Origin of the sequence: Ferdinandcohnia salidurans (genome assembly GCF_042680725.1) — a bacterium.
GTDB lineage: Bacteria > Bacillota > Bacilli > Bacillales > Bacillaceae_L > Ferdinandcohnia > Ferdinandcohnia salidurans.
The window spans coordinates 1-57,671 of record NZ_JBHUEK010000030.1 but is presented as its reverse complement, the minus strand read 5'-3'; the positions used below and the strand labels follow the sequence as shown (position 1 = coordinate 57,671).

Sequence of the window (57,671 nt, the reverse complement as noted above, 5' to 3'; positions counted from 1 at the left end):
ATGAAAATGGTGATTCAATATATGAGGCTTACGGAATTGGTGGAACGGTTCCATTTTATACAAAAATAATGGACAAATTAGAACTTGATTCATTTGCCCTATTAGATTTTGAACTAGATGTTGGTATGTTGCCTAAGAAGCATAATGGGTTACTAGGATTGGATTTATTAAAAACCTATAACTTTACAATAAATTTGGAAAAATTGGAGTTAATACCACCTAGTTAAGATTAGTTCGGCTTGTGCTTTTTATAATAATTGAAAAACAAGGTTCATAAAAATTGTTGAAAAAAATGCGTACACCCATTGAACTCCTAATGGAATATAAATGAATCACTTTATATTAATCTATTGGCTTAGAGGAGATTTTCCTTTAAGTCTTTTTTGTTCACAGATTTCCCATAAAAAACTTTAAAACGGATGCCCCTTTTTTATCACCACCTCTCTATAACAACAATGAAAGGGTGGTGCATTCAAGTGAATTTAAAATCGGGCACAGTTGATCAGTTTGAGGACTATTCAAATTTTAGTAGTTTACAGGAATTCAACAGACATATGGAGATGTGGATGCTTCAATATAAGGGTGATTTTTCAAAAGGTGAGCTTGTTGGGTTAAAACGCCTTGTTCGTTATTCAGCAAAGGTTCCAGGGGTTTGCAATGCAAAGATTGGTACGATGCTGAAGTCCATCCATGAGGAATACAAAGGAAATGGCGTGTCTCGTTCTACTTTTAAACGAATGATTCAAAAAGCAGTGGCTTTAGGTATTTTTACAGTATATGAAACCGAGCGCAAGAATGGCTCACAATCTAGCAATCTTTACGTGTTTAATCGTTTTCCTGAAATGACCTCAACCTATCATGAACCACCTAAAGAAGAAATTTTGAACCACCCTAAAGAAACTAGTAATCCTTTTAAAACTAAACAAAATATAAAAGAACGTAAGGACGCTCCTCTAGATTTTACATTTACGAGTGATCGAGTTCCTGTTTCCTTTGTGGAAGCAGTAAATCCATTTTTTCCTGATGCAAAAATAATCGAGGAATATTGGAAAATGACAACCATTGCAGCTAGTAAAAACAACCGTGACAGGGAATGTGTAGATATGATTGAACTATCGATAAAAGCCTTCAAACAAATGGTTATCAAGCTAAAGCGAAATTCTGTTCATAATCCTTTTGCCTATTTTTATGGAGTGTTATCCCGTAAATTGGATGAGTTATACTATCAGGAATTGGAAGAAGAAGAGGAATATTTCTTGGAAAGTATGAGCAAGCAGCGAAAAGAAGCATCCAAAAAATCTGAGCTATTTTTGTTACTTCAGGAAGTCTTGCCGCTTACTTAGTCAGCATAAAGGTTAAATTTGTGGTGTTGGTTTATAATTAATAAAAAACACATATTTAGGAAAAAAATGCAGGAAGAGGAATGTGAATGACAGTTGGAAGAAATGATCCATGTCCTTGTGGGAGTGGGAAAAAGTATAAAAAGTGTTGTATGAAAAAGAGTAACGTCGTGCAGTTACGAGAATTTAAAGTAGAGCAATTTTATCAACAAAAGCTTAGGCTAGTGAATCAACTCAGTGACTTTATTTATGAGAGGGTTTCAAATAAACTTTATTACCGATTGAAATCCGAATTTAAAGAGAGAGCAAAATTGAAGTCTGATAAAGACCTAGGAGGACTATTAGATTTTTGGCTCTATTTTTTCTACCGTTATGAAAATGGTATGCGCGGGATTGAATGGTTTTTAATGGAAAAAGGGCAGCGACTCTCAGAAGAAGAGTTCGTAATGGCTAGAAGGTGGGCCGAGCTTAAACCAAAGCTTGTTCAAGCTATTGATAAAACGAAATCTCAGGTAGTTTTTCTAGACTTTTTCACAAAAGAAAAGTTTCTAGTATCTGCCTATCATGAAAATATTCCATTCTTTACTCCTTGGTATAGTACGTTGGCTTTACTTGAACCATTTGAAGACGAATTTTATTTTAATGGTGTTAGAACTCAGGCAAGTCCAAATGGATTTCATAAAGCGACAATTTTAGTGCAAAGTCTAATGAAGCAAACAGGACTGGATTACGAACAAGTATTTATTGAGTACTATCCTGAATTACTGGTAGCATTACGAGATGAAAGAGACGAAGATTTAGGTGAAAAGGAATTGGTTCAATATAATTATAAATTCCTACTTAATGATAAAGTTGTAGGGGAGAATTTCTTATATAACGAAGAATGTTTTATGATTGATACATGGGAGGATACGTATAAAAAACTAATTTGGCTGGATAATTTACACGTTTTTAAGGATAGTGAACTAGAGGGCAGCCTTCATATTGGGGAAGTTCTGGCCAGCATAGAACTTAAGAATACAACATTAACCTTTGTCTCTACTAACCTGAGTATCGTTAACCTGTTTCTAAGAAAATTGCAAAAGGCTAGAGGAGCATTTCAGTTGGTAGATGATCAGGAAGAACGAATTACCCTACCGATAAATGCTGAAGTGCAACAACTATCAATTTCTCTTGAAAAGGGTGTTCCAGAATATTTTGGGATAATTGCACAAAATAAATGGAATTTACAAATAGATGAGCCGATTCCAATGTTCGATAATTTGTCTTTAAGGCAATTAGTTGAAAAGGGAAAAGAAGATTTAGCTGAAGTATGGTTGAAACAATCGGAATATACCTTATATCTCCTTGTTTATCAACAATATGGAAATGTGGAGATCACAGCTGATTTTAATACTGTAAGAAGAGAATTAGCCTTGGAGTTTTCACCCTTTGTTACAGGTGGAAAGCAGCGTCAGTCAAAACTTCTTCCGGTACCCAATAAGGAACAACGTAAAACGGTTATTTTGGAACAGGATATACCGATTTATGAAAACTTAGGCTTTACTCCGAAAACTGTAGATAACTTCTATACAAAAGACCTCATTAATTTTTATAAAGAAAAAACCGATGGAATGTCTGAAAGTACTAAAAGAAAATACCAAAATAGTCTTTATGATATAAGAGAAGTTTTGGAAAGAAGCACAGTAAAGAATTGGGACGAGTGTAATTTTTCTTTTTGGTATGAGTTTATTTCAAATGGAATATATAAGATAAATGATAGAGTCAGTAAAACAAAGTTGAAAGACATGGTTTCTACGTTAAAAGCATTAACAAAGTGGTTGGAAAAAGAAAAGAAGTTTCAACATGCTAAACAAATTGCTGCGCTTGGAATGGAAACTGAAATGATAAAGTAAATAAGATACTACTGTAAAATTCAGGACTTTCTTCCATAGAGAATCTACGAAATTAAGGAAAGAAGTACATGAATTAAAGGGCCAGCCCCCCATCGTACTAAAGCGCTAGCGCTTGGGTGTAAGGCCCTTCTTTTTTGCGTGGAACTATTTGTGAAACAAGAATTTTCGGGTCGTCACTGTGACGTATCTCTTACATTTCTATTTTACTAGTGTAACCCGCAGTAAAATCTTTTGTTCTTTAAATTTAAACTATTGCAAAATTTGTGGTATATTATAAAAATATTTGTCTAACAAACTATTATTCGTATGAATGCCAAGAAGCAAAAAGGTATAACAGGCTAATTAAACCTCTTGAGAACACAACGAGGCTACCCTACCCGGGGGTTAGTGAGCGCAACAATGAGGTGAAGTGCATCTTGACTTTTCAGAAAAGGTGGAATAGTGAAATCAAACATTGGAAGAAGATAGTTTATACGATTATTTAAATTTGTGAAATATGTACAGAAAAGGATACAAGCAAATTGTGACATTAAAAGAGAAGGGCTGATTTACAATGAAAAAAACTCTAAGAGATAGTAGTATTATTGGGCTTGCGCTTTTTGCCACATTTTTTGGAGCCGGGAATTTAATTTTCCCACCATTTTTAGGGCTACAATCCGGGACGGGCTGGCTTAGCGGGAACATCGGATTCATTATTTCAGGGGTCTTTTTCCCTATACTAGCGATTTATATTATATCCCATGCTGGTGGTACTGTAGATCAATTGACTAAAAAAGTGCATCCTAAATTTTCGCAATGGATACTACTAGGCATCATGTTATTTTCAAGCTTTATCGCCATACCGAGAACGGGGGCTGTTACCCATGAATTAGGTTTTCAGGCAGTTTTCCCATCGATTCCAGCAGCACCTATTGTCATCATTTTCTTCGCGTTAACTTATTATTTTGTAAATGACAGGAACAATGTTATCGATAAAGTGGGAACTTTTTTAACACCTGCATTGGTTGTCATTTTAATTGCTATCATCATAAATGGAGTCATAACGCCAGTTGGACAACCAGTGGACACAGAAATTTCAAGTAGTTTTGTTAATGCATTTCTTGGCGGATATCAAACAGGAGACTTATTAGTAAGTTTTATGGTTGCTAGTGTGTTTATTTCACATCTTTTTGGCAAAGGATACCGGTCTGATAAGGAAAGAAATAAAATGATTGCATTTGCAGGGCTCATCGCCTTTATCTTTTTAGTTATTATCTATTCGGGGCTTTTATATTTAGGGGCTTCAGTTAGTGGGATGTATCCTCAAAACATAGATAGGGCCGAACTATTATTAGGTATTGTAGAATCGATATTAGGTAAAGGTGGGCTCTACGGATTAGGGATCGTGGTGGCATTAGCATGTCTGACTACTGCGATTGGCTTGACTACAGCTGTTGCTCAATTTTTTGATAGTTTAACAAATGGGAAGCTAAGTTATAAAACAACGGCGGCCATCGTTTGTGTCCTTGGCATTGCCATTGCATTATTAGGTGTAGATCGAATCGTATTTTTAGCAACACCGCTTTATGAGGCAATCTATCCGGTTTGTATCGTGGTCATATTGGTTGGGATTTTTCATAGGCACTTACCAAACGCTGCCTCCTTTCAAGGTGCCGTGTTATTAACAGTGATTATTAGCGTATCAGAAGCAATGACATCAGCCGTAAATATTCCATTTTTATCTCGTTTAATTGGGATGATTCCATTAAGCAGTAATGGGTTCGCATGGCTAATTCCAGCAATAATTGGATTCATCGGTGGAGCAATCATTGGAAGATTTAAAGAGAAGGAGAAAGCCACAGGGCAGTCGATTGCAAATTAAATTACACCCTGGCATTTTCAAAATAAACACACGTCCCTCTTCCCAAAGGAATAGGTGACGTGTGTTTTAGTTTTTATCAAAATCATTTACACTAGCATTGCATAAACCATTAATATCCTGCTCACGCATTCTTTAACTTCCCAATTTCCTAAATACATCCTTAGTTGTTGTCGCTTCTTGTATAAATTGAGGAACTGGTGTAACAAGGATTGGGCATATTGACTATCATCTATGCGTGGAACTATTTGTGAAACAAGAATATTCGGGTCGTCACTGTGACGTATCCTAATGTATGACGTATACTATTCTATGAAATCGAGGAGGTAAGTACATGGATGTTTCCTATATTGTTGAACGAATTAATGACCTTTTTAATATATCAAATAAGGAAATTTATTTTAGTGAGTCTGGGATTACATACAAAGCAGATAAACAAGTTAAGAAAATTGGATACTGTGTTAACCTAACGCTTGAAACGATAGAGGAAGCAAGAATTAATGGTGTTGATATGATGGTTACACATCATGATGCATGGGATGAGATATATGGATTAAGAGAGGCGTGCATAGAAAAACTAGCAGAGTACGGGATAAGTCACTATTATAACCACTTGCCACTTGATGACTGTAACTTTGGAACAAATGATAGTTTATTAAATAAGTTGAATTTAGAAATTGTTAAAAGAACCCACGAATGGGAAGGGTTATATTTTGGTAGAATCGCAGAATATGATCAGGAAATTGATTTTAATGAGTTAGTAAAAAGTATGGAGAATCTACTTGGAGAACCAGTTAGATCTTGGAAGTTTAATAACAATAAGATAAAGCGAGTGGGCTTAGTCTGTGGAAATGGAGCACCAACTGCTTGCCTCAAGGAAGCGGTTGAAAATAAGTGTGATGTATACATTACAGGTGAATGTAATTTGTATACGATTCAATATGCGCAGTTTAAAGGGATAAATCTTATCATTGGGAGTCATACTTTTACAGAATTCTTTGGAATTGAAAGTTTAGCATTGAAATTGAAGGAGAATATTAAGGAACTTGGAGTAGTGAGACTCAATGAAGAGCATTATGAAGCGAATATAAAATAAGATATAATAACACTGAAATACGTAGAACTTAAGGAGAAAGCAATGAACAATTATAAATTAACGATTCAGTATGATGGTGGCCGTTACAAGGGGTGGCAGCGACTTAGTAATAGTGACAATACGATTCAAGGGAAAATTGAAAATGTATTAACAGAACTGGCAGGAGAAAAGATTGAAATCATTGGGTCTGGAAGAACAGATGCAGGTGTACATGCTCTTGCTCAAATCGCTAACTTTAAGATGCGTAAAAATGCAACGGAAGATGAAGTTATGCAGTATTTAAACAGATATCTTCCAAATGACATAAGCGTTGTGGATGTAACGTTAACTCATGATCGTTTTCATGCACGTTATAATGCGAAAGATAAAACCTATTTGTATAAGATTTGGAACGAGCAATATCCACATCCCTTCATGAGAAAGTACAGTATGCATGTAGAGGAAAAGCTTGATATCGAAAAAATGAGAATAGCATCTCACTATTTTTTAGGGAAGCATGACTTTACTTCCTATTCCAATGCGAAGTCGAAGAAAAAGTCCATGGTGCGTGAAATATACTCGCTTGAGATCAATGAAAATGCCGGCTTTATCGAAATTAAAGTACGAGGCAATGGCTTCCTTTACAATATGGTGAGAAAAATTGTAGGCACGTTAATTGAAGTTGGATTAGGCGAAAAAGAGGCTGCTGCAATACCAAGTATTCTGGAATCAAAAGAAAGAATTCAAACAGGTCGTATGGCGGAAGCGGAAGGATTGTATTTGAAGAAGGTTGGTTTTTAAACTTTGGGAAAATTTGTCCCTCCGTCCCATCAAAAGAAAATGGAATTATTAGTGAAAAAATTATTCTGACGTTATACAATAGGTGAATAATTCAATTTTCCTTTCAACAATAACCATTTACCTATTCTTCCTACTTAATAAATATTATAAAAGTTGTTAATTTGAAAGGTTAATAGAAAATTCTATGTAGAAAGGCGTTAAGACATGAATTCATTAACAAAAAAGAAACGATTACAGATTGCTTTTCTGCTGGGTTGCCTTTCAATTTTGGGACCATTTACAATAGATACGTATTTGCCTTCTTTTCCAACTATTGTGAATGATTTTCATACAAATGCTTCTTTAGTTCAAATTAGTTTAACAACTTGCTTGTTAGGATTGGGCTTGGGGCAGTTAATCATAGGACCAATGAGTGATGTGCAGGGGCGTCGTAAACCATTGCTTATTTTTCTCAGCTTGTATTTACTATCATCGTTGGCGTGTGCAATAGCACCAAATATCTATACGTTTATTGTATCCCGTTTTGTTCAAGGTTTTGCAGCTGCAGGTGGAATTGTCATTTCGAGAGCGGTTGTTCGAGACCTCTACAGCGGAAAAGAACTAACGAAGTTTTTTGCTACGTTGATGTTGATCGGAAATCTTGGCCCGATTATCGCACCGATAACAGGTGGTGCTATCCTCGCTTTTGCAAATTGGAAAGGTGTTTTCCTTGTTTTAGCTGTTATTGGTATGGCTTTAATTCTAGCAGTTTCATTTAAATTGGAAGAAACTTTACCTGTTGAAAAGCGTGTACCAAGCAATTTTACTCAAGTAGTTAGGAATTTTGGAGCTTTATTAAAGGATCGAGAATTTGCAGGTTATGCTTTTACACAAGGTTTTATTGTTGCTGGAATCTTTGCTTATGTATCCGGTATATCTTTTGTCTATCAAAATATTTATGGCGTTTCTCCTCAAGTATTTAGTTTGTTATTTGGTATAAATGGTATTGGATTAATCATTGGTACCCAAACTGTTGGCCGATTAACGATTTTTTCGGAGAGAACTTTTTTAAAGATAGGTTTATTTATTTCTAATAGCGGTGCTATATTATTGCTTATAGCGATTCTATTAAAGGCACCATTAATTGCTGTAGCTATTCCTATTTTCTTTATCGTAACTTCCATTAGTATTATTGGCACATCGTCTTTTTCTTTGGCAATGGAAACTAAGGGACATATTGCAGGAAGTGCATCTGCATTATTAGGTGTTTTGCCATTTTTACTCGGATCGTTAACAGCTCCATTGGTCGGAATAGCAGGAGAATATACAGCCATTCCAATGGGAATCATTATCTTTTCAGCAAGCTTTATGGCGTTTTTATCCTATTATGTATTAGTAAGAAAATCCTCTTTAAAGGTAAATTCTTCAAAACAAGTAATCAATAATAATAGTCTTTAATGTTATGGATTTAGTATATGGAATATAAAACACCTTTCTATTCAAGCGATTGATTAGAAAGGTGTTACTCTATCTACAAATAAATGATGAAAGTACCTGTATAATCGTTACTTTTGCAAATATTCTTGAATGGCGCTGACAACCATTGCATGATCCTCTTCCGGTGCTAACCCTGATACTGTTATAGCACCAATGACGCCTCACTACTCGTGGAACTATTTTGTGAAACAAGAATATTCGGGGCGTCACTGTGACTGAAATGAAATGGCCTGTTCCTATAATAGAAACAGGCCAAAATTATTATATCAACACAAAATGCCCAGGCTTTACTTCCTGCAATTCATTTTGACTGAAATCAAAACGAGGCATTTCCGGTATTTCTTGTTTTAGTTTATTTGTCTCGACTGCTGGGTCCGGTACTGGAATGGTCGCTATCAGCGATTTCGTGTACGGATGAAGCGGGTCACTGTAAAGCTCTTCACTTTCGGCAAGTTCAATAATTTTTCCGGCATTCATAACTGCTACACGGTCACTGATGTGTTTGACCATTGAAAGATCATGAGCGATAAATAAGTAGGTTAGCCCTAGCTTTTTCTGCAAGTCTTTTAATAAGTCCACGATTTGTGCTTGCAAGGATACATCCAATGCAGATAATGGTTCATCACATACGATGAATTTCGGGTTAACTGCAAGTGCCCGAGCGATTCCGATCCGTTGTCGTTGACCGCCTGAAAATTCATGAGGGAATCGATCCGCATGTTCTTTTTCTAAACCTACAAGCTCTAATAACTCCTCAACCCGAGCCTTACGCTCTGCTTTGTTCTTCACTAATTTATGAATATCCAAGGAATGTCCGATAATATCCAGTACCTTCATACGTGGATTGAGTGAAGCATAAGGATCTTGGAAAATAATTTGGATTTCCTTACGCAATTGCTTCAATTGTTTCTTATTTAACCGGTTGATGGCCATCCCCTTATAAAGAATTTCACCTTCCGTTGCATCTTGCAAACGCAATAGCAATCTTCCTGTTGTCGATTTTCCGGATCCTGATTCTCCAACGAGCCCCAGCGTTTCACCTGGCTGAATCGAAAAACTAATGGAGTCCACTGCTTTTAGTGTTTTTCCACCACCAAGTGGATAGACTTGTTTTAATTTTCTTACCTCAATTAACGGACGGTTCGGATTGATATCTTCTGGGAGGTCAATCTCGCCCTTAGGATGTTTCTTTTCATCTAGCCGAGGCAGGGCATTCAACAGTTTTTTTGTATAAGGATGATTTGGCGAGGAGAAAATCTTCTCCGTGGTATTTCTTTCAACGATTTCCCCTTTTTTCATGACAACAACCCGGTCGCACATCCCAGCAACGACCCCTAAATCATGGGTGATTAAGATAATGGATGTGCCAAACTGCTTTTGCATTTTTTTCATTAATCGTAAAATTTGCGCCTGAATCGTTACGTCGAGGGCAGTGGTCGGTTCGTCGGCAATCAATAGCTTTGGCCGGCAGGCGAGTGCCATGGCAATCATGGCCCGTTGCCTCATACCTCCTGAAAACTCATGCGGATATTGATTGTATCGTTCTTCTGGATTTTTAATACCGACTAACTGCAGCATTTCAATAGACTCTAGTCTGGCCTCTTTTGCTGAAAGACCTTGATGTTTGATTAAAACTTCATCGATTTGTTTTCCGACTTTAATAGTCGGGTTTAATGACGACATAGGGTCCTGGAAAATCATACTGATTTCTTTTCCGCGGATTTTTTCCATTTCACTATCTGTAAAAGTAGAAATCGGTTTACCATCAAATTCAATTGAGCCTTCTGTCATTAATGCTGGTGGAGAAGGGAGCAGCTGCATAATCGACCTTGCAGTTACACTTTTCCCAGAACCGGATTCTCCGACAATACCAAGTGTTTCCCCTTTGCGGACATCAAATGTAACTCCTTTGACAGCTTCGAAGACTTCATTATTAGAAAGGAAAGAGATATGCACATTGTTGACTGTTAATAATTTTTCCATATTGAATTGCCTCTATTTCTAGTAAAAATATATTTTAATTTTTATAAGTTGACATCTTTTCATATCATCACTATACTTTATTTCTGTTACAGGTTTTAATATACACTAAACCACTAGGAATAATCAATGATAAGGATTTTTCGAAAGAGGGGGGGATTATTTGCTTTCAGAAAAGGATCAAACAAATGAACAAATACGGTTTAGTTTTGAAAAATATTATCTTGGAGTGATTACCCAACCTTTATTAAAGTTCGTATTTATCCTGCTTGGACTTCCTGTTCATTTGATGACTTGGCTATTTTATCAATTTAAATATAAAAATTCATCCTATAAGCAGCAACTCCAAAAAGAGATAGAAGCGATTCAACAATCATCTACATACGGTACATGGATTGAGCGTTATGAAGATCAATACAAAAGTAAAATGCACTATTTTAATAAACCTATAGATAAGAAAGAGATGCGTGAAGAAGCTAGTAAGCTAGCAGATGAACAAGCTGTAGAAATGGCTAAAGCTACTTTGTCAGAGAAAAACATCAAAGATTCTACTTATCTGCAATTCTTTGGGGAATGTTTACATAAAACAACCTTTGTTTGGGTTAGTTTTATTCCAGGTATCCTGATGTATTTGTTCTTATGGATCTATTCCAAAATGATTCTTCGATATATTTTTGAACGGCTTGTGATGACGATCTTCGTCATTATATCGGTAGCAATCTTCGTCTTTACCATTTTATATTTTTCACCGTCAGACCCAGCTGCGAACATTTTAGGTGAAGCCGCTACAATGGATCAGCGAGATGAATTTAATCGTCAATACGGTCTAGATCAACCGTATTTGGTGCAGCTAGCAAATGCTGTAAAAGGAATTATCACCTTTGATTTAGGATTTTCCTATACAGGTAATGAGGATATAGCAACAAGTATTGCGAATAAATTTCCGATTACTTTAATAATTGCTGTATTTTCCTTGGTGATGGCTATCGTCTTGGCGATTCCAATCGGTATTATTTCTGCAGCGAAACGAAATTCCATCTGGGATTATAGTTTTATGTTTATCGCATTAATAGGTTTGTCCATTCCTAATTTTTGGCAAGGTTTAGTGTTTATACTGAACTTCTCCATTAAGTGGAATCTGTTGCCCGCAACCTATTCACCTGGTGATTGGTTGTCTATTATTATGCCGGTCATTGTCCTTGGGACAGGATTAACGGCATCGATTGCTCGGATGACACGTTCGTCGATCCTTGAAGTGATTAATGAAGACTACATAATAACTGCGAAGGCGAAGGGATTAAGTCCTAGAAAGATTCTAATCCAGCATGCTCTAAGGAATGCAATGATTCCCATTATTACTGTGATGGGCTTACAGTTTGGTGGAATGCTCGGCGGGGCTGCTGTTACCGAGAAAGTCTTCAATATTAGCGGTCTAGGAAGCTATATAGTAGATAAACAATTTGTTCCGGACATTCCATCGATATTAGGTGGGGTCGTCTACATTGCAATTACAATCTCTCTTGTAAACCTTGTGGTTGATATTATCTATGCATTATTGAATCCGAGAATTCGTTCTCAAATGAAAAGTTCTTAAGAGGTGTTTGAAATGACGACACAACAGGAGTTTGCACTAAAACAATCACAAGTATATAAGAATGCTAGTTTTTCCTTGTTTCTTTCGATCGCATTATCAATCATCTTTTTCCTTAATGCATATGATTTCGCAGAAGGGACTTGGAGTTTAGTCTGGGGAATCGTAATGGCTACCTATTTCATTACCTCAATCTTACAAGGAGCCATTGTTCTTCTTATAAAAAGAGATTTATTGACCTTTGGGGCGATACAGAACCGCACAAGACTCTTGAGTGGTGTTCAACTGCTAAGTTTATTTGTAGGTAATATATTTACCGCTGCATTTGCCTTCCGAATGTTAAAAAAGAAGGATTCAATTGAGTACACCCTTGCGTACTATATGTTCCTGACGCAATTTGTCATTTTTGCTATTTCCTTTTTCAATTTGTTTAAGCCATATGTGTCCAATCTATTCATCCCCTCTATGACCCTATTGATCTTGGCGATGGTCATTGAACTGATTTTGATTATCATCCTTTCGCGTACGGATGTTGAACAGGGTGTGAAGCCGTTATTGAAATGGCTTGGGGTTGTCATCTTTTTAATTGGTTTCACCGGTAACTTTTTTGGTTTGATTTTAGGATATAGCTTGGTGATGAAGTCAATAAGCAGTAATGCTTCAACCATTGATAAATGGAATAAGTTCTGGATAAGTATGACGAACAATTTTACGGCTATGTTAGGATTTTTATTCATCTTTTTAATGTTTGCACTATCAATGGCTAGCTACGGGACTTTTGTGAGTTCCTTTTCCACAGATAATGACTATAATGCACTACTTTTAGAGCCAAGCCTTGCACATCCCTTTGGTACCGATAATTTCGGTAGAGATGTCTTTTCTCGAATCGTTTTCGGTGCAAGGATATCCTTGGTTGTTGGCTTACTAACGACAGTGATTCCTCTTGTAATTGGTGGATTTTTAGGAGCTATCTCGGGGTACTATCAAAAATCAGTTGATAACATCATCATGCGCTTACTTGATGTGTTATATGCCGTGCCAGGCATCTTGCTAGCAATTGCGATCATCGCAGCATTTGGTTCGAGTACGATTAACTTAATTATCGCGTTAAGCGTAGGCTCGATACCTACGTATGCGCGAACAATGAGGGCGAATGTATTGATGGTTTCAAATTTGGAATATGTTGAGGCAGCCAAAGCATTAGGAGAAAATGAATGGAAAATTATTTTTAAACAGATTGTTCCGAATGCGTTTGCTCCAATGATTGTGAAAGCTTCGTTAACTATCGGGGGCGCCGTTATAGCTACAAGTTCCTTAAGCTTCTTAGGCTTAGGTGTGGAACCGCATATTCCTGAATGGGGAAATATTTTAAAAATTGGCAGTATGTACTTAGAAACCAATCCATATTTAGCCATTTTTCCTGGAATAGCCATTATTCTTTTAGTACTTTCCTTTAACTTCTTGGGGGATGGTTTACGGGATGCATTGGATCCGAAGTTAGATTTGTAGGTTAAATTTTTTAAAAAATAGATCACATCATAATGAATAAACGGAGGTAGAATGTAAATGAAGAAATTAGGTATTTTACTTGTAGCATTGATGTTTTTTGTTACAGGCTGTGTTCAAACTGAAAAAGATGTAAAAGATGATGCTACATCAGATCCAAAAGCGAAAGCACCAACGATTGAAATTTTAGGAATGGCTACTGGCGAAGATAATATGAACATCTTACGCGACCAATTAACTAAAAATGGTTTTGAAGTCAAACTAAATATCCAACCAGATTACGGTAGTTTTACAGCTCAAAAAGAAGCGGGTAACTACGATTTATCTGTAAATAGCTGGACAACTGTAACAGGTAACCCTGATTATGCGGTTCGTTCATTATTTACTTCTGACGGTGACAATAGCTTATTTGCTGATGAGAAAGCAGATGAATTAGTAGAAAAAGCTGCTACACAATTACCTGAAGAATACCAAGAAACATACAAAGAGTTAGAACAACATGTAGTTTTAGACAATGCGTATATCGTACCGCTATTCACTTCATATAAAGCTCAGGCGGTAAACAGCCAAGTAGTGGATGAATCAACTGTCCGTTTACCAAAATCTAGAGCGCAAGTTTGGGAAAAATACGACTTCGTAGATCAATCCAAACGCGATAGCCAGCCATTGATTGTTCATCAGTCTATTAGTTCATTAACATCTTTAGACCCGATTAAAGGAAATGACGGTTCGATTAATACCCTAAATACAAATATGTATGTACGTTTAGTAAACTTAACCGACGATGACAAGGTTGTATCTGATGGTTCACTTTCATTAAATCACGCAATTGCTGAAGGAAGCGAAGACTACTACTTCTTACTGCGCGATGATATTCATTTCGCGTCTGTTAGCGACAACAAAGCAGTTGATACAGGTGAACTTGTTGGTGCCGAAGATGTTGTCTTTTCTCTAAACCGTGCGAAGGATCCAAAATCAGTTCCAGACCATCGTACTTACAGTCTTCATGAAAACATGGAATCTATCTCAATCGTTAGCGATTTAAGTGAACTTGATGGAAAAACAGCAGATGGTAAAACCATCCGTGAAGCGTTAGCAGATGGTATTGACGGAGAAATTAAAGAATTAGCTACTGACAAAACACAAGTAAATAATGATTCTGGTACGTACCAAGTCGTAAAAATAACAACTGTGAACCCATTCCCGCAAGTATTGAACTATCTAGCACACCAATCTGCTGGGATTGTTTCACAAAAACAAGTGGAAAGCATCAATACGTATGAAGTGGAAAGCTTTGATATCAATAAAGATATCCCTTATGGTGATCAAAGAACTGTAACAGAAGGTGCAACATACGACAATCACCTTTATGCAAGTGGTCCATATATCTTAACTTATAAAAATGATTATGAAGCACATTTCGTAAAAAATCCTGCTTATATGACAGGTACTGAAAATGAACCAAAGGTCTCTGAAATTGTTGTGAAATTCATTCAAGATGCTGACAGTGCATTATCTGCCTTACGTAACGGCGAAATCCATATCTTGAATGGTGTGCCAGAAACCAAATATGACCTTGTAAATGAAGATGAAAAATTAACGCTTCAACAAAACGAGAGTAATGGGGTTTCATATCTTGCTTTCAACATGGATGGACGTGAAGTTTCTGAAAGCGCGGCATTACGTAAATCCATTCTTTTCTCTGTGAATCAAGATGAATTCATTAGCTTCTACCAAGGAAATAAAATGAAGGCTGTTTCGACTGTAAGTCCTTTAGTTAAGACTGGGCTAGAAGTAGTTGCAGACAGTGCGAAAGCGAAAGAATTCCTCAATGAATATCTAAGCAATAAATAATGTGAAAATCGATAAGGTGACTATCTCTTAGTTTGGCTAGGAGGTAGGCACCTTATTTTTGTATTGATTGAATTACAAGTGCCTTTGTTCCTTAATGTCATTACCTTCATATACTACATTAAATCCATTAAGGAGGTCGACATGTTGAACAATTATTCAAATCCATACATGAATCCTTATAGGAATCAATATGTTCATTCAAATAGTAGAAAGAATAATGCTATAAATACTTATCTGCTTGATAAACAAATTGGTGATGTAAACGGCGACAATATACCGGATACTGTTTACCTAATAGGTGAAAAGAAAGAGAATCCTTTTTATGAAAATATTAAAGTTATTGTACAGGACGGTAGGACCATGCAGTCGTATATTATTCCTTTGTATCCCAAATACAGTATGGCTTATACTCCATGGCTGAACCTTGCCAACTTTACTAACACTGGGACAAATGAGATTATGGTAAATCTCCCTGTTGGTGGAAGTGGGGGCCTGAATTATTACTACGTCATCTCATTTCTAGGTAACAAGGCAGAATATATACTTGGCCCCGAGGAGTTTGCAGCTCTTTCGCAATCTCTGGGATATGAAGTAATATATATGGATAATTATAGAGTACTTGTTAAGAGTGAAAAACTTGATACATCCTATACACTGGATATAAGTAGCAGAAAAGAAGTGTATGAGGGGACAGTATATGACCAGGACGGTAAGCTGATCAAACCCCAAGAAGGATTTGTCATTGATCTCCCGACTCTGTATCCTATAAAAATTGACGGAAGTGTACCATATAAGCTCGAAGCCAACCAGGACATAGCAGGAACATCACATGCTGACCAGCTTGGATATATCGTCTCATACTGGAAATATACAGGGAATAAATCTTGGGTTTTAGATCCTGAGACGTTTTTTGTTACGATAACGTAAGTGAATTTTTGCGATTGAATTTATGTGACAGTAAGAACGCAATTCGTACCCTATGGTAAAAAGGGGGAGCTAAAATGCCTTGGCAATACAAAATAGGATACTTGTTAGGACAGCCAGTAGGAATTTCGTTTGTGGATGGTACAGGAACTTCAGGGGTCTTATGTGATGCGGATGGTAACAGCTTGTACGTTATGAAGTACTTATATCAATCACAATTTGCGATTAAGCATTATACCTATAACATGATCCAAGATCTTCATCCTTTTCCGAGTTGTTAATTAAAATAAATAGTCAAAAGACCGTGAATTCGTTAAGAAACTCTTTTACGAATTCACGGTCTTCTTTTTTTAGGCAGTTCTTTTATATAGATTATATGAAGTTCGGTAAAAGGGTCTGCTATTGGCCTTGCTTACTTGCTTAATTTAGACAATATTAAACTAAATAATAGCATTAGGAATAATTGAAAAATATTTGCAAATTTTTTTCTTTTTCTGGTTGACGTATTGGAAGATAGTAAGTAAAATAAAAACATGCTAATTGATAATGATTTTCATTTTCATAAAATATTAAGAAAAGGGTGTTACATAATATGAATTTCAAAAAACTTTTTAAACCTTTGCTTGTTACATCTGCATTAACAATCGCTCTAGTAGGGTGTGGCACAAATAACGCAGAAGAAGGTACAGATGGTACGAAAAAAGAGGTTGCCAAATCTCAAGAAGTTAATGTATATACGGCTAGACATTATGAAGCAGACGATACAGTGTATAAAAATTTCACGGAAGAGACCGGAATTAAAGTAAATGTAATTAAAGCCGAAGCTGAAGAACTTATTGAACGAATTAAACGTGAAGGAGAAAGCACTCAAGCAGATTTATTTGTTACGGTTGATGGTGGGGTTCTTGCCCACGCGAAGAAAAATGACATTCTTCAACCGATTGAATCTGACGTAGTAAATGAGAATGTTCCAGAAAACCTAAGAGATGTTGATAACAACTGGGTTGGAATGGCAACAAGAGCGCGTGTTATTGTCTATTCAAAGGATCGAGTTTTACCTGATGAACTCTCTACATATGAGGACTTAACAAGTGAGAAATGGAAGGGGAAAGTATTAGCTAGATCTTCAACTAGTCTTTATAACCAGTCATTACTTGCTTCATTCATTGAATTAAACGGTGAAACTGCTGCTGAAGAATGGGCAGCGGGAATTGTAGGGAATTTTGCTCGTCAACCAGACGGTGGTGACCGTGACCAAGCAAAAGCAATCGCAGCTGGAACCGGAGATGTAGCAATCATGAACACATATTATGTTGGTTTAATGGCCAATTCTGAAGACCCAGAAGAAAAGAAAGTTGCAGAAGGAATTGGCGTGTTTTTCCCTAACCAAGAAACAAACGGTACTCATGTAAATATTAGTGGAATAGCGTTAACGAAGAATAGTAAGAATAAAGAAAATGCAATCAAGCTTATTGAGTATATGACGAGTGTTGAGGCACAGGAATTCCTCTCAGCTAATAACTATGAGTTTCCGGTGAATCCAAATGCTGAAAAACCAGCGATTCTTCAATCATGGGGTGATTTCAAAATGCAAGATTTTAATTTTGATACTTTAGATGAACACAATCAAAAAGCAATTGAAATTTTCAATAAAACTGGCTGGAAGTAAGTAACATGAAAGCTCAGAATATCAAGCGTTTCTTACAAAAGGAACTAAATGGATGGTGGATAATAAGTATGATTGGAGCAGCCATTATACTGCTCCCCATCCTTTTTGTATTCTTTTCATTGTTTCAGGAACCGAATGAAAATTGGATGCACGTCAAACAATACTTACTTACAAATTTCTTATTTAATACATTTACCCTGATGACTATTACTGGGCTTGTAACAGCATGTTTGGGTGTGACTTTAGCATGGCTTATTGCGGCATATGACTTCCCATTAAAGAAATTTTTTAGATGGGGGTTAATTCTTCCGCTGGCCATACCTCCATATATAGCAGCATATACGTATCGAACCATGCTTGGTTATACGGGGGTTATACAAGTTACACTAAGAAATACTTTTGATTACCAAGTCAATCCCGAGTTATTATCGGTTTCTTCCCTACGAGGTGCGATTTTTGTCTTCTCGTTATTTTTGTTTCCGTATGTGTATATCATTACAAAGGCATATTTGGAAAACCAAAGTACTGCATATATTGAAAATGCGAGAGTGTTAGGAAGTAAGCCACTGGCCGTATTTTTCAGGGTAGTTTTACCACTTTCAAGACCGGCGATCATTGGCGGAGTTGTCCTTGTCATTTATGAGGTCCTTAGTGATTATGGTGTGACAAGCTACTTTGGAATTCAAACGATTACAACAGCCATTTTTCAAACTTGGTTTGGAATGTACGATGTAGATACTGCAATGAGGTTAGCTGCATGGTTAATGGTAATAGTTGTAGGTTTATTTATTTTGGAACGTATGTTACGTAAACAGCGTCGGTATAATTTAAGTAATAAAACAAGACCACTTTCTCCGAAGCAGTTAAAAGGACTTCCTGCTTTAGCTGCGTTCAGTTATTGCTCAATCGTTTTCGCGTTTGGCTTTTTAATCCCTTTTGTTCAATTACTTTCATGGGCAAAACTTACATTTCACAAGGTGTGGGATGAATCATTTATTACGTTGTTGTACCAAACAATCTATGTTGCACTAATTTCAACAATCCTTATTTTAATTATTGCGGTTATTGTTGCGAATGTCAGTCGTACCCATTCGACTTTTTCATATGTTTTATCGAAACTAGTAACGTCTGGATACTCAATTCCTGGTGCGATTGTGGCAATTGGAGTCTTAGCAATCTTTATCTCTCTTGATCAATGGCTTGCACCATTGTACTCCTATATGGGATATGGAAATGCCCCATTGATTTTGAGTCTTTCAATCGTTATGCTTATTGTAGGATACACCATTCGCTTTATGGCTACAGGCTTTAACGCTATTGAGGTGGGATTTGAAAAGGTTGGCATAAAATATGCGGAAGCTTCAAGGATGCTTGGGAAAAATGTGACAAAAACATTTTTCAAAATCGATTTGCCCTTAATGAAAGGGGCAATTGTAAGTGGATTTATTTTAACCTTTGTTGAGATTACTAAGGAACTACCATTAGTTCTACTATTGAGACCCTTTAATTTTGAAACATTATCAACAAAAACCTACCAATATGCAAAAGATGAGCTAATTTACGAAGCATCCATTACTTCTCTAATGATAATTGCCATCAGTGCATTGTCAGTTGTCGTGATTCAAATGATTGATAAGAAGAAGGTGGAACGATGAACATTCTCGAAATCAATAATCTTACCTTTACCTTTTCACGTAAAGCTACTCCTATTATTGCAAACTTCTCTCTTGCAATTGAAAAAGGAGAAATAGTTGGTATTTTGGGAAAAAGTGGTAGTGGGAAAAGTACCTTACTAAGACTAATATCTGGCTTGGAAATGGCAACGAGTGGAAGCATTACAATCGCAGGAAAGCCTGTGTTTAATGAAAGTCTATTTGTTCAGCCAGAGGAGCGGGAAGTTGGGATGGTATTTCAAGACTATGCATTGTTTCCACATATGAATGTGAGGAATAATGTGTTATTTGGATTAGACCGTCTCCCCAAGAAAGAACGGAAACAACGTGTTAAGGAAATGCTTGCCCTTGTTAAAATGGAGGAGTTCGAATTAAGATATCCACATGAATTAAGTGGCGGACAGCAACAACGTGTTGCTCTAGCGAGAGCATTAGCACCTAAACCGAACCTATTATTAATGGATGAGCCCTTCAGTAATTTAGATGCTGACCTAAGGGAATCAATTCGTGAAGACCTTCAGTCCATTTTAAAAAACGCCAATATGACTTGCATCATTGTTACGCATGATCGAAATGATGTTGATGCAATTTGTGACCGTAGCATTGTATTTGGAAGTACAAAGGAAATGAATAATGAGAGGCTAGCAGCCGTCAAATAATATTAAAAAGCAACGTCTACACATCTAGACGTTGCTTTTTAATATGCTCTTAATCCATTCATGATAAACTTATTATCCTCAACTAGGCTTAACATGTATAAGAACATCGTGACAGGTATGTTGGTTAATTTAAATTTCCTCTTCTACTAAAGATATTTCATGTGCTTTAGCGGGAGATTAAGGAAAGAGTTTTCACCGAAAGAAACCCCATATTAGGAGATTATTAACATTAACGGTATAACAATTTTTTAATGAATAGGATGTTTAAGAAGTTTTTCATATATATTTTAGAAAGTTTTAAGGATTATGTGATACGTTCTTTTAGACCTTGATAAATTATTATATTTATTTGCAAACGTTTTGAATTTAGGAACAAACTATTAAAACATGAACATAAAAAGAACAGTTAGAGTTAGTTTTGGGGTGAATATTTTGTCAATAAAGATGAGGTTTCTGTTGTCATATATAGGGGTAATCATTATTTCAATTGTTTTATTAATCATAGCTGGCTTTTTACTTATTTTTGCGATAACAGGTGATGTAAAGTTTATAGAGCATTTTTACAAAGAATCTTATCTACAAAAACCTTTGACTGCAGTAGAAGAAAGTGTGTTTCTTGACTTGAAGCTATTGGCTAAAAATAACCCTGAGCAGCTATTAAACGAAGGACAGCTTAGGGAGGTAGAAAAAAAGGACATCTATATCGTCGTTAGAAAAAAGAGGAACGTTGAGTATGCTCCCCCAAATTTTGAAAATGAAGCATTGACTAATTCACTTCCGAGGTTTGAAGAAACGAATATCAATACCCGAGGAACCATTAAAATCGTAGATGCCTTTTTTACGTATGTGAAGTTTGATTTTTATTTTTCAGATAAATCGAAAGGCAGTATCTTTGTACTAAGAAAGGCAAGTTCTTATGCTGAATTAATCCGACAGTCATTTCCTATATTGTTCAGTTTTTTGTTATTTTTGTTTATTATGATTATTGGGTTGTTGAACTATTTAGTGTCTAGAAGTATCGTTAAACCTATTTCCCTACTAAAACAAGGTGCAGAACAGATTAAGTCTGGGGATTTGGATTTTGAAATACAAACTAATTCGAATGATGAAATTGGACAATTAAATAGAGCTTTTGAGGAAATGAGAGTCAAATTAAAGGAGTCTGTCAATCTTCAGCTTCAGTATGAGGAAAATCGCAAAGAACTCATTTCTAATATTTCACATGATTTAAAGACACCTATTACTTCCATTATTGGGTATGTGGAAGGGATTAGAGACGGTGTAGCAAACACCCCAGAGAAAATGGAGAAGTATTTAACAACGATTTTCATAAAGGCGAGAGATATGGATTCATTGATAGATGAATTGTTTTTATTTTCAAAATTAGATTTAAAAAAAGAGCCATTTTCTTTTGGACAGATTGAACTTGTTACCTATTTGCGTAAATATGTAGAAGAAGCACATTTAGATTTAATTCAAAAAGGGATACGGATTAATCTTTACTGTATGCATCAACTGATATATGTGACAGTAGATCAAGAGAAGTTAAAACGTGTACTAGTAAATCTCATTAACAACTGTGTAAAGTATATGAACAAGGAACAAAAGTGCATTTCTATTTCCATGAATGAAGGACCATATGATGTAGTTGTAAAAGTCTCGGATAATGGCGATGGAATTGATCCTCTAGCTTTGCCATATATATTTAATCGTTTTTATCGAGCAGAGGAATCAAGAAATTCAAGGTCTGGTGGAAGTGGATTAGGACTTGCCATTGCCAAACGTATTATAAATGAGCATGATGGAGATATTTGGGCTACAAGTGAGAAAGGAAAAGGTACAAATGTCTTCTTTTCCTTAATGAAAGGTGACAATCATGAAAAAAATATTACTAATTGAAGATGAAGTTAGCATCGCCGAATTACAAAGAGATTATTTAGAAATCAATCATTTTAGTGTCGATATTCAACATACTGGTAATGCAGGACTCCAACTTGCTCTTCAAAATCATTATGACTTAATCATTTTGGACATCATGCTTCCAGGAGTTAATGGGTTTGAGATATGTAAACAAATACGCACTGTTAAAAATGTTCCTATTTTATTTGTATCTGCTAAGAAAGAGGATATTGATAAAATTAGAGGTCTCGGTTTAGGAGCAGACGATTATATCACCAAGCCTTTTAGTCCAAGTGAACTAGTGGCTAGGGTTAAAGCACATATAGACCGTTATGAACGTTTAGCAGGAAATCAGGTTAAATCGAATACTATTTTAGTTCATGAAATTTCGATTGATAAATCAGCACGCAAGGTTCATATAATTGGGGAAGAAATTTCGTTCACTACCAAGGAATTTGATTTGTTGGTGTTTCTTGTGATGCATCCGAACCAAGTGTTAAGCAAAGAACAGCTTTATGAAAATATTTGGGGATTAGAATCAGCAGCAGATGTTTCAACTGTGACAGTTCATATCGGAAAAATTCGGGGGAAAATTGAAAGGGATCCTGCACATCCGAAATTCTTGGAAACTGTCTGGGGTGCTGGATATCGATTTAATGTTTAAAATTAGAAACCGTCACTCTGCTGGCGGTTTATTTGGTCTTTATTGTTGAAATGTAAATTCCTTTTATAAAACATAAAATATGTTTATTAAAAAGTTTATGATCTTTTTAGAATTTGTTTAGTGTGAGTTTAAGAGTAAGTACTAACATAATGGATGTAACAACAAAGCATATTGAAAAAGGAGAAGAAAAAATGAACCTAAAGGCAAAAATAGTATCTCCCATACTAATAGGATTAACATTAGTAATCACCGGGTGCAGTACGGTCACACAAGGAAATCAAAGTGAACAGAAGCAAGAACAAACTACTAAAGAAAGTAAAAGTGTTAAAGAAAATAAGTTAACCGAAGGTCAGGAATTGGCAAGTATTCTAAGTAACACAAATTGGCAAGGAACAAAAGTTTATGATAAAGATAATAATGACTTATCAGAAGAGAATGCGAACTTTATCGGTCTAGCAAAATATGAAGTTGAAACATCAAGATATGAATTTTTCGATAAAACAACTAAAGAAAGCCGTGGTGATAAAGGAACCTTTTTTATCACAAATGATGGAAAGCTTAGAGTATTAATTTCGGAATCAATGGGTTACCAAGCAGTAGTCGAAATTGCAGAATTGGATAAAGATAAGTTTACCTATAAAAGAATGGGTAAAGATGCCAATGGGAACGAAGTAGAGGTATTCGTTGATCATATTCCTTATAATGAAACGGAGCTATCTTTTACTGATCCAGATAAAACTTTGGAAACCTCCACAGGAGAAATCATTACAGAAGTTGATGGTGATAACATTTTATCTAGCGCTCTATGGCTAGGAACAGTAGCATTAGACGAAAATGGTAATGATGTTTCAAGCTATAATTCGAATTTTTTAGGTCTTGCAAAATATGATGATAATACAAATAAATATGAATTTTTTGATGCCGAAACAGGCAAAAGTCGAGGAGATTTTGGATATTTCGATGTTGTCCATGGTAATAAAATAAGAGCCCATGTTTCTCAAGGAAATAATAAGTATGGTGCCACTCTAGAACTAACCGAGCTTAATGAAAATAAATTCACATATCAAAGAAATGGTAAGGATAAAGATGGTAATGATATTACTATTACCGTCGAGCATGTACCTTATGATGGTGATTTTAAACTAGAATTCACTAAATAATAACAATTTCAAAAAGGACTAACCAAATTGTGAAGGGGGAATGGTTATCAACATTCCCTTTTTAGACTTTATTTTACATTTAGCAAAGATTGAAATAACATTATGTTAATGATTGAAAACAAAATAAAGAAATGTTAAGCAAAGGGGTTCTAGAGGAGTGTCAATGAAAATGGTACCTTTATTATTAATTGCATTGCTACTTGGCTGTCAGGCCAACCAAGAATCAAAAAATAGAGATCAACCAAAAGAATCGAAGGATGAGGTTGCATCAGAAGCAAATAAAGATCAGATCTCAAAGAAGGAGAAAACCAATATGAATGAGCAATTTTTTCAGGCTGCTGAGCGAGGCGATATTTCAAAACTTAAAGAATTGCTCGATGCAGGGATAGACATTAATGTTGCTGATGAACAAGGAAGAACAGCGGCAATGCTTGCTACATATGCAAATAAGCCAGAGTCGGTAAAGGTTTTGATAGAACATGGTATTAATATCGATATCCAAGATAATATGCAGAATAATCCCTTCCTTTATGCGGGCGCAGAAGGCTATTCAGCGATTCTCAAGCTTACGATTGAGGCTGGTGCTGATCCCAAACTACTCAATAGATACGGTGGCACAGCACTTATTCCAGCATCCGAACATGGTTATGTGGATGTTGTAAAGGAGTTATTAGAAAATACAGATGTCGATGTCAACCATATTAATAATTTAGGGTGGACCGCATTGCTAGAAGCGATTATTCTAAGTGATGGTGGAAAAAGACAACAGGAAACCATTCAGTTATTAATTCAGCATGGGGCGGATGTGAATATTCCAGATTCTAATGATGTATCGCCTTATGAACATGCCAAATCAAGAGGGTTTGATGAAATCGTTGCGATACTCCAACGAGCTGGAGCGGAATAATGGATGTTTAATGGTAAAGAGAATGGACTTGAATCCATTCTCTTTTTAGGTTGATGAACTTTTAAATAATATTCTAAATATCTTTAAGGCTATTTGGATACGAAGCAATTCTTCTGAATGCTTCAAGTCTGTATTTAAGATTTCTTTAATTTTATCAATCCGATAGATGAGTGTGTTTCTGTGTAAAAACATTGCTTTTGCTGTCTCAGATACATTTAAATTATTTATAAAATAGTTTTCCAAGGTCGTAATATAGCTTGTACTATGCAATTTGTCATGTTCAAAGATTTTCCCCAGGCATTTTTCGAAAAATTCCTCTAATGCGGAGACCTTTATATTTGAATCTAAAAGGTGGTAAACCGAATAATCTTCAAAATGGGAGATTTCATTCCTTTCATTAACCTGCTGCATTAGCCTAACTACCTCATTCGCCTCAGAGAAGCTTTTGTGAAGGGAATCTATTTTTCGATATTGCTGCCCAATTCCAATTAAAAAAGATGTTTCGCGAATCTGTTGAGAAAATGTTTCATGTAATTCCTTTGCGAATTGTTTTGTAAAATTGACAGTAATAGGAGGTTTATCAATATTCTGTCCGACTAAAATAATGATTCGATTGTTTCGATAAAAACTTGTGATTTCTCCATTTGCTCTATAGGATAAATCATATACTAATTCAACGCATTTTTTTGCGGTATTCTCTAATCTAAATTTTCCAACGATTATATCCTCATTTTCATCAACCTTTTTTGGCTCAATATTCACAACCATACTATAATACATATAATTTGGATTTAGCCCGTGTAGATCACATAAGGTTTGAAGCGTATCATTTGATGTAATTTTCCCGGAAAGTAAATCATCAAAAAAGTCCTGTCTAATTTTTAATTTGACTTCTTCAATCTGTTTGGCTTTTATTCTTTCAAGAGCCATAACCGTCGAAGCTTGTTCTAAAATAATATAGTCAAACTCAGTAAGTTCGCGAACCGTCTGCCAAACAACTATATATCCATATATATGTTTAGAGACTGCAACAGGCAAGATTCGGCATTTTATTTCCATATTATCTATATGATAAATTCGTTTTATTGACTTTTTTATTTCACTTATATTTTTAGGTATGGATTCTAAGAAAGCTTGATTAAATACCTGCCTATTTTTTAGTAAATCAAGGCTATACTCCAGCGGGATTTTATTATCAACATGTTCTGTATAGTGCAATAAATTCCAATCTCTATCCACAATAACAACCGGATTATTGATGGTGGAAGATAACATAGAAGAAATCCGTTCAATCCCTCCACCCTCCAGGGTAATTCTAAAGAAGAGATTATGCATATCTAGTGTTTTGCGATTGAGTAGATCATATCTTCCGGAAGCCTTTTCATTAATAATTGAAATTACCCTAGATAGTGTATATTCGAAAGGTAACTCTAGGATGGGTAGCCCATATTTATTGGCTTGGTCAATCATATTTTGAGGAATTTTCTCGAAATATCTCTTCATTTTTATAACAAGCCCTGCACAATTTATTTCCGAGAGTTCCTTAATTATTCTGTTTTGGAGTTCTTCACTTTCTTTGAAGATATAACCTGTTGATAAAAGTAATTCATTGGGTGAAAGCCAGTCAAATGCATCTGGATTTTCAATTATATTTACAATTGATATTTCGTTATGCAATCCAGATTCTCCGGCAATAATTTTTAGTCCATCAATTGCTTTTATATTTAACAAGTCTTTAACAGTAAGCACTTTTTCTCCTCCCAAAAGCCATATTTCTTAACATGAATTGGACATATTTGATTGTACAACTTGCACAAATGCTTTCGTTTTTTTTTGGTTTGGTTAGACGATGACCTTTTCATGTATTATACCTAAAATAATCGTGTAAGGTTAGTTATTTGTCAAAGGGAATTAATTAGCAATTTGTATGCTATAACCGTTTGCCGTGGGGGAGAAGTTTCAATTTTTGCCCACATCAAACGGATAAGGAGGCCTGATTTTACACAAGGTTGGACAATTTTTGGTAATGGATTTCAAAAGAACATTTTTGTTTTAGTTAGCCTTCCCAATCTCTGAGGATCTCTGAGGTGACGATAGTGGAATTTGCGGTTTCTGGTGATGGTGACTTTATTCAAAGAATTAAAAGATCAGAATTACATGGCTATGTTCATAGCACATTTAAACGCACAATTAATATAAAATGTCATGATAATAATGAGATTTACACCATCGCATGTTGCGAAATGGATAATGGACCTAATACCCTAATTATCAATCTTTCTAGTTTTGATAAAACGGATATAGAAGTAAAAGACAAGGTAAGGGTCAATGACAATAAACTCTGTATTGCCAATAAACTAGCCATATCAACTGAAAAAAGTAAGATATGGGAGTGTGTGTTGCCTGAATTTCCGAACGAATTGTCGAGAGTGAAAAGAAATGTTACGAGGGCAAAAGAGTACATTGAGATTTTTGGTAAAAGTGGCGGTATGAAAAGAGACCAACTAACTAAAAATGCCTTTGTAATTGAGACACATAAAATGCTTGAAGAAAGTTCCCATCTATTAATTAAAGAATTACTCAATTTAAATATGACAAAAGCCTTACAACATGCTCGCGGTCTTATTGGACTTGGTCCAGGGTTAACACCTTCTGGTGATGATTTTTTAGTGGGTTTATTGACGATCTTTAATCTCCGGAATTGCCCATTCAATCATTTACATGATTTCAGTGAAGAAATTGTTAAAATTGCGAGGCCATTAACGAATGAGATAAGCTTTTTTACTATAAAAAAGGCTTCTAGAGGTAAGGTAAGGGAAAATATGATTCGTTTAGTTCAATCTTTGTTATATGGGGAAGAGGACGAGCTAATTCAATCCCTTAACAAAGTATTAAGCATTGGCTCATCATCTGGAACGGATATTGCCTATGGGCTTATCAGTGGATTGGAGCACAATATATTAGCTGGAGGTAAATTATGACTGTACAAGCTGTAATCAAGCCAAATACGTATTATGATTCAGTATCATTAATGTCTTTGTCTACAAAGGCAAACCAAATTGAAGGTGTAGAACAAGCCATTATCGCAATGGGTACTGAAATGAATAAAGAGGTTATGAAAAACGTCGGTTTAATGACATCAGAGGTTGAAGTTGCAGGTTCAAGTGATCTCATTATTGTTGTTAAAGCGAATTCAGATGAAGAGTGTGAAAGCGCTTTTGTTAGCATTAACGAATTGTTAACGAAGAAAAAAGGTGCATCTAAGACCGGAGCAAGCGAAGTTAAGTATTCTACAATTTCTTCAGCGTCAGAAAATATACCTGATGCCAATTTAGCGGTCATTGCTGTTAACGGAATGTATGCAGCAAGAGAAGCAAAAAAAGCGCTTGAGAATGATTTGAACGTTATGCTTTTCAGTGACAATGTAAGTATTGAAGATGAAGTAGCGTTAAAGAACTTAGCTCATGAAAAAGGCCTTTTAATGATGGGTCCTGACTGTGGAACGGCAATCATTGGAAATGTTGCACTGTGCTTTGCGAATAAAGTGCGAAAAGGCAATATTGGGATTGTTGCTGCTTCTGGTACTGGGAGCCAAGAAGTAAGTGTTCGTATACATGAGTTTGGTGGCGGTATTTCTCAACTGATTGGAACTGGCGGAAGAGACCTGAAAGAAGAAGTTGGCGGAATCATGATGCTTGACGGTATTCAAGCCCTTGAAGATGATGAAGCAACAAAAGTAATTGTGCTTGTTTCTAAGCCACCTGCACATAGTGTCCAAGAAAAAATTCTTGCCAAAATTAAGGAATGTAAGAAGCCGGTTGTTGTGTGGTTCATTGGCGGTGATGAAGGTGCAATAACAGAAGCTGGCGGACATTTTGCAAAAATGTCTAAAGAAGCGGCAATTAAAGCAGTTGTGTTAGCAGGCGCAGACGAAAGCAAGCTAAATAAACGAGCGCTAAACATTCCGTTAATTGAAGAAGTTCGCACAAAGCTAAAGCCTGAACAAAAATATATTCGAGGATTATTCAGCGGTGGTACTCTTTGTGATGAAGCTATGCATGCAGCAAAGGAAAAGTTTGATAATGTTTACAGTAATATTGCAAAGAATCCAGAATTCCGTTTAAAAGATAGAAACACGAGCATTGAGCATACATTTATCGATTTCGGTGATGATGAATTTACACAAGGTAAGCCGCATCCAATGATTGATCCATCAACTCGTATTGAAAGGTTCATTCAAGAAGCCAAGGATCCGGAAGTTGGAGTTATCGTAATGGATTTCGTCTTGGGCTATGGTGCACATGAAGACCCGGTTGGCGCAATGCTTCCTGCCATGATTGAAGCAAAACAAAATGCCGAGGCAGAAGGCAGACATTTAGAAATCATCGGGTATGTGCTTGGAACAGAACTAGACCGTCAAAACCTTGATGAGCAAATAGATAAATTACTAGCAGCAGGTGCAACACATGCAAGTAGCAGTCAAAACGCTGGTCTATTGGCTAGAGAATTCGTTGTGAAAGGGGAATAGCCATGAGTAAAATTAACGAACTTTTTAATAAGCTTAGTGTAATCAACATGGGAATTGAGTCATTTAAAGAAGATATGCTAGATCAAAATGCAGAGGTAACTCATTTAGAGTGGACTCCTCCAGGACGCGGTAATCCGGAACTAATTGCAGCTCTAGATAAACTTGAAGATCCGGCAATTATGGCTAAGATTGAGGCGGCTAATAAATTAGCAGTAGAAAGAATTATTAACTCCCAACCGGTATTAATTGGCTATGAGCAAGCAATCAATTGTGTACCAGGCATGACGAAAACAACGATTCTTCATGCTGGTCCTCCAATTACTTGGGATAAAATGAATGGCCCAATGAAAGGTGCTGTGACAGGAGCACTTGTATTTGAAGGTTTAGCAAAAGATATTGAGGAAGCAGAGAAACTTGCTGCATCTGGAGAAATCACTTTTAAACCTTGCCACGAGCACAACTGTGTTGGTTCAATGGCAGGTGTAACATCTGCATCTATGTTCATGCACATTGTTGAAAACAAAACGTATGGAAACATTGCTTACACAAACTTAAGTGAACAATTAGCTAAAATCCTTCGTATGGGTGCGAACGATGAAAGTGTTATTAAGCGTTTGATTTGGATGCGCGATGTATTCGGCCCAATGTTAAGGGATGCCATGAAGTTAAATTCAGATGGAATTGACCTTCGTCTAATGCTTGCACAAGCACTCCACATGGGTGATGAGTGCCATAACCGTAACGTGGCAGGTACGACTCTGCTCGTTCAGGCTTTAACTCCTTACATTATTCAAACCGATTATACAACAGAGCAAAAGCGTGAAGTATTTGAATTCATCGCAAGTAGTGACTACTTCTCTGGCCCTACTTGGATGGCGATGAGCAAATGTGCACTTGATGCTGCACATGGAATTGAGAACAGTACGATTGTAACGACAATGGCACGTAATGGAGTTGAATTCGGTATCCGTGTGAGCGGAATGGCTGGAAACACTTGGTTCACAGGTCCAGCACAACAAGTTATCGGTCCAATGTTTGCGGGATATAAGCCGGAAGACTCTGGTCTTGACATTGGTGATAGTGCAATCACTGAAACCTACGGTATCGGCGGTTTTGCAATGGCTGCTGCACCTGCAATTGTTGCCCTAGTGGGAGGAACTGTTGAAGAGGCGATTGGCTTTTCAACACAGATGAAAGAAATTACAACAGATGAAAATCCAAACGTAACCATCCCATTATTAGACTTCATGGGTGTACCAACAGGTATCGATGTTCGTAAAGTTATTTCAACAGGCATTCTACCAATCATCAATACAGCAATTGCTCATAAAGATCCGGGAATTGGTATGATCGGCGCAGGGATTGTAAATCCACCTGTTGAAGCGTTCGAAAAAGCGATGCTTGCATTAGCTGAAAATATTCAATAGTACAATGCAGTAAAGAATGACTCAAACAACAAAAGGGTCAGACTCCGCCTATAATCATTGGATGGGATTCTGACCCCTTTTTAGATGCGTAAAAATGCCGGCATGGTGATAAAAGGAGAGAATGATAGTGGAAAATCAATCCTTAAACAAAGAACTTTTACATGCAAGTGAAATAGGAGATTTAGCAGCTATTGAAGCACTATTAAAAGGTGGAGCAAGTGTTGATTATAAAGATTCTGATGGCCGTACAGCTTTAATGGTTGCAACACAAAAAAATCAGGTAGAAGTTGCTAAATTGCTGATCGAAGCAGGAAGTGATGTGAACACAAGAGATATTACCCAATTAACTCCATTTATTTGCTCAGCTGCAAATGGTTTTTATGAAATTACTCGATTAATGATTTCGGGGGGAGCAGATCTTAAGAGTGTTAACCGCTTTGGTGGTACTGCCTTATTACCATCTAGTGAAAAAGGCTATTTAAAGACCGTTCAGGTTTGTATTGATGCTGGTGTACCCGTGAATCATGTAAACGATTTAGGTTGGTCAGCGCTTTTAGAAGCAGTAATTTTAGGTAATGGTGGTCGCTTATACTCGGATATCATACAAACCCTCGTTGATGCAGGAGCAGATGTGAACCAACCGGATAGAGATGGCAAGTCTGCACTTCAGCATGCTGAAGAGCTAAAACAGGATAGGGTTCTTCAAATTCTAAAAAAAGAATATTACGAAACAAATGAAACAATTGTGAATGCTAAAGCATTGGCTAAAAACGATCAATATGTAGAAGCAATTGCTGAGATTAATAGCGCATTAGAAATAGATAGTAATAATCTTGACTTTATTTATTACAAAGGTTTTTTCCTTCAGGAGTTAAAGAAATATGATGAAGCCCAACTAGAATATAAGAAAGCTTTGGCTTTAGATCCTAGTGATCTCGATTTTTATTTCTATACAGCGAACTGCTACCGATTATGGAAAAAACCAGAAAAGGCTGTTCATGAGTACGATAAAGCTTGTGAATTAAATCCAAATGAAACGTTCTATCGTTATCATAAATCCAATTATTTAAGAGAATTAGGCAGACATGAAGAAGCTGTTGTGGAAATGGATAAACTTCTTGCTCTTCAACCTCATCGATATGATTTTTCTTTTCATAAAGCTAACAGCTTAAGATCATTAGGTAAACATGAAGAAGCGATTGAAGCAATCGAAAATGCAATAGCAAATGATCCAGAAAATCCTTTATACCATTTGCACAAGGAACAGTCTCTTGAATTATTGGCAAAGAGCAGCAAGCATAACAAACATTGAAAGTGGAGGTACTCAAATGAGTGAAGTAGTTATTGTTGCCATTGGGGGCAATGCACTTGTGAAAGAAAATGGCCGTGATTCGGTTCAAGATCAATATGAAGCAGTAAAAGAAACAGTGGTAAATATTACAGATATGATAGAAGAAGGCTTTAAAGTTGTTGTTACTCATGGAAACGGCCCGCAAGTTGGATTTAGCTTAAGACGCTCTGAAATTGCAAATGAAGTAGCTGGCATGCCTGATATGCCGCTTGTTAACTGTGTAGCTGATACACAAGGCGGAATTGGTTATCAAATTCAGCAGGCTTTAACTAATGAACTCGCAAAAAGGGGCATTAATAAAAAAGTGGCTACCGTTATCACTCAAATTGAAGTCAGCAAAGATGATCCAAACTTTAAAGACCCAACAAAACCAGTAGGATCTTTCTTTACATTGGAGCAAGCAGAAGAAATGAAAAAGTCACATCCTGACTGGACTTTCATTGAGGATTCAGGCCGTGGGTACCGTAGAGTGGTTCCATCTCCAAAACCAATTAATATCGTTGAAAAAGAGGCAATTAAGTCATTAATCGATGCTGGATTTATTGTGATTGCTGTTGGTGGCGGCGGAATCCCAGTTATAAAAACAGGTGAAAACACATACGAAGGTATTGATGCTGTTATCGACAAGGACTTCGCGACCAGTCTTTTAGCTGAACAGGTAAACGCTGAAACGTTAATCATTACAACAGGTGTATCAAGAGTTTGTATTAATTTTGGTAAGCCTAATCAAAAAGCTCTTGAAAAGATTACAGTAGAAGAAACAAAACAATACGTGAAAGAAGGCCACTTCCCTGCTGGGAGTATGCTTCCAAAAATTGAAGCAAGCTTAAGCTTCATTGAGAAAAACGGTTCAAGAGTTATTATCACAGATCCTGAAAGCTTGAAAGATGCGATCAATGAAAAAGCGGGTACTCATATCGTAAAGTAATCCGTAACAAAGAAACGGAAATTAAGTGGATGACAAAAATTATACAAAATCCTTTGTATAACATGCCTAAAGCGAGTTAAGGTTTTTTGGGTTTGCTATACGATGACGGTTTTGTGCAATTTGTTTAAACTAAACTTGTAATGCAAATAGCTGTCATCCAATTGAAATCATTCAATTGGATGGTCATAAAGTAGACAGGCATTATGCATTTTGAATTAATTAATTCAATGGAAGAACTGTATTTTCTCTAAAATACAGGTGGTACTTGAAAACGCTAACAAAGTGACGTAGATCCTCGCTTGTGGCAAAAATTTAAACACGCTTTTTACTAAAAAAGCAAGGAGTGTAAATCATGGAAAACATAAAGTTTTGGAAAAAGGGAGACATCGCTGCTTCCTTCGGTTTATTTACTAATGTTTTAACCGACTTTTTGGTAATGATTTCTTTATTAATTGGTGTAGTTGGTATGCCAAGTGAGTTTGTTTTTAAACGAATTGTTCCTGGATTTGGTTTTGCTGTATTGATTTCTGGTGTTATTTTTGCTTATTTTGCCTATAAACTAGCTAAAAAAACAGGTAGAAGTGATGTTACCGCACTACCGTCAGGTTCTAGTTCGCCTGGTATTTTTCTTATCGTATTTGTAATTATGCTTCCTCTCTATCATCAAACACAGGATGCTGCTTTCACAACAACAGTCGCTGTGATTTGGGGCTTTGTTGAGGCTTCGATCTTATTTTTAGGTGCTTTCATAGGTGAAACGATTAGAAAAATCGTCCCAAGAACAGTTTTGTTAGCAGCTCTTGCAGGTTTGGCATTTGTATTCTTAGGTATGAACCCAATGCTACAATCTTTTGAAATGCCTATCGTGGCATTCGTTGCATTAATCATTATCTTCATGAATTGGTTAAGTAAACATCCAATATTTAAGAAGGTACCCACGGGCTTATTATTAATCTTAGTCGGAACTGCTATTGCTTGGATTGCTGGATATCAAAATCCTGCTGATGTAACTGAAGCTTTAAAATCATTTGGTTTTAATCCTCCTATGTTGCATTTAGATGGGCTTGTCGATCATATTGATGCGGCTTTACCCTATTTATTAACAGCTATACCACTAGGGTTAGCAAACTTCATTTTTAATCTGGAAAACGTTGAAGCTGCTGCTGTAAGCGGAGATGAGTACAATACTCGTGATGTTATGCTCACAAACGGTATTGCTACTGTGATAGGTAACCTTTGTGGTAACCCATTCCCAGTAACTGTTTATGTAGGTCACGCTGGTTGGAAAGAAGTTGGAGCAGGTTTAGGATATTCCATTGCAAGCTCGGCTGCCATATTCTTATTCTCGATTTTAAGTCTAATGGGTCTATTGCTAGCGGTTGTTCCAATTGCTGCTATCGTTCCGATGCTAGTATTTATTGCGATTGTAACTGGGCATCAAGTTGTCAAAGAAAGTCCAAAATTTGAAGCTCCGGCAATCTTTGTATGTTTCTTCCCATGGGTTGCTAACTGGGCACTTGTCGCTGTAAATAATGCACTTTCAGCAGCTGGTACATCTGCTGGGGAAGGCGCAGGTCAAGTTACTTCTCTTGCCCTAAACAATGCTGGTCTTTTCTATGATGGTTTAGTTGCTCTAGGTAACGGTGCACCAATTAGTAGTGTGATCTGGGGTTGTATCGCTATTTTTGCAATTAGAAACACACCTATTGGAGGTATCATTGCTGCAGTGCTGGGAGCTGCTTTAACTTTCATTGGTGCAATTCATACAACCACAGTTGGAATTGCACAAGCAACCGCAATGCCTTTCGTCTGGGGTTATCTGCTAATTGCATTATTCTTAGCCTATAAACTCTATGTAAATAAGAAAGAAAATATTGGACCTGTTACAGAGTAAAGTGGAACGACTTCATATTGAGATGTCTGAGTCCTAGCTCTTTACGTAGGGACGATTAAAAAAGCCCTTACCAACAGTGGAACGAATAAACTAGATTACTAGGAGGCGTTTAAAATGGATTATATGAAACTTGCTGTAGATGCCACAATTGAAGGCATGAATAAGAAACACGGTGGCCCATTTGGATCAACAATCGTTCGTAACGGTGAAGTAATTGCTGCTGTTGGAAATACAATGATGAAAGATACTGATTTGTCAGCACACGCAGAGATGGTTGCTATTCGTGAAGTTACAAAAAAATTAAATACATTTGACTTATCAGATTGCGAAATTTATGCAACTTGCGAGCCATGCCCAATGTGTATGGGAGCCATTATCTGGGCTGGTATTAAGAAGGTTTACTATTGCAGCACAAATGAAGATGCAGCGAAGCATGGCTTTTCTGACAAGCATCTTCGCGCATACCTTAAAGGTGAGGACGATAGCATCGTTAACATGATTAAGGTTGAAAACAGAGAAGATTGCGATTATCTATGGGAGCATTTCCATAAGTTAAATGAAGAAAAATAATTCATTATCTAATTTACTATCTTTGTAAATTGATAGTATCCGGCCCTATACTTTAGAGCCGGATTTTGTTATTTTTTTATAGATTCCAACAAAATACTTCACTTAATGGAGGTGAAATTGACATCTAATGAAAGCCGAGAACAAATCGTTAAGTGTATTTCAGTGGTTTATTTACTTGTTAGCTAATTCCATTGCAATCCCAATTGTTGTCGGGGATATTTTTCAACTTTCAGGTGCTGAAACATCTTCACTTATGCAACGAGTGTTTTTTATCGTAGGACTTAGTTCGTTTATTCAAGCAAAATTTGGCCATCGTTACCCGATTGCTGATGGACCTGCAGGGTCTTGGGTAAGTATTTTTGTCATTTACGCAAGCGTTGGGATACAGCAAGGAAAAACAATAACGGAAATCTTACAAATTTTGATGGCAGGCCTTTTTATTTCTGGCGTGATTTTATTTATATTAGGAATTACAAAGTGGGTCCGATATGTCCTTTTTCTTTTTACACCCATTGTAACCGGTACTTTTCTTCTACTATTAGCTATTCAATTAAGTGGTGTCTTTTTGAAAGGCATGTCATCCTATAATGGTGGAAGTCAACTTGATCTTTTAAGCTTTTTACTATCTTTGTTGGTCTTCGCACTAATCGTTTTTTTATCAACCAAAGGGAAAGGGTGGGTAAAAAGCTACGCAGTCCTAGTAGGGATTTTATTTGGTTGGCTTCTATTTGCAGCTGTGGGAAAAGACGGTCCATCCTTATCTAATACAACTGATTTGGTAGAACTACCGAAATTATTTGTCTGGGGACTGCCTGAATTTAATAGAAGCATCATGTTTACTGCATTATTGTTTACCTTACTATTAATCTCTAATACAATTGCTGCTATTTCTTCAGCCGAAGAAGCTATACCTAGCCAAAAAATATCATTTCAACAAAGACTTAGTTCTAGTACATGGGCTGGAGGGATTTCTCACCTTTTTGCGACCATGTTTTCGACTATAGGAGTTGTTCCATTACCAGCAACTGCTGGTTTTGTGAAATTGACAAAGCAAAATCGAATTTTACCATTTCTTGTTGCTTGTTTGATATTGATAGTAATTTCATTGTTCCCGAGCATTGTTGGCTTTCTAGCATCGCTTCCATTACCGGTTGCTAGTGCGGCACTATTAGCTACGCTAATTGAAATGTATGGGATTGCATTTCGATCACTAACAAAAAGGTCATTAACTACAAGAAATCGTACAATTATCGGTATTTCAGTCCTTTCTGGTATTTGCACGATGATCCTTTCTGATGATTTCTTTAGCGGCTTTCCTAGTCTATTGCAGAATATTTTATCAAACGGGTTATTAATAGCGACATTTATGGCGATCTTCCTTGAACAGCTTTTAAAAAATGAATGTCGGTTCGAAAAAAATGGGAATAAATTATAGAAAAAGGCTGCTGAGTCAAACGTTCAGCAGCCTTTTCATATTCTAACTAACTTCCAAGTTTAATCTAAGTGTCCTTGAAGAAACTCAATCACCTGCATGAATGCGTTTTGCACAACAGGATTATGAAAATCCTTGTCAAACACGTGTTCTCCGTTAGCGATTGTAATTAGCTTAGTTTCTATCCCTTTTTTAAGTAAGGCAGCCCTCATATAGGCAGATTGTTCATACGGTACATCGACATCATTCGTCCCATGTAATAATAAAGTAGGCGGATACTCATCAGTGATGTTATGAATGGGGGAAAAATCAACAATCTTTTCATGATTCATTTGTGGGTCAAGCCCTGTTATTTCCCGAATCCAATCACCCGTTTGTCTTGCATATAAATATAGGAGAAATCTATCTTCAACAGAGCCCTCAGTTATAACTTGTTTCGTTATCAGTTTTTTTGCAATTTCCTTTGGGACAGTTTCTTTTTGACTGTAGAATATGCTTGGAGTTGTTGCCCATTTTGCACTAATATCTCCATACCCGTAGAAAGAAACGATAGCTTTGGGTTTGTTTTTAAAAGTTCCTGTACAAAGTGCTAAAAAACCACCTGCAGAGCTTCCAACTACAGCTATTCGTTCTGAATTAATGGATGAATATTTAGAACCCTCAGATATCACCCACTGGATAGCATCTTGTATATCCTCAAGTATGCCTGGTAATTTTGTTTCAGGGGCTAGCCTATATTCAATAGAAATCAACGTAAATCCGTTTTGAGTGTAGAGTTGTATCATTTCCTCTGAAATTTCTTCTCTAGTACCCCAAAGCAGTCCTCCCCCATGAATGTAAATAACTACTGGAGCGTTTTGTCTGGAGGTCGCGTAAATATCTGCCTTAAGAGTATATGAATCATTTTGTTTATAAACGATAGTGCTTTTCATTGTTGTCAATCACATCCTATAAAGTATATCAAACACATTTTACATTTTAACGATTATTAAGTGTATCAAAACATTGGTTGTTATACATTGTACATTTTGCCCAATAGAAAGTACTTTCATTTGGAGAGGTTATACGAAGATATTAAGTATAGAAAGTCTGTATAATAAAGATAAAATCATGAATAACACAGACGGGAGATATCTGTATGAATAGTACTGAAAGATATCAGATACTTTTTAATAAAATCAATCAATATAACTCGGGTGATAAAGGGATTACTAGAATTGCATATACAAATGAAGAACAAACCTGCACGCATGCATTTATGAGAATGTGCAAAGCGGAGGGATTAGACATTCGCATGGATCAGTGTGGAAATGTAATTGCCAGAAGAGAAGGTAGAATTAAAGGTCTTCCACCAGTGTTAGTAGGATCACATTTGGATACTGTTTACCAAGGTGGTAAATATGACGGAGTAGTCGGTGTTACAGCAGCTTTGGAAGTCGTGAAACGCCTCAATATACAAGGAGTTGAAACAGATCACCCCATTGAAATTATTTCATTTGCCTGTGAGGAATCGGCTAGATTTGGTGTTTCAACTGTAGGAAGTAAGGCCATGACTGGCCAATTCGATAAAGAAAAATTTAGATATTTGAAGGATCGTGATGGAATCACAATGGAAGATGCTCTTTCATTATGTGCTCTTGATATTGATAGTGTAGATGAGGCGAGCAGGGTAAATGAGGATATTAAAGCATTCCTTGAATTGCATGTTGAGCAAGGTCCGGTATTACTGAACAATGGTAAAAAGATTGGTATTGTCACAGGAATAGCCGCTCCGGTTCGATTGTTTATCAAAATTTTAGGTACCGCTTCCCATTCAGGAACGACTCCGATGAATATGAGAAAGGACGCTCTTTTAGGTGCTTCCGAAATCGCATTGGAACTCGAAAAAGTAGCTATGCAGGAACAAGATTATGGAACTGTCGCTACTGTTGGGGTTGTCGATGTTCATTCCGCTGCAATGAATGTAGTACCTGGTGAAGTGGAAATTAAGGTTGATATTCGTTCGACTTCAGTGGAATCAAGACAGAGAGTGTTAGACCATTTATACAATACTATCCATATAGTAGAAAGAAAGAGACAGCTCCAAATAAATAGTAGGGAAATTATTAGTGAAGAACCAGTATTACTTTCTAAAGAGATATATGGTGTTACGAAAAATATATGTGAGAAAAAGGGTCTCTCTTATCAATTAATGGCAAGTGGCGCTGGGCATGATGCAATGAACATGACAAAGCTATGCCCTACTGGTTTGATTTTTGTTCCTTCGGTTGATGGACTTAGTCATCATCCAGATGAATACACGGAAATTGGAGATATTATCGCGGGTATTGATGTGCTTGAAGAGATCGTTGTTCATTATGCGATGAATAAGTAAAAAATCTACTAAAATTAGTAGATTTTTTTTAAAACTTTGTAATGATTCTGAAAATAAAAACTTTACTTCTTTACTATAATAATTCTAAGGATTGTGAATTATATGTCACTTCGTAATATGGGTGGTAAGGAGGGTTCTGATGATTGATTTTTTATTGGTTCATGGAACTGTCATCACTATGGATAAACAACGACGAATTATTCAGAATGGTGCTATAGCCATTCATGAGGGCAGAATACTAGAAATCGATACAACAGAATTCATAAAATCTAAGTATGAAGCAGCCAAGGTCATAGACTGCAGTCACAAATGTATTTTGCCTGGATTAATTGATGTTCATGGGCACGGTGGTCACTCAATGTTCAAAACAATCGCGATGGAAAATATAGATCAGTGGATGCCGATAATGACTAATACTTATAAACATTTTGTTACAGATGATTTTTGGTACTACGAAGGCAAACTCTCAGCGCTAGAGCGATTAAAAGCAGGGATAACAACAGGGGCATCCGTAATAGGCTCTATGCCAAGATCGGACGACCCAATATTCGCCATTAATCATGCTAGAGCTTATGCAGAAGTTGGTGTTCGTGAGGTTGTATGTACCGGACCTTGTAATCCGCCTTGGCCACACCTTTTTAGTAGGTGGGTTGATGGTAAAAGGATTACTAAAGAAGTCAGTTATGAGGAAGTGATAAAAGGTGCGGAAGCGGTAGTTGAAGCGCTACATCATGCGAACGAAGATCGAACTAGGGCGTTTGTTACACCGTTCGTAATTGTCACATCAATTGAGCCATCAGGTCCAACCCCGCCTTCCAAACTTTATGAACTAACAGAACTTGATTTGTATCAAGCCAAAAAAATCCGTGAGATTGCTAGAAAATATAATACTAGGATTCATTCTGATGCATTTGGTGGAATGATACATTTGGCTGTAAAGGATTGGGAGAATGCCCTTTTGGGGCCAGATGTCCATCTTCAACATTGTCGGGGGATATCATTTGATGAAGCAAAAATTTTAGCCGACACTGGTACTAATGTTAGTGCCTCACCAGGTTTTACTCAAATTCATGCTCGCACCCCCATTATTGAACTAATGGAGCTGGGGGCAACAGTTGCAATCTCCACAGATGGTACATCCCCATCTACTAGTTTTGATATGTTCCAGGCAATGAGAAAGACCCAGTTTATACACCAGGCTACACTAAAGGATGAGTATTATTTACCTCCCGGAAAATTACTAGAAATGGTGACAATTGATGCAGCGAAATGTATTGGTTGGGATGATGAGTTGGGCTCGCTTGAAGTGGGTAAAAAGGCTGATGTTATTACGGTAAACATGCACCAGCCCCACTTAACCCCGGAGTTTTTGCATGTCCATCGATTGGTACATCAAGCAGTTGGGAGTGATGTGGCTGATGTCTTTGTTGATGGACAGCTGCTAATGGAAAATAGAGAAATTACTACAGTTGACGAAGGCGAAGTTTTAGCTGATGCAAATGAAGAAGCTCTTTCAACAATTAAGCGTGCCGGGCTTGAAAAATACATGCAGCCAACAAAATATTTCTGGGGACACACTCGGAGCTATTTAGACGAGAAGCGGTTTGACAAGGAAGATTATAGGTTTACAGAAACGAAAGGAGAAACCAATGATAACAAAATTAAAGGGTAAATATGTAATTGGATTCGATGGGCATGATCATGTGATTTTAGAACATGCAGAGGTCGTTTATGAAAATGACACCATAATTTATGTAGGAAAAGAATATAGAGGTGAGGTCAATGATGTAATTGATATGGGAAATGCGGTCATTAGCCCAGGTTTTATTGATTTAAACGCATTGGGAGATATTGACCATGATATTTTGCATATTGAAGCTAGTAACAGCAGGCAGAAAAATCTTCTATGGTCAGAAGAATATGTTAAAAAAGGGCATCATGAGGTCATGACAGCAGAGGAAGAAGCATTCAAATCCCAATATGCATATTCCCAACTTATTCTTCATGGAATCACAACCGCGATGCCGATTACTTCTGTTTTTTATAAAAAATGGGCGGAAACGTACGATGAACTAGCTGCAGCAGCAAATCATGCCGGTAACTTAGGACTACGAATCTACCTTGGCCCAAGTTATCAATCTGGTATTAGAGTCGTACAGCCGGATGGGAATATAAAACTCTATTGGGATGAGGAAGCTGGCAAAGAAGGTCTCCACCGTGCAGTGAAGTTTGTCGAAGAATTCGATGGAGCATTTAATGGTTTGGTTAGAGGGATGCTTGCACCGGAACGGATTGAATGTCAAACCAAAGACAGTCTTAAACAAACAAAGTACTATAGTGATAAATTAGGAGTACCTATTAAGCTACATGCTGCACAAGGTAGCTTTGAATATCATACTATTCTTGAAAACCATGGTGTAACTCCCATTCGATTTTTGTATGACTTAGGCTTTTTAGGACCGAAAACGGGCATTCCGCATGCCCATTTTATTGCTGGCTATAGTGAAGCGCAGGCCGGAACCGGTGATGATGTTGCGCTATTAAGGGAAACGAATACAACAGTAATTCATTGTCCATTAATAATAGGAAGGCATAGTTCGGCAATGGAATCATTTGCAAAATATAAAAGGGCAGGTATTAATTTAGCATTGGGCACAGACACATTCCCACCTGATATGTTCCAAAATATTCGTACAGGAAGTATGTTATCTCGTTATGTTGAAAAGGACGTGGAGGATTCAACATATGCTGATTTCTTTCGTGCAGCAACAATTGGAGGGGCACAATTTCTTGGAAGGGAAGATCTTGGACGTTTGGCAATAGGTGCGAAAGCAGATATTATTGCGATTGACCTAGATGGTTACCATATGGGTGTTATTGATGATCCCATTCGGACCATGATAATAAGTGGTTCGGGTAGGGATGTAAAACTATCCATTATCAATGGAAGACTCGTTATGAAGGACCAAAAAGTACCAGGATTAGATTTAGAAGAGGTAAAACAAAAGGGTCAACAATATTTTAATAAGATGCGTAAGGGATACCTAGAGAGAGATTACCAGCACTTAGAAGAAAGTGAATTGCTATCATCATCTTTTAAGGTAGTTGAGTCAATCTAAACTTGGTTTTAAATTATTTTATATATAACAAATGGGGGGCTTCTTTGAAGTCCCTAATCTTTTGTCATTCAAATATCAAGTTGAACTTTTTACATATTCGTTAAAGATTTTCGGGTAAATCCTTCTTTGCTTATCTAAAAGGATATAAAAATATTGAAAAACATAGTAAATATCCTTAAAAATAGTTATCTAAATATTTACTATAATTTAATAAGTAATAAAATTTAAAAAAGGAGGTAGAGTCTATGATGTTTAAAAGAGAGATAGGGGTAATTTTTGTTGTTTTTTTGAGTTTGTTTGTAATAGCCGGCTGTTCAACTGGTAATAGTACTTCAACAGAGGACAACGAAGAAAAGGGATCAAAAGAGGAAGATACCTTAATTATTACACGCTTATCAGATGTTGAAAATCTCGATCATCACTTTATGGGAACGATTAATGCTGCGAGTGTTACGCATGGTAAAATCTATGAGGGACTAGTTGGAAGAGATGAAAATTCAGACATACAACCATTATTAGCAGAAGAATGGGAGCAACTTGATGATACAACTTGGGAATTTTATCTTAGAAAAGAAGTCAAATTTCATGATGGTACTAACTTTACTGCTGAAGCGGTTAAAGCAACCTTTGATCGTCTATTAGATCCAAATGTCGGCGCACCACGAGCCAGTGTTTTTAGTATGGTAAAAGAAGTAAAGGTTGTTGACGACTATACAGTACAGTTTATATTAACAGAACCGTTTTCCCCTTTATTTTCGATTTTAGCAAGTCATGAAGGTGGAATAATCAATCCAAAGACAATCGAAGAATATGGTAAAAACATGATTCAAGAGCCAAATGGAACAGGCCCATTTGTTTTCGAATCATGGTCACCTGGTCAAGAAATTGTTTTAAAGAAAAACAATGAATATTGGGGAACAAAAGCAAAGGTGAATAAGGTAGTTTTTAAGGTTGTGCCAGAGGAAACGACCAGAATCTCGATGATTGAAACGGGTGAGGCTCATGTATCGGAACCCCTTTCCGTTACAATGATGGAAACGGTGGAAGGGTCTTCTTCTGCTGAAGTGTATCGCAGTGAGGGGTACGGCACAGAGTTTATCGGTTTTAATGTTCAAAAGGAACCTTTTGACGATATACGGGTACGTAAGGCAATTTCGCATGCTATTGAGATTGATCCAATTATAAAGGGTGTTTTTAATAACGTAGGTGTGAAAGCGAATTCATTATTAGGCTCAAAAGTTTTCGGATTTCATGAAGGTTTGAAACCCTATGATTATAATCTTAATAAAGCTAAGAAATTATTAGCGGAAGCCGGTTTTTCAGATGGTTTAGAAGTATCATTAATAACAATGGATAGTAAAGAAAGAATTAATTTGGCGGAAGTAATGCAATCACAATTAAAAGAAATCGGTGTTAAGGTTAATATTGAGATATTAGAATATGGGACTTTTCTTGAAAGAGAAAACAATGGAGAAACCGAAATGTATATAACTAGCTGGAGAAATGCTACTGGTGATGCTGATTATAATCAGTACAACCTATTCCATTCTAGTTCACATGGTGCTGGTGGAAACAGAAACTTCTATAGTAATGATGAGGTTGATAGGCTAATAGAAGAAGCACGTCGTGAAACGAACCAAGAAAAGCGTAAAGCGTTATATGAACAAGTACAGGAAATTGAAATGGAAGACGCGTTATCTATTCCTGTTCGTGTAATCGAAAATGTGGCAGCCATTTCGAAGAATATTAATGGTTTTTCAATTAGTCCATCTGGATATTTAGAAATTAATAATGTATCGATAGATTAGTTCTTTAAAACAAGGGTATCGAGTATTAGAAACCGGTAGTTGGTTTCTATATTTGATACCTTTTTTATGTGAATTGTGAAGAATATTTTAGTAAATTAAGGATTTAATCATATTGTAAAAATATTTTAAAACATTGTAAATATTTTAAAAACAAATTATTTGAATATTAAATACAATTAGACAAACGGTAGGTTTTTAACAAAAAGGGGGATTGTCCGTGAGATTCAAATTAGGAGTAAAAAAGCTAATTGTTGTTATGTTGATCTTTCTTGTAATTGCTGGTTGTTCTACTGGAAATAATACGACTGCTTCAGAGGACGGTAAAGATAAGGGAACAAAAAAGGAAAATACCCTAATCATTACTCGCTTATCAGATGCTGAGAATTTAGATCATCAATTCATGTCAACGATTAATGCAGCAAGTGTTACTCATAGCAAGATATATGAGGGATTAGTTGGCAGAGATAAGAATGCTGAAATTCAACCACTTTTAGCAAAGGAATGGAGGCAGATTGATGATACAACGTGGGAATTTACGCTTAGAAAAGATATAAAATTCCATGATGGAACAGATTTTACTTCTGAAGCGGTTAAAGCAACTTTTGACCGACTCCTAGATCCAAATGTAGGTTCACCAAGAGCAGGAGTATTTAAAATGGTTAAAGAGGTGAAAGTCGTAGATGACTATACGGTTCAATTTTTTTTAACAGAGCCATTTTCTCCTTTACTATCGATTTTAGCTAGTCATGAAGGGGGAATTATTAGTCCTAAGGCAATTGAAAAGTATGGAAAGGAAATCATTAATGAACCTAGTGGGACAGGACCATTCGTGTTCGAATCATGGACACCAGGCCAAGAAATTGTTTTTAATAAAAACAAAAATTATTGGGGAACAGAAGCAAAAGTAGATAAAGTTGTATTTAAAGTGGTTCCAGAGGAAACAACGAGAATTTCAATGATTGAAACGGGTGAAGCTCATATTTCTGAACCATTATCTGTAACAATGATGGAAACGGTTGACGCATCATCAGAGGCTAAGGTTTACCGCAGTGAAGGTTTTGGTACAGAGTATATTGGCTTTAATGTTCAAGAGGAGCCATTTAACGATGTTCGAGTCCGTAAGGCAGTATCCCATGCAATTGAAATGGATTCAATTATTGATGGTGTGTTTAATAATGTAGGGAAAAAGGCAAATTCATTATTAGGCTCAAAGGTTTTCGGGTTTCATGAAGGCTTAAAGCCCTACGAATATAATTTAAATGAAGCAAAAAGATTGTTAGCTGAAGCAGGTTTCCCTAATGGCTTTGAAATAACTCTAAAAACAATGGATAACAAAGAAAGAATAAATTTGGCTGAAGTTGTTCAATCACAATTAAAAGGAATTGGAATTAAAGTTAATATCGAAGTCTCTGAGTATGGAGCATTTCTTGATCAAATAAACAGTGGTGACTCTGAGATGTTTATACTTAGCTGGAGAAACGCTACAGGAGATGCAGATTATAATCAATACAATCTCATTCATTCCGATTCACAAGGAGCTTCAGGAAATACGTTCTTCTATAGCAATGAAGAAGTTGATCGTCTAATAGAAGCAGCTCGTAGTGAAAAGAACCCTGGGAAACGCATTGAGCTATATGCACAAGCACAGCAAATTCAAATGGAAGAAGCGATATATATCCCTGTCAGGGTTATTGAAAATGTAGCTGCTATTTCAGAGAGTATTTCTGGATTCTCCATTAGCCCATCAGGGTACTTAGAAATTAATGATGTATCAATAAAATAGGATAGGAGTGATAAAGGGATATTCAATTTTGAGTATTCCCTTTATCATGTTCAAGTAAACGAAAGGATGAATCCGATGAGCAGAGGTTACTGGCTAAAGAACGTACGATTAGAAAAAGGATTTAAAAAAGAGAACGGAAGAGTTGTTGGCACTGAGACTGAATTAAGACATTTATTTATAAAGGAAGGTAAAATTACTAGAATTGTAGACATTACTGAACCTTTATCAAATGATGTGATGGTAAATGACGCCAAAGGGTTGTTACTAATTCCGTCTTTTGTAGAAAAGCATGTTCATTTAGATAAAACTTATATGGGTGACCAATGGAGATCATGCATCCCAGCGTCAGGTGTAATAGAACGATGTGAAATTGAAAAAGATATTTTGATGTCAATTCCATCTAGCACAAAAGAACGTGCAGAAGCATTACTTGATGTCTTATTGTCTGTTGGATCTACGCATGTTAGGACACATGTCGATATTTATCCAGAAGTGAAGTTAGCAAATCTTGATGGTGTAAAGCAGGCACTTGAGGAATATTCGAATAAAGTTAGTTCGGAAATTGTTGCGTTTGCCCAGCATGGACTACTACGACCTGGGACAGTTGAGCTTATTCGTGAAGCCGTAAGAAGTGGTGCAGGTATTGTAGGTGCTGTTGATCCAGCGACAGTAGATAATAATATTGAAGAATCATTGGTTCAGTTAATGGATATCGCAGTCGAGGGGAATGCAGATATCGATTTACATTTGCATGACCCTGGTCACCTTGGGACCTTTACTATGAAACGACTTGCTTATTTAACAAAGCAAGCTGGATGGGAAGGAAGAGTCGCTGTTAGCCATGCCTTTGGACTTGGAGATGTTTCGAAGGAAGAAGCTCGAGAAATGGCCTATATTTTGAGGGATGCTGGTATTTCAATTGTTACAAGTCTTCCCATTGGTAGGGGAGTTCCTGTTGATTTGCTTACCGAGTGCGGTGTGGATGTGTCTGTTGGAAATGATAATGTTTTTGATTCATGGTGGCCAACTGGAAATGGAGATATTCTTGAAAGAGCAGGACGCCTACTAGAAAAGTACCGATGGACGAATGAAGTTGCACTTTCACAAGCTCTGAAATTTATAACTGGAGGAATAAAACCGTTGGACAACGAGGGTAATCAGGTTTGGCCGAAGCCTGGGGTGAAAGCAAATATGATCTTAGTTGATGCAAGCTGTTCAGCAGAGGTAATGGCAAGACGCTCAAAGCGAAAGGCTGTTTTTTATAAAGGAAATCTAGTTGCTGGTAGCTTAAACTAGTAATTAAAAGGGGATAAATGGTTATCCCCTTTTTGTTATATTCATAGATTTGACAGTCTGAAGTTTAGTGCTGTAATAAAACGATAAATATAGTATTACGGCCACAATTATTCCTATAAAGGAGGAAATACCATATAGGGGTTTTAGGAAATCTACAAAATTACAAACGATGCTAATAAGGCCTGCCAGAATAGTTGCAAGCATCGCTGGCACGTTTATTCCTTTTGGGGAGTTTATATGGGTACTAAACTCGTATAACTCATCTATATGAATTTCTCTTTTACAAATGACGTAATAATGTATTAGCATGACACCAATCACTGGGCTGAGCAGTGCTCCAACCATATTTAAAAAAGCAAAAATACTAGTTGAACTTTCCATTAGCCTCCAGGGCATGATTAAAAATCCAATAATGGTTGCAAGTAATGCACTAGATTTAAAGCCTAGCCTTTTTGGAAACAAAGAAGTTAGTTGATTAGCTGCAGGTATTATATTTCCAACTACATTAACCGATAAGGTGGCTAAACAAAGAGTTAGTAGGGAAAGGACTATAACAAATTTACTATCAAATTGATCGATTACATCTAGAACATTCCAAACGGGGACCCCGAAAGCAACTTCAGATCCAGTAATTATAGTGATACTGGCTACTGCAAATAATAGAAAAGTAGCAATAATACCTGTAATTTGTCCTACTGACTGTTCTTTATTAGAACGTGAATATCTCGTGATATCAGAAACACTAAGGATTTGGGCAACCCAAGTTGCTAGAATAGCAGAAACACAGGTTACAAAAACGAAAATGCTATTGCCTTCCACACCTTTTGGTGGATGATGTAATATCGGCGAAATCCCGCCAGCTAATTGAATAGCCCAAATTGCCATACCACCAAAAACAAGGAAAATTAGAGGCGTAATTATCTTAGTTAATTTACCTAAAGAATCAATTCCGGCATAAATAAAGAAAACATTAATCCCCCAAAAAAGGAGAAAGGATATAAGACCTGGGAGGTTTAATCCAAAAAAGCTCCAATCTTTGCCTAACAACAAATAATCAGGCCAGAATTTACCGATTAGTATTGTTACAGCACTACTTCCCGCATATGTTTGCAAACCAAACCACATAATCGCAACAATAACACCCCTTAGAACTCCAGGAACAAGTGCACCTTTTTCTCCATAGCTTGTTCGAAGTAGAATCGCGAATGGAATCCCGTATTTTCCACCAGCATGGCCATTCAGTACCAAGAGTGCTGCCAAAATGATGGAGGATATTATTATAATAGAAAATACTTGCCAAATAGATAAGCCGAGTGCAAAGAATCCACCAATTGTAACATATGATGGTATATTGTGAACGGATCCCATCCAAACCGAGAAGAATTGTCCAAACTTCCATGTTCTGGATTCTGTGTTTGTTGGTAATAAGTCTTCGCTAAAAACGGAATTTGCTTGAAATCGGTTTTCCTTCTGGTGCATAGTTTCTTCCCTCCTTACATCTCTATGTCATCCATTTTCTATAAAGAAATCTTGAAATATATACCATCAAACATATTAAACCTGAGATGAGAAAACTTATCCAAATGGTTTGAAGATTATTGGTTATTGGTAAAAATAAATAGCCGCACAAAGCCCCAATTAATGATGAAAATGGAATCAGAGTTGGCACAATATCTTTACTGAGGATAATATAAAACAGTGGGAAAATTATTGCCGCATAAAGGTTTCCACCGAAAAATAATAATTGTATGTGGCTAGGGGTGATTATGCTGACTACAATAATTAAAAAACCACAAACAACTAATGAGATCATTAATGTGTATTTCCATTTCTCATTGTCGGTTAAGGGACGAAAAACTTGTAGTACATTTTTTATAAATAATGTATTTAATGCATGTAGTTCAGAGCTACTAGCGGATAAAATGGCAAAAAAGCAAAAAAGTACAAATAAAATAATAAAAACTGTCGCTTGAATAGTATTAACAAGATCAAAAATAAGTGTATAAATATTTTGATAGCTCCTACCAGAAATAACAATCATCAGTAATGATGTCAGTGCTATAGGGATAGTTGTCCAAATTAACCCAGTTAGTGTAAAGCTCATACGAACCTTTTCCTTCTGGATAATAAAAATTCTTTGCCAAGTAGCCCTATCCGTTATTACCTGCCCCAAAAAAACTAACACGGAAGTAAAGATAAACCAAATAGCATCTGTATTTTTAATAAATAAAATGTATGGATGATAAAGCTTTATTCCTTCAAATACCGGATAAACGCCTTTTTGGATATAAAAATAAACAGGAATAGTAATAACAGCTCCAAAAATTAATGCAACATTTATCACCGAAAGTTGATGGATGCGGTGTATTCCACCAACTCCACCAATCAATAAACAAAGGCCTAAAAAAAGTAGCATACCGAAAAATACGGGGATCGGAAACAGTATATCAATGAGAAGTCCTGCTCCTATAGCTTGTATAAATAAGGAATAGGCGCCCATGAAAAAAAGAACAATCATCATATACCAATAACCACTAACAGTTAATTTTTCTTTTAAAATATCTCCTATTGTTTGATGGTTAGGATATTTTTGGCGGACTATTTTTGCAAAGTAACCAAATAAAATAAGTATTAATCCTCCTACAAAGGCATAACCAACTCCACCGGTAAGCCCATATTTTACTAAGGTTTCCGGTGAGGATAGAATGGTGTTACCTGTTACCCATCGAGATAATAAGCTAACTACCCCAAATCCAATTCCTAACTTAATAGGACCGCTGATGTAAAATTGAAAGTCATTTTGTTTCAACGTAGTGTCTCCTTTAAGCGAAAATCACGGGGGGTTTTACCTGTAACCCTTCTAAAAATTTGGCTAAAGTAGTGTTGGCTATTAAATCCACATCGTTCAGAGATGGTATTGATACTTAAATCAGGATGTTCAATAAGCATTTTTTGTGCTTCTTTTAAGCGATAATCATTTAAATATTCAGAAAAACCTATACCGACTTCCTCCTGAAACTTTCTACTTAAATAAGCAGGGTTTATATGAATCCTCGAAGCTAGGTAATTTAAGGTCAGTTTTTCACTGTATTCTTGATGTATTATTTGAAGGGCGTTCATAATTTGATCAGAGTAACGTCCTAGATGAGCGTATTTTTCCAATAATTCCAATAGCTCGTCTTCTATAATTGGCTTTGTAAGGTAGTATACAACCCCAATTTTAATGGCCTCCTTTGCATATTCAAAATCTTGAAATGCTGTGACCATAATGATATCCATTGTATATTGATCCTTTAGCTCTTTGGCTAACTCTATTCCAGTCTTGCCTGGAAGCTGAATATCCAAAAAGGCGAGAAAGATGTCATGGTCTTTAATGATTTGCATAGCTTGTGAAGCATCTTGAGCTTTGTATATATCCCATATTGGATATCTTTTGTGGATTAAATATTCTAGTTGGTCTAATTCAAGTAATTCATCGTCTACTAAGAGAATATTCATTTGAAAAAGACATCTCCTTACATGTCAGATTTAAGAACAAAAGGAAATTTAGCGAGCACACTAGTACCTTTGTCGGTATTGGTAAGTTTTACAGATTGTGGTTGTGAAGGAAATAATAGCTCAAGTCTTTTGGAAATATTTTCAAGACCGATTCCGCTGTCAGTGGATTTTTGATGATATCCATTGGATGTACTATTCCAAACTGTGATATGAATTTCCTTTTCGGTTTTCTTTACAATTATTTTCAATCGTGCCTCATCAATACTTTTTTCAAAAGAGTGTTTAAAAGCATTTTCCACAAATGTTTGAATTAGAAACGGAATAATAATTGCTTGTTTTGCATTTTCATCGATTGAAATCTCATAAAAGAGTCTTTCCCTAAATCGAATTTTTTGTATTTCTAGATAATATCTAACATAGGTTAATTCATTCTCGATTGTAATAAACTTACTGTTTGTTTGATATTTAAATTTAAGCAGCCTAGAAAGTGTTTCAATTGAATATATTAATTCCGTTTTTCGATCGAGCCTTGCCAAGCTTAAAATTGAGTTCAATGTATTGAAAAAGAAATGTGGTTGAATCTCCTGACTTAATTGATTATAGAGTGCATTTTGAAGTTCGCTTTCTAATGCAATCTCTCGTTTCTGTTTTTCCAAAAGATCAATTCTTTCCTCAAAAATAAATAAAAAAAGTAAAGTGAATGCACCTAACAAAGGAGCTAAGACACATAACATAATATAAATGGAGAAAGCCTCGACAGTTAGCATTTAATAAGATTCTCCTTAACATATGGAAAAGGGAGCCGTCTAGGCAACTCCCTTAATTAATATTTTCATTATTATATTATAAAAGCAATCTTATTGTACAAGTTCTTCTGCAAAATGACAGCTTACTAAATGGTTGTTCTTTAATTTTCTCAACTCAGGTTCCTCTGTTTTACATTTTTCCGTTGCAAATGGACAACGAGTATGGAAGCGGCATCCACTTGGTGGATTAATAGGGGAAGGGACATCTCCTTTTAAAAGAATCCTTTCTCTTTTTATACTTGGGTCGGGTACCGGAATTGATGACAGCAATGCCTTTGTATACGGATGAAGTGGTGAATCAAATAGGTCAACCTTGTCAGCAATTTCAACGACCTTACCAAGATACATAACCATTACTCGGTCTGAGATATGTCTTACAACACTTAAATCATGAGAGATGAAAAGGAAAGTAAGCTTAAACTGTTTTTGTAGCTTTTTTAGCAGATTTAGAATTTGAGCTTGGATGGAAACATCCAAAGCGGAAACAGCCTCATCACAAATAATCAATTTTGGATTAACCGCAAGTGCTCTGGCAATACCGATTCGCTGACGCTGACCTCCGCTGAATTCATGTGGATAGCGATCAAGCGCTTCAGCAGGTAAACCGACCAGTCCTAATAATTCGAGCATTCTTTCCATTCTTTTTGACTTTTCGACCACTTTTTGGATAGCCATTGCTTCGTTTAAAATTTGTTTTATTGTTTGTCTAGGGTTAAGAGAAGCAAAAGGATCCTGAAAAATTACCTGTAAATCACCTCTAAGCTTTCTCATTTCTTTTTTATTTAATTCTAAAAGATTATGACCAAAATAGTAGACTTTTCCATCAGTTGGTTCATCAAGTCGTAAAATGGCACGCCCTGTTGTCGATTTACCACAACCAGATTCACCGACAATACTTAATGTTTCCCCTTCATTCAGTGAAAAGCTAACATCGTCAACGGCCTTAACATATGCTTTCGGTTGAAAAAGAGAGTCCCTTTTAACAGGGAAATATTGTTTTAAATGTTCAACTTCTAATAAAGCTTTTTTCTTAGTAGTAGTCTGCATTATTTTACAGCCTCCTCTTTAACAGATTTGCCTGTCCATTGATCAGAATACATCCAGCAGCGGACTTTTACTCCATCATTTTGTTCCAGTAATCCGGGTTGCTTTTCGTGGCAAATTGGCTGCTGGAATGGACATCTTGAAGCAAACCGACAACCAACAGGCATATCGTAAGGGCTAGGTACACTACCTTCGATTGTGTAAAGCTCCTCCAGATCCTCATGGATTTTAGGTAAGGATTCTAATAATCCTTTCGTATAAGGGTGTCGTGGACTTGCAAAAAGTCTAGCCGTAGGGGCATGTTCAACAATATTTCCGGCATACATGACTGTTACAGTATCACAGGTTTCAGCAACTACACCTAAATCATGTGTAATCATGATTACTCCCATACCAAGCTTTGTTTGTAGATCCTTAATTAACTCAAGTATTTGTGCTTGAATTGTTACATCTAATGCTGTTGTAGGCTCGTCGGCAATAAGTACCTCTGGATTACAGGATAAAGCCATTGCAATCATGACACGTTGTCTCATTCCTCCACTTAACTGAAAAGGTTCCTGTTTTGCCCTTTTCTCGGGGGAAGGTATCCCTACAAGCTTAAGCATATCGACTGCTTTATTCCATGCCTCTTTTTTTCCTGCATTCTGATGCAGTCTAATTGCTTCAGCAATTTGTTCGCCAACAGGAATGACGGGATTTAAAGAAGTCATTGGCTCTTGGAATATCATCGAAATTTCATTTCCACGTATTTTTCTCATTTCATTCTCTGGCAAAGTTACAAGGTCTTCTCCTTTGAAGAGAATTTGACCATCAGCAATTTTCCCGGGAGGTGAAGGGATTAACCGTAAAATAGAAAGGGATGTCATACTTTTTCCACAACCAGATTCCCCAACTATCCCTAATGTTTGCCCCTTCTGGAGTGTAAAATCGATACCATCGACTGCTTTACTAACACCGCGTTTTGTGAAAAAATGCGTTTTTAATCCTTTAACTTCTAAAATTGTTTCATTATGGTCCTTCATATAACTCACCACCCATTTAATTTAACTCAATTCGTTTATTGAAGAATCTGTATAATATATCGACCAATAGGTTTACGAATACGAATACTAGTGAAGCGACTAGAACTCCACCTTGTACCATTGGTAAATCTCTCATCTTAATCGAATCTACTATCATCCTCCCAAGTCCATTTATTGCAAATATTGATTCAACAAGTACGGTACCACCAAGTAGTGCACCAAATTGTAATCCTACAACAGTAATAACAGGGATTAATGCATTTCGTAGTGCATGTTTATAAGTAATGACTCTTTCACGAACTCCCTTAGCGCGAGCAGTACGAATATAATCTTGGCGAATTACCTCGAGCATACTTGATCTTGTCATTCTGGCCACTATTGCTGCACCACCTGCGCCTAGGGTTAGTGCTGGAAGGATGGTGTGGAGGATACTGTCCCAACCTGCGACAGGGAAAATTTGTAACTTAACAGAAAAGAAGAACATTAGCATTAGCCCGAACCAGAAACTTGGTAATGAAATACCTAATAATGCTACAACCATAACAACTGTGTCTGTTATGGAATAAGGCTTGATTGCTGAAATAATACCTGCAGCCATTCCTAAGATAATTGTGATAATCGTACTAAATATAGCTAGTTCAATTGTTATTGGGAGTCGAACTAATATCTCATCAAGAACCGGTTGACTATTTTTAAGTGACTGCCCAAAATCACCTTGAAATATATTAATAAGGTAATCAAAATATTGAACAAATAAAGGTCGATTTAACCCTAATTGCTCCCTTAGTGCTTCAATCGTTTCCTTAGAAGCTCCTTCACCCGCAAGTAATACTGCAGGATCCCCTGGGACAAGCTGCATAATAATGAATACAACAAACGTTACCCCAATTACAACCGGTATTGTCTGCATAAGCCGTCTCAAAATAAACATAAACATGGTGTGTATCCTCCTCTAAAATCGTGATTTATTTTTTCATTCGTGGATCAAATGCATCGCGCAGCCCGTCACCAAAAATATTGAAGCCAAGAACAAGAATCGCAATTGCCATACCAGGGAAAATAGCGATATATGGAGCAGAGAATAGGAAATCTCTTCCACTACTTAACATCGTTCCCCATTCTGGAGAAGGAGGCTGAGCACCAAGGCCTAGGAATGAAAGACCAGCTGCTGAAAGGATGGCAGTAGCAATACGTAATGTTCCTTGAACAATAATAGGAGAAAGAATGTTTGGCAGAATATGCTTAAATATAATTGTTCCATCATTTGCACCAAGGGAACGGATGGCATCAATAAATTCAAGCCGTTTTACTTCAAGAGTAGAACCGCGAACAATTCTAGCAAATAATGGTACAGAGTATGCACCAACTGCAATCGTAACGTTGATCATGCTAGGGCCTAATGCACTAATAATAGCTAAGGCAAGTAATATACCAGGAAAGGCAAGCATGACATCCATTATTCTCATAATGATTGAGTCAATCCATTTACCGTAATAACCTGCGACTAAACCAAAAATAATACCAAAAAAAGAACCAAATAGGACAGCAGCAAATCCAATACCCATAGAGAGTCTTGAACCATATAGTATTCGGCTTAGAATGTCTCTTCCTTTATCATCTGTACCCATCCAGTGATCAGAGGAAGGAGGCACTAATTTATTATCCAACTCAATTGCAAATGGATCATATGGAGCAAGTAATGGGGCGAATAATGCAATAAAAATATAAAATAGAATGATAATACCCCCAACCAAAGCTGCCTTGTTTTGTAGAAAGATAGAAATAAAATCTTTTAGTCTGGATTGCTTTGGAGCAGCTATCGTTTGTGTAATGACATATGGTTGTTGATTTTTAACTTCAAGGGACATATAAGAACCTCCTTAAATATTTTTTTCTTTCAATTTAACAAAGTAAAAAAGTCCTGCTACTAAAACCTCCCTCCGAGTCTTTCGCTTGCATAACTGATTTACTTAAAATTATCAAAATATAGTTAAAAGTAAATATTTTTTAAATTACATGTCAAAATAGTTAAATATTTAGTAAATATTCTGTAAATGTTTAAAAGCATGATTCCTTATAATACAGGTATGCAATTAAAAAAATGGTGAAATGGTGTATTGTAAACATCCGGAATTTTCACAATTAAGAAAAGAGGAGAAGTGGATAATGGGGAAAAATTTTAGCGTTAGAAAAAAGGCTCTCTTTTTCGTTGTAGTTGCGATTATGCTTTTATTTACACAAGCTTGTTCTACTAAGTCAGCAACTTCTGATGAGCCAGGAACAGAAAAAGAAACATCTAAAGAAGGCGGTACATTAACAGTTGTTAGGCTTTCAGATGCTACGCAACTTGATCCGCATTTCATTACGGATATTCCATCAGCAAATATTCTATATCAGAAGGTATATGAAACACTTGTTGAGCCGGATGAGAATTTTGAAATTCAGCCAAATCTCGCAAAGGAATGGAAAGTTATTAATGATACAACGTGGGAGTTTTCATTACAAGAAGGCGTTACCTTCCATGATGGGACACCATTTAACGCGGAAGCAGTAAAAGCAACCTTTGATCGATTACTAGATCCAAATGTTGGGTCACCACAACGTGAAAAATTTGCAATGATTAATGAAGTGAAAATTATTGATGACTATACAATACAGTTAATCTTGGATTATCCATATGCACCACTACTTTCTATTTTAGCTAGTCAGGAAGGTAGTATTTTAAATCCGAAGGTAATTGCGGAAAACCCAGAATCATTAGCAGAACACCCTGTTGGAACTGGTCCATTTGTCTTCGAAGAATGGAAAAGCGGACAAGAAATATCTTTAACAAGGAATGAAGAATATTGGGGAGATAAACCTAAAATTGATCGCGTAGTATTCAAAGTAGTTCCTGAAGATGCGACTCGATTAGCAATGATTGAAACTGGCGAAGCACATATTAATGACCAAGTACCTGTAACAGAACTTGATAGAATTGAAGCATCTGATACATTAGAACTTTATCGAACAGAAGGATTAGCAGTTGAATATGTTGGCTTCAATGTGAAGAGTGAACCACTTGAGGATGTAAGAGTTCGTAGGGCGATTAGTCATGCAATAGAAAGAGAAGCTATTATTGACGGTGTTTATAATAATGTAGGTACGCTAGCAAACTCAGCAATGAGTCCTAAGGTATTCGGATATAGTGACAAAGTTAAACCATATAAATATGATTTAAATGAAGCAAAGAAGCTATTGAAAGAAGCTGGCTATGAAGATGGACTAGAACTTACACTTTTAACAAGCGATCGTAAAGAACGAATTAACATGGCTGAAGTTATTCAATCGCAATTAAAAGGTATTGGCGTGAACGTAGATATTCAGATTATGGAATATGGTGCGTTTATTGAAATGCTTAATAACGGTGATCATGATATGTTTATTAGTGGTTGGGGAAATGCTACTGGAGATGGTGATTACAACCAATATAACTTATTCCATTCTGCATCAATTGGTCCAGCTGGAAACTCTTTCTACTATAGTAATTCAGAGGTAGACAAATTGATAGAATCTGCTCGAAAAGAAACCGATGGAGAAAAGCGTAAGCAAATCTATGAAAAAGTTATGCAATTGGAAATTGATGACGCTGTCTATGTACCAATCCGTAATTATGAACATATGGCTGTCCACAATAAGAATGTAAGTGGTTATTGGTTAAATGCTTCTAACTATCTAATGATTGATGATGTTGTAATTAAATAAAATAAAAGATTGAAATGGGAGAGTACTTTTTTATAAAGTACTTTTTCCACTTTATTAGTCTTTTTAAACCACACGCTCTGCGTGTGTGCAAACGAAACTTATAGAGTCGTACCAGA

Annotated in this window: 45 protein-coding genes and 2 pseudogenes (1 of these 47 running past the window's edge); 34 read left to right on the top strand and 13 right to left on the bottom strand. The window is 36.4% G+C overall.

Annotation, left to right across the window (positions count from 1 at the left end):
• The 7 genes from ACFSFW_RS20550 to ACFSFW_RS20520 all read left to right on the top strand — a co-directional run.
• A protein-coding gene (locus ACFSFW_RS20550) for an aspartyl protease family protein (RefSeq protein ID WP_388040983.1) crosses the window boundary here: on the top strand, positions 1–227 show its 3' portion. Its footprint begins 151 nt before the window's first position; 227 of the gene's 378 nt are visible here — the last part of the coding sequence; its start codon lies off the left edge, out of view; the stop codon is at positions 225–227.
• Positions 228–476: 249 nt separating this feature from the next.
• Entirely contained in the window at positions 477–1,343 is an 867-nt protein-coding gene (locus tag ACFSFW_RS20545; protein WP_388040981.1) for a hypothetical protein, read from the top strand.
• 86 nt (positions 1,344–1,429) lie between these two features.
• On the top strand, positions 1,430–3,235 hold the full coding sequence (locus ACFSFW_RS20540; RefSeq protein WP_388040978.1) for a YecA family protein: 1,806 nt from the start codon (positions 1,430–1,432) through the stop codon (positions 3,233–3,235).
• Between the two features lie 553 nt (positions 3,236–3,788).
• Complete coding sequence (gene brnQ, locus ACFSFW_RS20535; RefSeq protein ID WP_388040976.1) at positions 3,789–5,096, top strand: branched-chain amino acid transport system II carrier protein; 1,308 nt, start codon at positions 3,789–3,791, stop codon at positions 5,094–5,096.
• 331 nt (positions 5,097–5,427) lie between these two features.
• Positions 5,428–6,189, top strand: coding sequence for a Nif3-like dinuclear metal center hexameric protein (locus ACFSFW_RS20530; RefSeq protein ID WP_388040973.1), 762 nt, complete (start codon positions 5,428–5,430; stop codon positions 6,187–6,189).
• Between the two features lie 42 nt (positions 6,190–6,231).
• Complete coding sequence (truA, locus tag ACFSFW_RS20525; protein WP_388040972.1) at positions 6,232–6,969, top strand: tRNA pseudouridine(38-40) synthase TruA; 738 nt, start codon at positions 6,232–6,234, stop codon at positions 6,967–6,969.
• Between the two features lie 204 nt (positions 6,970–7,173).
• Positions 7,174–8,406, top strand: a complete 1,233-nt coding sequence (locus ACFSFW_RS20520; RefSeq protein WP_388040970.1) for a multidrug effflux MFS transporter — start codon at positions 7,174–7,176, stop codon at positions 8,404–8,406.
• A gap of 107 nt (positions 8,407–8,513) precedes the next feature.
• On the opposite strand, the gene ACFSFW_RS20515 is transcribed toward ACFSFW_RS20520, so the two are convergent.
• Positions 8,514–8,600, bottom strand: coding sequence for a hypothetical protein (locus ACFSFW_RS20515; RefSeq protein ID WP_388040997.1), 87 nt, complete (start codon positions 8,598–8,600; stop codon positions 8,514–8,516).
• 106 nt (positions 8,601–8,706) lie between these two features.
• Positions 8,707–10,428, bottom strand: a complete 1,722-nt coding sequence (locus tag ACFSFW_RS20510; protein WP_388040967.1) for an ABC transporter ATP-binding protein — start codon at positions 10,426–10,428, stop codon at positions 8,707–8,709.
• 160 nt (positions 10,429–10,588) lie between these two features.
• Between ACFSFW_RS20510 and ACFSFW_RS20505 the strand changes: the two genes are divergently transcribed.
• The 12 genes from ACFSFW_RS20505 (at position 10,589) to ACFSFW_RS20450 (ending at position 24,931) form a co-directional block, all read left to right on the top strand.
• Entirely contained in the window at positions 10,589–12,019 is a 1,431-nt protein-coding gene (locus ACFSFW_RS20505; protein ID WP_388040964.1) for an ABC transporter permease, read from the top strand.
• Positions 12,020–12,031: 12 nt separating this feature from the next.
• Complete coding sequence (locus ACFSFW_RS20500) at positions 12,032–13,525, top strand: ABC transporter permease (RefSeq protein ID WP_388040961.1); 1,494 nt, start codon at positions 12,032–12,034, stop codon at positions 13,523–13,525.
• Positions 13,526–13,582: 57 nt separating this feature from the next.
• A complete protein-coding gene (locus ACFSFW_RS20495) occupies positions 13,583–15,376 on the top strand; it encodes an ABC transporter substrate-binding protein (protein WP_388040959.1) in 1,794 nt (597 codons plus the stop codon).
• Between the two features lie 144 nt (positions 15,377–15,520).
• On the top strand, positions 15,521–16,303 hold the full coding sequence (locus ACFSFW_RS20490) for a YybI family spore inner coat protein (RefSeq protein WP_388040956.1): 783 nt from the start codon (positions 15,521–15,523) through the stop codon (positions 16,301–16,303).
• Between the two features lie 74 nt (positions 16,304–16,377).
• On the top strand, positions 16,378–16,581 hold the full coding sequence (locus tag ACFSFW_RS20485; RefSeq protein WP_388040954.1) for a hypothetical protein: 204 nt from the start codon (positions 16,378–16,380) through the stop codon (positions 16,579–16,581).
• 311 nt (positions 16,582–16,892) lie between these two features.
• On the top strand, positions 16,893–17,969 hold the full coding sequence (locus ACFSFW_RS20480) for a Fe(3+) ABC transporter substrate-binding protein (RefSeq protein WP_388040951.1): 1,077 nt from the start codon (positions 16,893–16,895) through the stop codon (positions 17,967–17,969).
• Positions 17,970–17,974: 5 nt separating this feature from the next.
• Entirely contained in the window at positions 17,975–19,624 is a 1,650-nt protein-coding gene (locus tag ACFSFW_RS20475; RefSeq protein WP_388040949.1) for an ABC transporter permease, read from the top strand.
• Complete coding sequence (locus ACFSFW_RS20470; RefSeq protein ID WP_388040947.1) at positions 19,621–20,301, top strand: ABC transporter ATP-binding protein; 681 nt, start codon at positions 19,621–19,623, stop codon at positions 20,299–20,301. The genes ACFSFW_RS20475 and ACFSFW_RS20470 overlap by 4 nt, the downstream gene beginning before the upstream one ends.
• Before the next feature lie 432 nt (positions 20,302–20,733).
• Positions 20,734–22,200, top strand: a complete 1,467-nt coding sequence (locus ACFSFW_RS20465; RefSeq protein ID WP_388040944.1) for a sensor histidine kinase — start codon at positions 20,734–20,736, stop codon at positions 22,198–22,200.
• Positions 22,178–22,864, top strand: coding sequence for a response regulator transcription factor (locus ACFSFW_RS20460; RefSeq protein WP_388040941.1), 687 nt, complete (start codon positions 22,178–22,180; stop codon positions 22,862–22,864). The genes ACFSFW_RS20465 and ACFSFW_RS20460 overlap by 23 nt, the downstream gene beginning before the upstream one ends.
• A 191-nt stretch (positions 22,865–23,055) precedes the next feature.
• Positions 23,056–24,024, top strand: coding sequence for a DUF4822 domain-containing protein (locus ACFSFW_RS20455; RefSeq protein WP_388040994.1), 969 nt, complete (start codon positions 23,056–23,058; stop codon positions 24,022–24,024).
• 169 nt (positions 24,025–24,193) lie between these two features.
• Entirely contained in the window at positions 24,194–24,931 is a 738-nt protein-coding gene (locus ACFSFW_RS20450) for an ankyrin repeat domain-containing protein (protein ID WP_388040992.1), read from the top strand.
• Positions 24,932–24,976: 45 nt separating this feature from the next.
• On the opposite strand, the gene ACFSFW_RS20445 is transcribed toward ACFSFW_RS20450, so the two are convergent.
• Positions 24,977–26,680 (bottom strand): PucR family transcriptional regulator, encoded by a 1,704-nt coding sequence (locus tag ACFSFW_RS20445; protein WP_388040940.1) that lies wholly within the window; start codon positions 26,678–26,680, stop codon positions 24,977–24,979.
• A gap of 347 nt (positions 26,681–27,027) precedes the next feature.
• On the opposite strand from ACFSFW_RS20445, the gene ACFSFW_RS20440 reads away from it, so the two are divergent.
• From ACFSFW_RS20440 to ACFSFW_RS20425, 4 genes and pseudogenes are all read left to right on the top strand, one after another.
• Positions 27,028–27,912, top strand: a complete 885-nt coding sequence (locus ACFSFW_RS20440) for an oxamate carbamoyltransferase subunit AllH family protein (RefSeq protein ID WP_388040937.1) — start codon at positions 27,028–27,030, stop codon at positions 27,910–27,912.
• Positions 27,909–29,459, top strand: a complete 1,551-nt coding sequence (fdrA, locus tag ACFSFW_RS20435) for an acyl-CoA synthetase FdrA (protein WP_388040934.1) — start codon at positions 27,909–27,911, stop codon at positions 29,457–29,459. Before ACFSFW_RS20440 ends, fdrA begins: the two co-directional genes overlap by 4 nt.
• Before the next feature lie 2 nt (positions 29,460–29,461).
• Positions 29,462–30,886: a YlbE family protein gene (locus tag ACFSFW_RS20430; protein WP_388040932.1), complete on the top strand. Its 1,425-nt coding sequence runs from the start codon at positions 29,462–29,464 to the stop codon at positions 30,884–30,886.
• A 121-nt stretch (positions 30,887–31,007) separates the two neighbouring features.
• Positions 31,008–32,126: pseudogene (locus ACFSFW_RS20425) on the top strand (ankyrin repeat domain-containing protein); the annotation flags it as partial.
• Here ACFSFW_RS20425 and ACFSFW_RS20420 read toward each other — a convergent pair.
• Positions 32,096–32,182: pseudogene (locus ACFSFW_RS20420) on the bottom strand (hypothetical protein); the annotation flags it as partial. The pseudogenes ACFSFW_RS20425 and ACFSFW_RS20420 overlap by 31 nt on opposite strands.
• Positions 32,183–32,214: 32 nt before the next feature.
• Here ACFSFW_RS20420 and arcC point away from each other — a divergent pair.
• From arcC to ACFSFW_RS20400, 4 genes are all read left to right on the top strand, one after another.
• Positions 32,215–33,165 carry a carbamate kinase gene (gene arcC / locus ACFSFW_RS20415; protein WP_388040930.1) on the top strand — a complete coding sequence of 317 codons (951 nt, stop codon included), beginning with the start codon at positions 32,215–32,217 and terminating at the stop codon, positions 33,163–33,165.
• A 352-nt stretch (positions 33,166–33,517) separates the two neighbouring features.
• Positions 33,518–35,059, top strand: a complete 1,542-nt coding sequence (locus ACFSFW_RS20410; protein WP_388040929.1) for a xanthine permease — start codon at positions 33,518–33,520, stop codon at positions 35,057–35,059.
• A 114-nt stretch (positions 35,060–35,173) separates the two neighbouring features.
• The gene (locus ACFSFW_RS20405; RefSeq protein WP_388040926.1) at positions 35,174–35,629 is read left to right on the top strand and encodes a nucleoside deaminase; all 456 of its coding nucleotides are present in this window, start codon (positions 35,174–35,176) and stop codon (positions 35,627–35,629) included.
• 127 nt (positions 35,630–35,756) lie between these two features.
• Entirely contained in the window at positions 35,757–37,064 is a 1,308-nt protein-coding gene (locus ACFSFW_RS20400; protein ID WP_388040923.1) for a purine/pyrimidine permease, read from the top strand.
• A gap of 59 nt (positions 37,065–37,123) precedes the next feature.
• On the opposite strand, the gene ACFSFW_RS20395 is transcribed toward ACFSFW_RS20400, so the two are convergent.
• On the bottom strand, positions 37,124–37,993 hold the full coding sequence (locus ACFSFW_RS20395) for an alpha/beta hydrolase (RefSeq protein ID WP_388040921.1): 870 nt from the start codon (positions 37,991–37,993) through the stop codon (positions 37,124–37,126).
• Between the two features lie 206 nt (positions 37,994–38,199).
• On the opposite strand from ACFSFW_RS20395, the gene ACFSFW_RS20390 reads away from it, so the two are divergent.
• From ACFSFW_RS20390 to ACFSFW_RS20365, 6 genes are all read left to right on the top strand, one after another.
• The gene (locus ACFSFW_RS20390; protein WP_388040920.1) at positions 38,200–39,435 is read left to right on the top strand and encodes a Zn-dependent hydrolase; all 1,236 of its coding nucleotides are present in this window, start codon (positions 38,200–38,202) and stop codon (positions 39,433–39,435) included.
• Positions 39,436–39,574: 139 nt separating this feature from the next.
• On the top strand, positions 39,575–41,107 hold the full coding sequence (locus tag ACFSFW_RS20385; protein WP_388040917.1) for an amidohydrolase family protein: 1,533 nt from the start codon (positions 39,575–39,577) through the stop codon (positions 41,105–41,107).
• Positions 41,085–42,554, top strand: a complete 1,470-nt coding sequence (locus ACFSFW_RS20380) for an amidohydrolase family protein (protein WP_388040914.1) — start codon at positions 41,085–41,087, stop codon at positions 42,552–42,554. The genes ACFSFW_RS20385 and ACFSFW_RS20380 overlap by 23 nt, the downstream gene beginning before the upstream one ends.
• A 245-nt stretch (positions 42,555–42,799) precedes the next feature.
• The gene (locus ACFSFW_RS20375) at positions 42,800–44,362 is read left to right on the top strand and encodes a glutathione ABC transporter substrate-binding protein (RefSeq protein WP_388040912.1); all 1,563 of its coding nucleotides are present in this window, start codon (positions 42,800–42,802) and stop codon (positions 44,360–44,362) included.
• A gap of 256 nt (positions 44,363–44,618) precedes the next feature.
• Positions 44,619–46,145 carry a glutathione ABC transporter substrate-binding protein gene (locus ACFSFW_RS20370; RefSeq protein ID WP_388040990.1) on the top strand — a complete coding sequence of 509 codons (1,527 nt, stop codon included), beginning with the start codon at positions 44,619–44,621 and terminating at the stop codon, positions 46,143–46,145.
• Positions 46,146–46,220: 75 nt separating this feature from the next.
• Positions 46,221–47,441 (top strand): amidohydrolase, encoded by a 1,221-nt coding sequence (locus ACFSFW_RS20365; RefSeq protein ID WP_388040910.1) that lies wholly within the window; start codon positions 46,221–46,223, stop codon positions 47,439–47,441.
• Positions 47,442–47,462: 21 nt separating this feature from the next.
• On the opposite strand, the gene ACFSFW_RS20360 is transcribed toward ACFSFW_RS20365, so the two are convergent.
• The 8 genes from ACFSFW_RS20360 to ACFSFW_RS20325 form a co-directional block, all read right to left on the bottom strand.
• On the bottom strand, positions 47,463–48,920 hold the full coding sequence (locus tag ACFSFW_RS20360; protein ID WP_388040907.1) for a cytosine permease: 1,458 nt from the start codon (positions 48,918–48,920) through the stop codon (positions 47,463–47,465).
• A gap of 22 nt (positions 48,921–48,942) precedes the next feature.
• Positions 48,943–50,250, bottom strand: coding sequence for an SLC5/6 family protein (locus tag ACFSFW_RS20355; RefSeq protein WP_388040904.1), 1,308 nt, complete (start codon positions 50,248–50,250; stop codon positions 48,943–48,945).
• A complete protein-coding gene (locus tag ACFSFW_RS20350; protein WP_388040901.1) occupies positions 50,247–50,939 on the bottom strand; it encodes a response regulator transcription factor in 693 nt (230 codons plus the stop codon). The genes ACFSFW_RS20355 and ACFSFW_RS20350 overlap by 4 nt, the downstream gene beginning before the upstream one ends.
• Positions 50,940–50,956: 17 nt before the next feature.
• Entirely contained in the window at positions 50,957–51,706 is a 750-nt protein-coding gene (locus tag ACFSFW_RS20345; protein ID WP_388040900.1) for a sensor histidine kinase, read from the bottom strand.
• Positions 51,707–51,796: 90 nt separating this feature from the next.
• Positions 51,797–52,792, bottom strand: coding sequence for an ABC transporter ATP-binding protein (locus ACFSFW_RS20340; RefSeq protein WP_388040898.1), 996 nt, complete (start codon positions 52,790–52,792; stop codon positions 51,797–51,799).
• Positions 52,792–53,811: an ABC transporter ATP-binding protein gene (locus tag ACFSFW_RS20335; RefSeq protein WP_388040896.1), complete on the bottom strand. Its 1,020-nt coding sequence runs from the start codon at positions 53,809–53,811 to the stop codon at positions 52,792–52,794. The genes ACFSFW_RS20340 and ACFSFW_RS20335 overlap by 1 nt, the downstream gene beginning before the upstream one ends.
• A gap of 16 nt (positions 53,812–53,827) precedes the next feature.
• On the bottom strand, positions 53,828–54,748 hold the full coding sequence (gene nikB, locus ACFSFW_RS20330) for a nickel ABC transporter permease (protein WP_388040893.1): 921 nt from the start codon (positions 54,746–54,748) through the stop codon (positions 53,828–53,830).
• A 28-nt stretch (positions 54,749–54,776) separates the two neighbouring features.
• Positions 54,777–55,679 carry an ABC transporter permease gene (locus tag ACFSFW_RS20325; RefSeq protein ID WP_388040890.1) on the bottom strand — a complete coding sequence of 301 codons (903 nt, stop codon included), beginning with the start codon at positions 55,677–55,679 and terminating at the stop codon, positions 54,777–54,779.
• 298 nt (positions 55,680–55,977) lie between these two features.
• On the opposite strand from ACFSFW_RS20325, the gene ACFSFW_RS20320 reads away from it, so the two are divergent.
• Positions 55,978–57,555: a glutathione ABC transporter substrate-binding protein gene (locus ACFSFW_RS20320; protein WP_388040888.1), complete on the top strand. Its 1,578-nt coding sequence runs from the start codon at positions 55,978–55,980 to the stop codon at positions 57,553–57,555.
• The last annotated feature ends 116 nt before the right edge of the window (positions 57,556–57,671 follow it).

Coding starts and splice junctions, on each gene's coding strand:
- ACFSFW_RS20540 (WP_388040978.1), top strand. CDS start 1,430: ATGACAGTTGGAAGAAATGATCCATGTCCTTGTGGGAGTGGGAAAAAG.
- brnQ (WP_388040976.1), top strand. CDS start 3,789: ATGAAAAAAACTCTAAGAGATAGTAGTATTATTGGGCTTGCGCTTTTT.
- ACFSFW_RS20530 (WP_388040973.1), top strand. CDS start 5,428: ATGGATGTTTCCTATATTGTTGAACGAATTAATGACCTTTTTAATATA.
- truA (WP_388040972.1), top strand. CDS start 6,232: ATGAACAATTATAAATTAACGATTCAGTATGATGGTGGCCGTTACAAG.
- ACFSFW_RS20520 (WP_388040970.1), top strand. CDS start 7,174: ATGAATTCATTAACAAAAAAGAAACGATTACAGATTGCTTTTCTGCTG.
- ACFSFW_RS20510 (WP_388040967.1), bottom strand. CDS start 10,428: ATGGAAAAATTATTAACAGTCAACAATGTGCATATCTCTTTCCTTTCT.
- ACFSFW_RS20500 (WP_388040961.1), top strand. CDS start 12,032: ATGACGACACAACAGGAGTTTGCACTAAAACAATCACAAGTATATAAG.
- ACFSFW_RS20495 (WP_388040959.1), top strand. CDS start 13,583: ATGAAGAAATTAGGTATTTTACTTGTAGCATTGATGTTTTTTGTTACA.
- ACFSFW_RS20485 (WP_388040954.1), top strand. CDS start 16,378: ATGCCTTGGCAATACAAAATAGGATACTTGTTAGGACAGCCAGTAGGA.
- ACFSFW_RS20480 (WP_388040951.1), top strand. CDS start 16,893: ATGAATTTCAAAAAACTTTTTAAACCTTTGCTTGTTACATCTGCATTA.
- ACFSFW_RS20475 (WP_388040949.1), top strand. CDS start 17,975: ATGAAAGCTCAGAATATCAAGCGTTTCTTACAAAAGGAACTAAATGGA.
- ACFSFW_RS20470 (WP_388040947.1), top strand. CDS start 19,621: ATGAACATTCTCGAAATCAATAATCTTACCTTTACCTTTTCACGTAAA.
- ACFSFW_RS20460 (WP_388040941.1), top strand. CDS start 22,178: ATGAAAAAAATATTACTAATTGAAGATGAAGTTAGCATCGCCGAATTA.
- ACFSFW_RS20455 (WP_388040994.1), top strand. CDS start 23,056: ATGAACCTAAAGGCAAAAATAGTATCTCCCATACTAATAGGATTAACA.
- ACFSFW_RS20450 (WP_388040992.1), top strand. CDS start 24,194: ATGGTACCTTTATTATTAATTGCATTGCTACTTGGCTGTCAGGCCAAC.
- fdrA (WP_388040934.1), top strand. CDS start 27,909: ATGACTGTACAAGCTGTAATCAAGCCAAATACGTATTATGATTCAGTA.
- ACFSFW_RS20430 (WP_388040932.1), top strand. CDS start 29,462: ATGAGTAAAATTAACGAACTTTTTAATAAGCTTAGTGTAATCAACATG.
- arcC (WP_388040930.1), top strand. CDS start 32,215: ATGAGTGAAGTAGTTATTGTTGCCATTGGGGGCAATGCACTTGTGAAA.
- ACFSFW_RS20410 (WP_388040929.1), top strand. CDS start 33,518: ATGGAAAACATAAAGTTTTGGAAAAAGGGAGACATCGCTGCTTCCTTC.
- ACFSFW_RS20405 (WP_388040926.1), top strand. CDS start 35,174: ATGGATTATATGAAACTTGCTGTAGATGCCACAATTGAAGGCATGAAT.
- ACFSFW_RS20400 (WP_388040923.1), top strand. CDS start 35,757: ATGAAAGCCGAGAACAAATCGTTAAGTGTATTTCAGTGGTTTATTTAC.
- ACFSFW_RS20395 (WP_388040921.1), bottom strand. CDS start 37,993: ATGAAAAGCACTATCGTTTATAAACAAAATGATTCATATACTCTTAAG.
- ACFSFW_RS20390 (WP_388040920.1), top strand. CDS start 38,200: ATGAATAGTACTGAAAGATATCAGATACTTTTTAATAAAATCAATCAA.
- ACFSFW_RS20385 (WP_388040917.1), top strand. CDS start 39,575: ATGATTGATTTTTTATTGGTTCATGGAACTGTCATCACTATGGATAAA.
- ACFSFW_RS20380 (WP_388040914.1), top strand. CDS start 41,085: ATGATAACAAAATTAAAGGGTAAATATGTAATTGGATTCGATGGGCAT.
- ACFSFW_RS20375 (WP_388040912.1), top strand. CDS start 42,800: ATGATGTTTAAAAGAGAGATAGGGGTAATTTTTGTTGTTTTTTTGAGT.
- ACFSFW_RS20370 (WP_388040990.1), top strand. CDS start 44,619: ATGTTGATCTTTCTTGTAATTGCTGGTTGTTCTACTGGAAATAATACG.
- ACFSFW_RS20365 (WP_388040910.1), top strand. CDS start 46,221: ATGAGCAGAGGTTACTGGCTAAAGAACGTACGATTAGAAAAAGGATTT.
- ACFSFW_RS20360 (WP_388040907.1), bottom strand. CDS start 48,920: ATGCACCAGAAGGAAAACCGATTTCAAGCAAATTCCGTTTTTAGCGAA.
- ACFSFW_RS20350 (WP_388040901.1), bottom strand. CDS start 50,939: ATGAATATTCTCTTAGTAGACGATGAATTACTTGAATTAGACCAACTA.
- ACFSFW_RS20345 (WP_388040900.1), bottom strand. CDS start 51,706: ATGCTAACTGTCGAGGCTTTCTCCATTTATATTATGTTATGTGTCTTA.
- ACFSFW_RS20340 (WP_388040898.1), bottom strand. CDS start 52,792: ATGCAGACTACTACTAAGAAAAAAGCTTTATTAGAAGTTGAACATTTA.
- ACFSFW_RS20335 (WP_388040896.1), bottom strand. CDS start 53,811: ATGAAGGACCATAATGAAACAATTTTAGAAGTTAAAGGATTAAAAACG.
- nikB (WP_388040893.1), bottom strand. CDS start 54,748: ATGTTTATGTTTATTTTGAGACGGCTTATGCAGACAATACCGGTTGTA.
- ACFSFW_RS20325 (WP_388040890.1), bottom strand. CDS start 55,679: ATGTCCCTTGAAGTTAAAAATCAACAACCATATGTCATTACACAAACG.
- ACFSFW_RS20320 (WP_388040888.1), top strand. CDS start 55,978: ATGGGGAAAAATTTTAGCGTTAGAAAAAAGGCTCTCTTTTTCGTTGTA.